At 72.1% G+C, this 55,482-nt stretch carries 57 protein-coding genes and 1 pseudogene (2 of these 58 cut by a window edge); 26 read left to right on the forward strand and 32 right to left on the reverse strand.

What is annotated here, in order from left to right; all coding sequences use genetic code 11:
* The 4 genes and pseudogenes from ABT078_RS06910 to ABT078_RS06925 all read left to right on the forward strand — a co-directional run.
* Positions 1-526, forward strand: partial view of a PadR family transcriptional regulator gene (locus ABT078_RS06910; RefSeq protein ID WP_351224622.1) — the 3' portion only. The gene continues 5 nt to the left of window position 1, outside the view; only the last 526 of its 531 coding nucleotides appear in the window; the start codon falls outside the window, past its left edge; its stop codon occupies positions 524-526.
* A 146-nt stretch (positions 527-672) separates the two neighbouring features.
* Positions 673-837 (forward strand): annotated as a pseudogene (locus ABT078_RS06915) (transcriptional regulator); the annotation flags it as partial.
* Between the two features lie 15 nt (positions 838-852).
* Positions 853-2,304, forward strand: coding sequence for an FAD-dependent oxidoreductase (locus tag ABT078_RS06920; RefSeq protein ID WP_351225056.1), 1,452 nt, complete (start codon positions 853-855; stop codon positions 2,302-2,304).
* 147 nt (positions 2,305-2,451) lie between these two features.
* Positions 2,452-2,838 carry a VOC family protein gene (locus ABT078_RS06925; RefSeq protein ID WP_351224624.1) on the forward strand — a complete coding sequence of 129 codons (387 nt, stop codon included), beginning with the start codon at positions 2,452-2,454 and terminating at the stop codon, positions 2,836-2,838.
* A gap of 229 nt (positions 2,839-3,067) precedes the next feature.
* Here the strand turns inward: ABT078_RS06925 and ABT078_RS06930 are convergent, their stop codons facing one another.
* The 3 genes from ABT078_RS06930 to ABT078_RS06940 form a co-directional block, all read right to left on the reverse strand.
* A complete protein-coding gene (locus ABT078_RS06930) occupies positions 3,068-4,276 on the reverse strand; it encodes a threonine synthase (protein WP_351224626.1) in 1,209 nt (402 codons plus the stop codon).
* A 39-nt stretch (positions 4,277-4,315) separates the two neighbouring features.
* Positions 4,316-5,212 (reverse strand): substrate-binding domain-containing protein, encoded by an 897-nt coding sequence (locus ABT078_RS06935; RefSeq protein ID WP_351224628.1) that lies wholly within the window; start codon positions 5,210-5,212, stop codon positions 4,316-4,318.
* 96 nt (positions 5,213-5,308) lie between these two features.
* The gene (locus ABT078_RS06940) at positions 5,309-6,724 is read right to left on the reverse strand and encodes an NADP-dependent succinic semialdehyde dehydrogenase (RefSeq protein ID WP_351224630.1); all 1,416 of its coding nucleotides are present in this window, start codon (positions 6,722-6,724) and stop codon (positions 5,309-5,311) included.
* Positions 6,725-6,985: 261 nt separating this feature from the next.
* Between ABT078_RS06940 and ABT078_RS06945 the strand changes: the two genes are divergently transcribed.
* The 8 genes from ABT078_RS06945 (at position 6,986) to ABT078_RS06980 (ending at position 11,973) form a co-directional block, all read left to right on the forward strand.
* Entirely contained in the window at positions 6,986-7,741 is a 756-nt protein-coding gene (locus ABT078_RS06945; RefSeq protein WP_351224632.1) for a LolA-like protein, read from the forward strand.
* A gap of 69 nt (positions 7,742-7,810) precedes the next feature.
* A complete protein-coding gene (locus ABT078_RS06950) occupies positions 7,811-8,296 on the forward strand; it encodes an NUDIX hydrolase (RefSeq protein ID WP_351224634.1) in 486 nt (161 codons plus the stop codon).
* 33 nt (positions 8,297-8,329) lie between these two features.
* The gene (locus ABT078_RS06955) at positions 8,330-9,013 is read left to right on the forward strand and encodes a glycoside hydrolase family 75 protein (protein ID WP_351224636.1); all 684 of its coding nucleotides are present in this window, start codon (positions 8,330-8,332) and stop codon (positions 9,011-9,013) included.
* A 60-nt stretch (positions 9,014-9,073) separates the two neighbouring features.
* Positions 9,074-9,442, forward strand: coding sequence for a VOC family protein (locus ABT078_RS06960; protein WP_351224638.1), 369 nt, complete (start codon positions 9,074-9,076; stop codon positions 9,440-9,442).
* A gap of 14 nt (positions 9,443-9,456) precedes the next feature.
* Complete coding sequence (locus tag ABT078_RS06965; protein WP_351224640.1) at positions 9,457-10,503, forward strand: PHP domain-containing protein; 1,047 nt, start codon at positions 9,457-9,459, stop codon at positions 10,501-10,503.
* A 111-nt stretch (positions 10,504-10,614) separates the two neighbouring features.
* Positions 10,615-11,004: a hypothetical protein gene (locus ABT078_RS06970; protein ID WP_351224642.1), complete on the forward strand. Its 390-nt coding sequence runs from the start codon at positions 10,615-10,617 to the stop codon at positions 11,002-11,004.
* A gap of 94 nt (positions 11,005-11,098) precedes the next feature.
* Entirely contained in the window at positions 11,099-11,449 is a 351-nt protein-coding gene (locus ABT078_RS06975) for an ArsR/SmtB family transcription factor (protein ID WP_351224644.1), read from the forward strand.
* Positions 11,446-11,973: an SRPBCC family protein gene (locus ABT078_RS06980; protein WP_351224646.1), complete on the forward strand. Its 528-nt coding sequence runs from the start codon at positions 11,446-11,448 to the stop codon at positions 11,971-11,973. The genes ABT078_RS06975 and ABT078_RS06980 overlap by 4 nt, the downstream gene beginning before the upstream one ends.
* 276 nt (positions 11,974-12,249) lie before the next feature.
* On the opposite strand, the gene ABT078_RS06985 is transcribed toward ABT078_RS06980, so the two are convergent.
* From ABT078_RS06985 to ABT078_RS07005, 5 genes are all read right to left on the reverse strand, one after another.
* A complete protein-coding gene (locus tag ABT078_RS06985) occupies positions 12,250-12,696 on the reverse strand; it encodes an SRPBCC family protein (RefSeq protein ID WP_351224648.1) in 447 nt (148 codons plus the stop codon).
* Positions 12,697-12,818: 122 nt separating this feature from the next.
* Positions 12,819-14,057, reverse strand: coding sequence for a cytochrome P450 family protein (locus ABT078_RS06990; RefSeq protein ID WP_351224649.1), 1,239 nt, complete (start codon positions 14,055-14,057; stop codon positions 12,819-12,821).
* Positions 14,058-14,102: 45 nt separating this feature from the next.
* On the reverse strand, positions 14,103-16,094 hold the full coding sequence (locus ABT078_RS06995) for a GTP-binding protein (protein WP_351224651.1): 1,992 nt from the start codon (positions 16,092-16,094) through the stop codon (positions 14,103-14,105).
* A 232-nt stretch (positions 16,095-16,326) separates the two neighbouring features.
* Positions 16,327-17,199: a class II fructose-bisphosphate aldolase gene (locus ABT078_RS07000; protein ID WP_351224653.1), complete on the reverse strand. Its 873-nt coding sequence runs from the start codon at positions 17,197-17,199 to the stop codon at positions 16,327-16,329.
* 3 nt (positions 17,200-17,202) lie between these two features.
* Complete coding sequence (locus tag ABT078_RS07005; RefSeq protein ID WP_351224655.1) at positions 17,203-18,087, reverse strand: SIS domain-containing protein; 885 nt, start codon at positions 18,085-18,087, stop codon at positions 17,203-17,205.
* A gap of 146 nt (positions 18,088-18,233) precedes the next feature.
* On the opposite strand from ABT078_RS07005, the gene ABT078_RS07010 reads away from it, so the two are divergent.
* Together ABT078_RS07010 and ABT078_RS07015 are read left to right on the forward strand one after the other, a co-directional pair.
* A complete protein-coding gene (locus ABT078_RS07010) occupies positions 18,234-19,013 on the forward strand; it encodes a DeoR/GlpR family DNA-binding transcription regulator (protein ID WP_351224657.1) in 780 nt (259 codons plus the stop codon).
* Between the two features lie 89 nt (positions 19,014-19,102).
* A complete protein-coding gene (locus ABT078_RS07015) occupies positions 19,103-19,465 on the forward strand; it encodes a DUF952 domain-containing protein (protein WP_351224659.1) in 363 nt (120 codons plus the stop codon).
* Positions 19,466-19,539: 74 nt separating this feature from the next.
* Here the strand turns inward: ABT078_RS07015 and ABT078_RS07020 are convergent, their stop codons facing one another.
* Both ABT078_RS07020 and ABT078_RS07025 read right to left on the reverse strand, forming a co-directional pair.
* On the reverse strand, positions 19,540-20,535 hold the full coding sequence (locus ABT078_RS07020; protein WP_351224661.1) for an MASE1 domain-containing protein: 996 nt from the start codon (positions 20,533-20,535) through the stop codon (positions 19,540-19,542).
* 52 nt (positions 20,536-20,587) lie between these two features.
* Positions 20,588-21,430, reverse strand: a complete 843-nt coding sequence (locus ABT078_RS07025) for a PP2C family protein-serine/threonine phosphatase (protein WP_351224663.1) — start codon at positions 21,428-21,430, stop codon at positions 20,588-20,590.
* Between the two features lie 153 nt (positions 21,431-21,583).
* On the opposite strand from ABT078_RS07025, the gene ABT078_RS07030 reads away from it, so the two are divergent.
* Positions 21,584-22,492 (forward strand): NAD(P)-dependent oxidoreductase, encoded by a 909-nt coding sequence (locus tag ABT078_RS07030; protein WP_351224665.1) that lies wholly within the window; start codon positions 21,584-21,586, stop codon positions 22,490-22,492.
* Between the two features lie 38 nt (positions 22,493-22,530).
* Here the strand turns inward: ABT078_RS07030 and ABT078_RS07035 are convergent, their stop codons facing one another.
* A complete protein-coding gene (locus ABT078_RS07035; protein ID WP_351224667.1) occupies positions 22,531-23,409 on the reverse strand; it encodes a YhjD/YihY/BrkB family envelope integrity protein in 879 nt (292 codons plus the stop codon).
* Positions 23,410-23,582: 173 nt separating this feature from the next.
* Here ABT078_RS07035 and ABT078_RS07040 point away from each other — a divergent pair, with 173 nt between their 5' ends.
* The gene (locus ABT078_RS07040) at positions 23,583-26,381 is read left to right on the forward strand and encodes a SpoIIE family protein phosphatase (RefSeq protein ID WP_351224669.1); all 2,799 of its coding nucleotides are present in this window, start codon (positions 23,583-23,585) and stop codon (positions 26,379-26,381) included.
* 29 nt (positions 26,382-26,410) lie between these two features.
* Here the strand turns inward: ABT078_RS07040 and ABT078_RS07045 are convergent, their stop codons facing one another.
* Positions 26,411-26,662 carry a DUF6296 family protein gene (locus ABT078_RS07045; protein ID WP_351224671.1) on the reverse strand — a complete coding sequence of 84 codons (252 nt, stop codon included), beginning with the start codon at positions 26,660-26,662 and terminating at the stop codon, positions 26,411-26,413.
* Between the two features lie 117 nt (positions 26,663-26,779).
* Here ABT078_RS07045 and ABT078_RS07050 point away from each other — a divergent pair, with 117 nt between their 5' ends.
* Positions 26,780-27,382, forward strand: a complete 603-nt coding sequence (locus ABT078_RS07050) for a hypothetical protein (protein WP_351224673.1) — start codon at positions 26,780-26,782, stop codon at positions 27,380-27,382.
* A 10-nt stretch (positions 27,383-27,392) separates the two neighbouring features.
* On the opposite strand, the gene hypE is transcribed toward ABT078_RS07050, so the two are convergent.
* The 16 genes from hypE to ABT078_RS07125 all read right to left on the reverse strand — a co-directional run bounded on the left by hypE (position 27,393) and on the right by ABT078_RS07125 (position 42,808).
* Positions 27,393-28,451, reverse strand: coding sequence for a hydrogenase expression/formation protein HypE (gene hypE / locus ABT078_RS07055; RefSeq protein ID WP_351225058.1), 1,059 nt, complete (start codon positions 28,449-28,451; stop codon positions 27,393-27,395).
* A gap of 34 nt (positions 28,452-28,485) precedes the next feature.
* Positions 28,486-29,610 carry a hydrogenase formation protein HypD gene (gene hypD / locus ABT078_RS07060; RefSeq protein ID WP_351224675.1) on the reverse strand — a complete coding sequence of 375 codons (1,125 nt, stop codon included), beginning with the start codon at positions 29,608-29,610 and terminating at the stop codon, positions 28,486-28,488.
* A complete protein-coding gene (locus ABT078_RS07065; RefSeq protein ID WP_351224677.1) occupies positions 29,607-29,927 on the reverse strand; it encodes a HypC/HybG/HupF family hydrogenase formation chaperone in 321 nt (106 codons plus the stop codon). Before ABT078_RS07065 ends, hypD begins: the two co-directional genes overlap by 4 nt.
* A 36-nt stretch (positions 29,928-29,963) precedes the next feature.
* Positions 29,964-32,405: a carbamoyltransferase HypF gene (hypF, locus tag ABT078_RS07070; RefSeq protein WP_351224679.1), complete on the reverse strand. Its 2,442-nt coding sequence runs from the start codon at positions 32,403-32,405 to the stop codon at positions 29,964-29,966.
* Positions 32,402-33,097 (reverse strand): hydrogenase nickel incorporation protein HypB, encoded by a 696-nt coding sequence (gene hypB, locus ABT078_RS07075; protein WP_351224681.1) that lies wholly within the window; start codon positions 33,095-33,097, stop codon positions 32,402-32,404. Before hypB ends, hypF begins: the two co-directional genes overlap by 4 nt.
* A 3-nt stretch (positions 33,098-33,100) precedes the next feature.
* Entirely contained in the window at positions 33,101-33,505 is a 405-nt protein-coding gene (locus tag ABT078_RS07080; protein WP_351224683.1) for a hydrogenase maturation nickel metallochaperone HypA/HybF, read from the reverse strand.
* Positions 33,506-33,659: 154 nt separating this feature from the next.
* Positions 33,660-33,764, reverse strand: a complete 105-nt coding sequence (locus ABT078_RS42610) for a DUF6893 family small protein (RefSeq protein WP_502981170.1) — start codon at positions 33,762-33,764, stop codon at positions 33,660-33,662.
* Complete coding sequence (locus tag ABT078_RS07085; protein WP_351224685.1) at positions 33,761-34,294, reverse strand: hydrogenase maturation protease; 534 nt, start codon at positions 34,292-34,294, stop codon at positions 33,761-33,763. The genes ABT078_RS42610 and ABT078_RS07085 overlap by 4 nt, the downstream gene beginning before the upstream one ends.
* The gene (locus ABT078_RS07090; RefSeq protein ID WP_351224687.1) at positions 34,291-35,706 is read right to left on the reverse strand and encodes a hypothetical protein; all 1,416 of its coding nucleotides are present in this window, start codon (positions 35,704-35,706) and stop codon (positions 34,291-34,293) included. The genes ABT078_RS07085 and ABT078_RS07090 overlap by 4 nt, the downstream gene beginning before the upstream one ends.
* The gene (locus ABT078_RS07095) at positions 35,703-36,344 is read right to left on the reverse strand and encodes a DUF6084 family protein (protein WP_351224689.1); all 642 of its coding nucleotides are present in this window, start codon (positions 36,342-36,344) and stop codon (positions 35,703-35,705) included. Before ABT078_RS07095 ends, ABT078_RS07090 begins: the two co-directional genes overlap by 4 nt.
* Entirely contained in the window at positions 36,341-36,994 is a 654-nt protein-coding gene (locus ABT078_RS07100) for a DUF5947 family protein (RefSeq protein WP_351224691.1), read from the reverse strand. Before ABT078_RS07100 ends, ABT078_RS07095 begins: the two co-directional genes overlap by 4 nt.
* The gene (locus ABT078_RS07105; RefSeq protein WP_351224693.1) at positions 36,991-37,569 is read right to left on the reverse strand and encodes a NifU-related iron-sulfur-binding protein; all 579 of its coding nucleotides are present in this window, start codon (positions 37,567-37,569) and stop codon (positions 36,991-36,993) included. Before ABT078_RS07105 ends, ABT078_RS07100 begins: the two co-directional genes overlap by 4 nt.
* Entirely contained in the window at positions 37,566-39,344 is a 1,779-nt protein-coding gene (locus ABT078_RS07110; protein ID WP_351224695.1) for a nickel-dependent hydrogenase large subunit, read from the reverse strand. Before ABT078_RS07110 ends, ABT078_RS07105 begins: the two co-directional genes overlap by 4 nt.
* Before the next feature lie 66 nt (positions 39,345-39,410).
* Positions 39,411-40,499 (reverse strand): NADH-quinone oxidoreductase subunit B family protein, encoded by a 1,089-nt coding sequence (locus ABT078_RS07115; protein ID WP_351224697.1) that lies wholly within the window; start codon positions 40,497-40,499, stop codon positions 39,411-39,413.
* Between the two features lie 58 nt (positions 40,500-40,557).
* Complete coding sequence (locus ABT078_RS07120; RefSeq protein WP_351225060.1) at positions 40,558-42,273, reverse strand: enoyl-CoA hydratase-related protein; 1,716 nt, start codon at positions 42,271-42,273, stop codon at positions 40,558-40,560.
* A 244-nt stretch (positions 42,274-42,517) separates the two neighbouring features.
* Positions 42,518-42,808: a hypothetical protein gene (locus tag ABT078_RS07125; protein WP_351224699.1), complete on the reverse strand. Its 291-nt coding sequence runs from the start codon at positions 42,806-42,808 to the stop codon at positions 42,518-42,520.
* 199 nt (positions 42,809-43,007) lie between these two features.
* On the opposite strand from ABT078_RS07125, the gene ABT078_RS07130 reads away from it, so the two are divergent.
* From ABT078_RS07130 to ABT078_RS07140, 3 genes are all read left to right on the forward strand, one after another.
* On the forward strand, positions 43,008-44,636 hold the full coding sequence (locus ABT078_RS07130; protein ID WP_351225062.1) for a serine/threonine-protein kinase: 1,629 nt from the start codon (positions 43,008-43,010) through the stop codon (positions 44,634-44,636).
* Positions 44,633-45,379: a hypothetical protein gene (locus tag ABT078_RS07135; RefSeq protein ID WP_351224701.1), complete on the forward strand. Its 747-nt coding sequence runs from the start codon at positions 44,633-44,635 to the stop codon at positions 45,377-45,379. Before ABT078_RS07130 ends, ABT078_RS07135 begins: the two co-directional genes overlap by 4 nt.
* 304 nt (positions 45,380-45,683) lie before the next feature.
* On the forward strand, positions 45,684-46,103 hold the full coding sequence (locus tag ABT078_RS07140; protein WP_351224703.1) for a TOBE domain-containing protein: 420 nt from the start codon (positions 45,684-45,686) through the stop codon (positions 46,101-46,103).
* A 107-nt stretch (positions 46,104-46,210) separates the two neighbouring features.
* Here ABT078_RS07140 and ABT078_RS07145 read toward each other — a convergent pair whose 3' ends face one another.
* The 3 genes from ABT078_RS07145 to ABT078_RS07155 form a co-directional block, all read right to left on the reverse strand.
* Positions 46,211-46,594 (reverse strand): TOBE domain-containing protein, encoded by a 384-nt coding sequence (locus ABT078_RS07145; RefSeq protein WP_351224705.1) that lies wholly within the window; start codon positions 46,592-46,594, stop codon positions 46,211-46,213.
* Between the two features lie 24 nt (positions 46,595-46,618).
* Positions 46,619-47,416 (reverse strand): LysR family transcriptional regulator, encoded by a 798-nt coding sequence (locus tag ABT078_RS07150; protein WP_351225064.1) that lies wholly within the window; start codon positions 47,414-47,416, stop codon positions 46,619-46,621.
* 403 nt (positions 47,417-47,819) lie between these two features.
* Positions 47,820-48,980, reverse strand: coding sequence for an RNA-guided endonuclease InsQ/TnpB family protein (locus ABT078_RS07155; RefSeq protein ID WP_351224707.1), 1,161 nt, complete (start codon positions 48,978-48,980; stop codon positions 47,820-47,822).
* Between the two features lie 143 nt (positions 48,981-49,123).
* Between ABT078_RS07155 and ABT078_RS07160 the strand changes: the two genes are divergently transcribed.
* Genes ABT078_RS07160 through ABT078_RS07175 form a run of 4 tightly spaced genes read left to right on the forward strand, consistent with a single transcriptional unit; the run spans position 49,124 to position 52,295 of the window.
* Positions 49,124-49,396, forward strand: coding sequence for a cupin domain-containing protein (locus ABT078_RS07160; RefSeq protein ID WP_351224709.1), 273 nt, complete (start codon positions 49,124-49,126; stop codon positions 49,394-49,396).
* Positions 49,396-50,619, forward strand: a complete 1,224-nt coding sequence (locus ABT078_RS07165) for a four-carbon acid sugar kinase family protein (protein WP_351224711.1) — start codon at positions 49,396-49,398, stop codon at positions 50,617-50,619. Before ABT078_RS07160 ends, ABT078_RS07165 begins: the two co-directional genes overlap by 1 nt.
* Positions 50,604-51,587 carry a 4-hydroxythreonine-4-phosphate dehydrogenase PdxA gene (gene pdxA, locus ABT078_RS07170; RefSeq protein ID WP_351224713.1) on the forward strand — a complete coding sequence of 328 codons (984 nt, stop codon included), beginning with the start codon at positions 50,604-50,606 and terminating at the stop codon, positions 51,585-51,587. Before ABT078_RS07165 ends, pdxA begins: the two co-directional genes overlap by 16 nt.
* 15 nt (positions 51,588-51,602) lie before the next feature.
* Positions 51,603-52,295: a hypothetical protein gene (locus tag ABT078_RS07175; protein ID WP_351224715.1), complete on the forward strand. Its 693-nt coding sequence runs from the start codon at positions 51,603-51,605 to the stop codon at positions 52,293-52,295.
* Here the strand turns inward: ABT078_RS07175 and ABT078_RS07180 are convergent.
* The gene (locus ABT078_RS07180; RefSeq protein ID WP_351224717.1) at positions 52,271-52,717 is read right to left on the reverse strand and encodes a cupin domain-containing protein; all 447 of its coding nucleotides are present in this window, start codon (positions 52,715-52,717) and stop codon (positions 52,271-52,273) included. The genes ABT078_RS07175 and ABT078_RS07180 overlap by 25 nt on opposite strands.
* 137 nt (positions 52,718-52,854) lie before the next feature.
* On the opposite strand from ABT078_RS07180, the gene ABT078_RS07185 reads away from it, so the two are divergent.
* Both ABT078_RS07185 and ABT078_RS07190 read left to right on the forward strand, forming a co-directional pair.
* Positions 52,855-54,129 carry a Tm-1-like ATP-binding domain-containing protein gene (locus ABT078_RS07185; RefSeq protein WP_351224719.1) on the forward strand — a complete coding sequence of 425 codons (1,275 nt, stop codon included), beginning with the start codon at positions 52,855-52,857 and terminating at the stop codon, positions 54,127-54,129.
* Positions 54,130-55,194: 1,065 nt separating this feature from the next.
* Positions 55,195-55,482 carry the 5' end (the start) of a SpoIIE family protein phosphatase gene (locus tag ABT078_RS07190; RefSeq protein WP_351224721.1) on the forward strand. 2,454 nt of this gene lie beyond the right edge of the window, so 288 of the gene's 2,742 nt are visible here — the first part of the coding sequence; it begins with the start codon at positions 55,195-55,197; its stop codon lies beyond the right edge, outside the window.

Below are 55,482 nucleotides of genomic sequence, written 5' to 3' on the forward strand. Positions count from 1 at the left end.
ACTCCCGCACGCCATCCTCACCGCCCTGCTGGAAAAGCCGTCGTCGGGACTGGAGCTGACCCGTCGCTTCGACCGGTCCATCGGATACTTCTGGTCGGCCACGCACCAGCAGATCTACCGGGAGCTGGGGAAGCTGGAGGAGGCGGGGCACATCCGCGCCCTGCCCGCCGCGCAGCCCACGCGCGGACAGAAGAAGGAGTACGAGGTCCTGCCCGCGGGCCGCGCGGAGCTCACCGCGTGGGTGGGCAGGACCGAGGATCCCAAACCGATCCGGGACGCGCTGCTGCTGCGGATGCGGGCGGCGGCCGTGGTCGGGACGGAGGGCCTGGAGGCCGAGCTGCGACGTCATCTCTCCCTGCACGAGCGCCAGTTGACCGAGTACCTCGACATCGAGAAGCGCCACTTCCCGCCGGAGCGGGACTCGGTCGAGGACCGGCTGCGGCATGTCGTGCTGCGGGGCGGGATCGATCTCGAGCGGTTCTGGATCGAATGGCTGACGCAGGCGCTGCGGGAACTGGGGGGTTGACGGGGCCCGCCCGGTAGCGCCGGGTGGGCCCGGACGTCCGTCCGGAAACGCCGGACCGGCTTCTGGCCGACCCCACACCGCCCGGCCGGCAGGAGCGTCCGTCCTCGGACGCCGGACGGTCTCAGAAGGAGCCCCGCCACCCGCCCGTCACCGGCACGCGCCAGGGGCGCCGGATCGAGTACAGGTTCCACGACAAGCACGTCGCCCAACTCCTGGACGAGGCCGTCCACCACATCGAGCACCTACGGCTCGGCGCCCGTGATCTGCCGGTGCGGGCCGGAGATACTGGTCGGCCTGGATCGACTCGCTGACCACGAGGGGCGGACATCGTGAACCACGCACAAGGGACGGGTAGTTGGCAGCACAGCGGAGCCTCCGGGCGCCACGCCGTCGTCATCGGGGGAAGCCTCGCGGGACTGCTCGCGGCCCATGTTCTCGCCGGACACGCCGACAAGGTGACGATCGTCGAGCGCGACCGCTTCCCCAAGGACCCACAGCCGCGCCCCGGCGTGCCGCAGGGCCGCCACGCCCATGTGCTGCTGGAGGGGGGCCAGCTGGCCCTGGACTCCCTGCTGCCGGGATTCATGGCCGAGCTGAGGGCCGCGGGGGCGCCCCGGGTGGGGATGCCGTCGGACATGGTGCAGTGGCAACTGGGCCGCTGGTTTCGCCGCACGGACCCGACGACGTACCTCTACACCGGCTCCCGGGCCCAGATCGAGCATCTGGTGCGGCAGCGGGTGCTGGCCAACCCCGCCGTCACGACCGTCACGTCGACGGAGGCCGTCGGACTGACCGGTGACGCCTCACGCGTTCGGGGAGTGCTGCTGCGCGAGCGGGGTGAGGCTGCGAGGACGGCCCAGGGGCAACCTCGCACCCTGGAAGCCGACATGGTCGTGGACGCGTCCGGCCGCGGCTCGCGCGCCGGCCAGTGGCTGAGCGCGATCGGCGCCGAGGCCCCGGAGGAGGAGACCATCGACACCGGTCTCGCCTACGCCTCGCGCATCTACCGCGACAAGGGTGAGCAGCTCGGCACCCATGCGCTCGCCTACTACGTCATCCCGAACCCCTCGCAGGTGTACGGCGGCGGAGTGATCCCCCTGGAGGACGGCACCCATCTCGTGGTCCTGTCAGGGGTGCGTGGTCTGGAACCGCCCACGGACGAGGAGGGGTTCATCGCCTTCGCGGCCCGGCTGCCGCATCCCTTCATCCATGACTGGCTGCTCCAGGCGGAACCGTTGACACCGCTCTTCGGCTATCGGTCGGCCACGAACCTCCGCCGCCGGTACGACCGTCCGGGCCGCCGTCCCGCGGGCTTCCTCGCGATCGGCGACGCGCTGTGCACGTTCAACCCGGTCTACGGGCAGGGCATGGCCGTCGCCGCGATGAGCGCCGTCGCATTGCGCGACGCGCTGGCCGACCCACGCCGTACACCCACGACACGCCGGGTCCAGCAGGCACTCTTCGATGCGTCGCGCCAGGCGTGGGACATCTCGTCGGGCGCGGACAGGAAGATGCCGGGGGCCGTCGGGAACGCATTCGCCAGCGGCACCCTGGACCGGCCGGTCGGCTGGTATCTGCGCCGCGTCCAGGAGCGCTACCCCACCGACCCCGTCGTGGGCGCCGCCTTCCGCTCCGTACTGACCCTGGCCTCACCGCTCACCTCGCTGTTCGCTCCGGAGGTGGTGCGGGCCGTGCTCCTCCGTCCTGCCGCGCAGGCACCCGTCGAGCCCCCGATGACACGCGAGCCGACGAGCGGGCCGACGCCGCGCGAGGGCTGACAGCACGGGCGCGGTCACGGCCGCGGTCGCGGTGGCGGTCGCGGTCGCGGTCGCGGTCGCACGGATTGTCGAAGCCCCGGTGACACGGCCCTGACCCTGGGCAGCCCCAAGGGCGAGTACACGCCGGCGGCTGCCTAGGATCTACCCGTGATCGCTGACCTGCAGTGCGTGGTGCTGGACTGTGCCGAGCCCAGGGAACTCCGCGGGTTCTACCACCAGTTGCTCGGCGGGACCGTCGATCGGCAGGACCGCCGGTGGGCGCTCGGCGACGACTGGGCCACGCTGCACACGCCGACCGGACTGGTGATCGCTTTCCAACGGGCAGCGGACTACCGGCCGCCACGGTGGCGGGACCCCGCCAGACCCCAGCAGTTCCACCTGGACTTCGGCGTGTCGGACCTGGATCGGGCCCAGGAGCAAGTCCTGGCCCAGGGTGCGACGGTTCTGGACCGCGGACCCGACGGGCGGGGCTGGCGCGTCTTTGCCGACCCGGCCGGGCATCCGTTCTGCCTGGTCCGTCACGCGTCGCAGTGACCGGCAGCCTCGGACCGACCTCGCAGCCTGGCTGTTCCACCGGCACCGTCGGCCGACTGCCACCCCCGCACATCCGGACGAGAGCACGGACGGGGCCCGAAGGGGAGTGCGTGGACGGCCTGCGGGTGGTCCGCCACCGACCGCACCGGTTGTCGCTCCTCGCAGCCAACGGCTCAGCTCGAGCACCGGCACTCGTCGTCGGTGGGAGCCCCTGCTGAGCGGGACCAGGTCAGGTGGCCGAGCGCAGCATGCCCGCGATCTGCTTCCAGTCCGGGTCCATGGGCGCGTGGTCTCGCGCCCCCGTGGCGATGTCCTTGAAACCGCTGGACGTCGCGACGCACACCACCGGGCCCTCGACGGGCTCCCGCAGGGCGCGGAGGGCCGCGAGTCCCGCCGCGGCGGACAGCTCCACCCACAGTCCCTGAGCGGCGAGTTCGGCACGGGCCTCGCTCATCCGGGCGTCGGTGACCGTCAGGGCGGCGCCGCCGCTCTCGCGGACGGCGACGACTCCGCGGTAGCCGCCCGTCTCGCAGTCGATGGCGTACGCGTCCGTCGGGCCGACGGGGACCCGGGTGGCGGGCAGGCCGCTGCGGAGCGCCGCGGCGAGCGCTCCGGCGGCCGCGGGCTCGCAGCTGTAGAGGCGCGGCGTGCGCTCAGCGAGGCCCAGCAGGGTCAGCTCGTGGAAGCCCTTCCAGACGCCGAAGAGGAGCTCGCCGTAGCCGGTGGGCACGAACACCGCGCCGGGGACCGCGCCCAGCTCGACGAAGATCTCGTAAGCGATCGTCTTGTAGCCCTCCGGCCCGAACGGGTGGCCTGTGTGGCCGGTTTCGGTGAGGTTGCTCACGGGCTGGTAACCGAACTCGTCGATGATCCGGCGCATCAGCGGTCGTACGGTGTCGACGGGAACGGTGAGCACGGTCGCCCCGTACGCCCGCACGAAGGACGCGACGGCCGGCGGCACGTACGGGGACGTGAACACGACGCACGGCAGCCCGGCGCGGGCCGCGTACGCGGCCGCTGCCGCGCCGTGGTTGCCGGACGACGAGGCCACGATGCCCCGGGCGCCGGAGAAGACCGCGGCGCTGACGGCGACGCGGTTCAGGCGGTCCTTGTGGCTCCATGTCGGGTTGCGGGACTCGTCCTTGACGAGGACACCGTCGGACAGTGTCACGAGCGGGGTGTGGCCCTCGCCGAGGCCGGGTGCGACGAGCGGCGGAAGCAGCGGGGCCCAGCGTTCGAGGCCGTGCGCGGCAGGGCGGCGGAAGAGATCGGCCGGGGTGCTGTCGTAGGCGTAGTCGATGTCCAGCGGGTAGGCGGTGTCGCCGGTGGACGTGCGCGGGCACCCGCTGGTCAGCGGCGGCCGCAGCGGATGGCGTACCCGGGGGTCGTACAGGGACCGCTGGGCCGTGGCGAGCGAGGGTGCCGACTGCTGCTCCATGGGACGCGATCATGTCAGACGGGCCCGTCCGGTACGGGCTCAGGGACGCGCGTCGCGTGCCGCCTCGACCGCGTCCGCGACCTGGTCGTAGAACCGGACGTGCGCGCCCGCGCTGCACGGGGCCTCCGGGTTCCACGGCACGATGCGGGCCCCGGAGGCGGCGGACCGCCAGGCCGCTTCGGTGCGCAGGGATGCGAGCGGATAGGCGTTGGCTCGCACGTCCACGAGGAGGACCTGGGGGCCGAGTGCGGCGACGCCGGACCAGTCGGCCGTGCACCAGTTGGTGCTCGGACCGCCCTGCGGGTCGACCAGATCGAGGCCGAAGCCGGCGAGTTCCCGCAGGTCCGGCCAGGAGTAGGGCTTCGCGAGATACGCGCTGTCCGCGGATGAGGGCGACAGCGCGAGCAGCACAGGACGCGCATCGGGAGCCCCGGCCGCCGCCAGGTCGCGCAGCCGGGCCTCCGCCCGGGCGAGGGGGCCGGCCATGGCGAGCTCCCCGTCGGCCCCCAGCGCGTGGGCGAGTTCGGCGAAGCGGGCGCGGACCGAGGCGAGCGAGCGGCCCTGTCCCACGTCGAGTACGACCAGGGGCACGCGCTCCTCGAGGTGCTTGGCCGCGTCGGGGTCGAGCCCGTAGACCTGCGCCCCGCCGTAGCTGACGGCGACGACGAGATCGGCGTCGGCGCCGAGCAGCGCATCGGCGTCGAGCGCGGTGCCGGAGCCGAGGTACGCGATGTCGTCGAGCGGAAGTCCTCCCGCCTTCACCGGGTCGGGTCCGTCACCGTCGTGGTTCGACCCGAACAGTCCGGCGGGCAGTACGCCGTGGTCCCAGAGGCTCGCTCCCGCCTGTATGTACGCGACGGCTCTGCGCGGCCACCGGGGCGCCGTCGCCAGGTGGCCGCGGTCGTCGAGAAACTGCCAGTCCGTCTGCCGCTCCATGATCCGTGTGCTCCTGCCCCTCGCCCACTGGTGGATGCGAGGGGTTTCCTGCCCAAGGATCGGAAGTCTCGAACGGCGGACCTGCCGCTCCCGGGGTCAGCCGGCCCGGGCGGGCTCTGGTGCCGTGCCCCGCCAGACCGTCGTGGTGTTGCAGAACTCCTTGATGCCGTGGCCGGACAGCTCGCGGCCGTACCCGGAGCGCTTCACGCCGCCGAACGGCATGGCGGGATGCGACGCCGTCATCCCGTTGACGAACACGCCGCCCGCCTCCAGATCCCGTACGAATCGGCCCACTTCGCTCTCGTCGCGCGTCCAGACGTTCGAACTCAGCCCGAAGGGTGAGTCGTTGGCGACCTGTACCGCCTCGTCCAGGTCTCCGACCCGGTACACGGTGGCCACGGGACCGAAGGTCTCCTCCTGGTGGATCCGCATCTCGGGGGTGATCCCGGTGAGGACGGTCGGGAGGTAGAACCAGCCGCGCGGCTGCTCCCCCGGCCGGCCGGCGCCGCACAGCGCGTGCGCGCCGAGGCGCAGTGCGTCGTCGACGAGCTCTTCGATGTCGGTACGGCCCTGCTCGCTGGCGAGGGGGCCCACGTCGGTGGACTCCTCGAGGGGGTCCCCCACCGTGAGCCCCTCCATACGTGCGGTGAACCGCTCGACGAACGTGTCGTACACGTCCTCGTGGACGATGAAGCGCTTGGCCGCGATGCAGGACTGGCCGTTGTTCTGGACGCGCGCGGTGACCGCGGTCCTGGCGGCCTTGTCGACGTCGGCGGACGGCATCACCACGTACGGATCGCTGCCGCCGAGCTCCAGGACGGTCTTCTTCACCTCGTCGCCGGCGACCGATGCGACCGACCGACCGGCGGACTCGCTGCCGGTGAGCGTGGCGGCGGCGACCCGCGGGTCGCGCAGGACGCCCTCGACCGCAGCGGAGCCGATCAGCAGAGTCTGGAAGCAGCCTTCGGGGAAGCCGGCCCGGTGGAAGAGATCGCCCAGGTAGAGGGCGGTCTGCGGGACGTTGGACGCGTGTTTGAGCAGTCCGGTGTTGCCCGCCATGAGCGCGGGGGCGGCGAAGCGCACGACCTGCCAGAGGGGGAAGTTCCACGGCATCACGGCCAGGACGACGCCGAGCGGCCGGTAGTGGACGTGGGCGACGGCGGCGCCCGAGTCCTTCACGTCGGCCTCCGCGACGGGCTCGTCGGCGAGGAGTTCCTCGGCGTGGTCGGCGTACCAGCGCATGGCCTTGACGCACTTGGCCGCCTCGGCCCGCGCGGCCGTGATCGGTTTCCCCATCTCGGTGGTCATGGTCCGCGCAATGTCCTCCTGGTCCTTCTCCAGGAGCCCTGCGGCCTTCTTGAGCAGCAGCGCACGCTCGCCGAATCCGGTGGTGCGGTACTGCAGAAACGCCTCGTGGGCGGCGGCCAGGCGGCTCTCGATCGCCTCGGGCCCGAGTGCTTCGAAGGTCTTGAGCGTCTCGCCGGTCGCGGGATTCACCGTGGCGATGGGCATGGCTGTGTCCTCCTTGGACTCGCACCTACGACCCTGCCGCGCCCAGGGCTGTGGCGCAACGCGGCTGCGGCGGCCGCGGTGGTTCCCGTCGAAGCCCAGCGGGATTCCGCCGAAGGCGCGCACCCCGGACATCGGTGGCCGGGGCGCGGGCCGGGTGAGGACGGACGGGTGCGACGGCGGCAGCGTCCCCCGGATGGGCGCGGCGCAGCCCGCCGACGTACGCTCGTCAGGTACGGATCACACGCCAGGGAGGCGAGCGGCGTGACCGGACATCGTCCCACCGCACGGACGCCCGTACAGGCGCTCGTGGCGGTCATGGTCGCGGTGGCACTCGCGGGTACCGCACCGGCCCACGCGGAGGACGACATCGAATCCCTCAGCGCCCAGCAGATCTCCGACCGGGCGAAAGAGGCCATGCTGAGCGCCACGTCGGTGCACATCAGCACGGAGGGCGATCTGCGCCCCGCGGGCTCCACCAGCGAACTCGATCTCACGATGGACCGCGACGGGAACTGCGCGGGCACGGTCAGCACCGGCGCCAAGGGCTCCGTCGAGATCATCAAGCGCGGCGACACCGTGTGGATGAAGCCGGACGAGCTCTTCTGGAAGAGTCAGGTGCCCGGGGCCGGTGAGCAGGCCGCGGAGCTCTTCAAGGACCGCTACCTGCGCGGAAGCACGAAGGACAGCATGCTCAAGAGCATGGCCGACGTGTGCGACCTCGACCGTCTGCTGAACTCGATCGCCGACTCCCCCGACATGAAGGTCCCACTTACCAAGGGCGGGACCACGAAGATCGACGGCGTCGACGTCATCACGGTCACCGGGAAGCGGGAGGGGAGGACGACGACGATGTACGTCGCCACCGAGGGCGAGCCCTATCCGGTGCGGCTGGAGACGACAGCGGGATCGGCGAAGGCGAGCATCACCCTTTCCGCGTACGACGAGCCGGTTCCCTCCGCCACTCCCCCGGCGGACAAGTCCGTGGACATTTCCCGGGTGTCCGAGCAGGAGAACTGAGCCGCTCCCGCCGATCGGAGCGCTCGGCAGCGATGGCGGCGGCGGAAGGCCGGCAGCAGACTCGACGGCATGTCGGGCAAGCAGAGCGCTGGTCTTCTCCTCTTCCGGGTCGAAGGTCCTGACGTCGAGGTGCTGATCGGGCACATGGGCGGTCCTTTCTGGGCGGCCCGCGACGCCGGCGCGTGGTCGATCCCCAAAGGGGAGTACGGCCCCGACGAGGGGCCGGAGGCCGCCGCGCTCCGCGAGTTCGAGGAGGAGCTCGGACTGCCCGTGCCCGACGGGGACCGTGTGGCGCTCGGCGAGAGCCGCCAGCCCGGCGGCAAGGTCGTCACCGTCTGGGCGGTCGAGGGCGACCTCGACCCCGACCGGGTGGTTCCCGGCACTTTCACCATGGAATGGCCGCCGCGGTCCGGCGTGCTGAGCGAGTTCCCCGAGGTCGACCGGGTCGGCTGGTTCTCCCTGGAGCGTGCGGCCGAGCTGCTCGTCCCGGGACAGCGGATCTTTCTGGACCGCCTCGGTCATCACATACGCGACCACATACGCGACGGCCGCTGAGAGCGGCCGCGCCCGAAGCGAAGGACATACCCCGTGCCCCATCGTTCCAAGGCGGTCGCCGCCACCTGTGCGGCGCTGCTCGCCGCCACCGTTCTCCCCGCTTCCGCCTCCGCCTCCACCCGTGCGTACTACGAGGGTTCGGTGAGCGCGGCAGAGCTACTGGCCCAGGTCGGCGACTGTGACCGAATATCTGACGGCCGGTACCGAATAGACGCGGACGAGCCCGCCGATGTCCCGGTGTGCGGCACGAGCGATGCCGTGTTCTGGAAGGCGGACATGGACATCGACTGCGACGGATGGCCCACGGAGGAGTGCAACAGCGACACGGACCCCTACTTCCAGGACGCGACGGCGGTCCTGGACTCCGAGGGTGATCCGCTCAGCTCCGAGTTCATCCCGTTCATCGTGGTCCCGACACCCAGCTCGCGCTGGGACTACCGCGACTCCGGCATACGCGCCGGCAGCGTCGCGGCCGTCATCTACCGCGGCAGAGTGGTGTACGCGGTTGTCGGGGACGTCGGACCGAGCAAGATCATCGGCGAGGCCTCGTGGGCCACGGCCGACGCGCTGGGCATCGATCCCGATCCGCAGACCGGCGGCGTCAATTCCGGTGTCACGTACATCGTGTTCCGCGACTCGCAGGTCTCACCGGTCGAGTCCCACAGTGCCGCGGTCGCCCTGGGCAACCGGCTGGCGCGCGATTTCGTCGGTCGCTGATGACCGGCCCCCGGAGGACCATGGGAGCACGGTGCCGCAGGGACGACGGAGGGACGGACCGTGCTGGGTGACAACAGGGAATTCAGCGGCTTCTCGGTCGACGGCCTCGAGAAGGCGAAGCAGTTCTACGGCGGCACACTCGGTCTGCGCGTCTCCGAGGACAACGGACTGCTGACGCTGCACCTCGCCGGGGACACGAACGTGCCGGTGTACCCGAAGGACGGTCACACGCCCGCGGCGTTCACCCTTCTCGACTTCCCGGTGGACGACATCGACCGGGTCGTCGGCGAACTCGTCGCGCGCGGTGTGACATTCGAGCGCTACGAGGGCTTCGAGCAGGACGAGAAGGGCATCCATCGCGGCCGGGGCCCGGAGATCGCCTGGTTCAAGGACCCGGCGGGCAACGTCCTGTCGGTGCTCGGGACGTAGCAGACCGAACCGCCATGGACCCTGTGGAGGCACTGGACCGGATCGCGTTCCTGCTGGAGCGCTCCGGGGCTCCGACCTATCGGGTACGGGCCTTCCGTACGGCGTCGGCGGCCGTCACGGCACTGGGCGAGGACGCGGTGCGGGAGCGTGCCACGGCCGGATCGCTGGAGGCGGTGCGAGGGCTCGGACCGAAGACCGCGCAGGTGGTGCGGGAGGCTCTGGCCGGTGAGGTGCCTGCGTATCTGCGGCGGCTGGAGGAGGAGCCGGGCGCGGAGCCCGTCCACGGCGATGCCGGGACGCGGCTCCGCGCCGCGCTGCGCGGCGACTGCCATCTGCACTCGGACTGGTCGGACGGGGGCAGTCCGATCGAGGCGATGGGCCGGACCGCGGCGGCGCTCGGCCACGAGTGGGCCGTGCTCACCGACCACTCACCGCGGTTGAAGGTCGCGCGCGGGCTGACGGCGGACCGGCTGCGGGAGCAACTGGACGTCGTGGCGGAACTGAACCGCACCTGGGCGCCGTTCCGGTTGCTGACCGGGATCGAGTGCGACATCCTGCCCGACGGCTCGCTCGACCAGGAGCCGGAACTCCTGGACCGGCTGGATGTGGTGGTGGCATCCGCGCACTCCAAACTCCGCATGGCGGCACGGCCGATGACGCGGCGCATGATCACCGCGGTCGTGAATCCGCTGGTGGACGTGCTGGGGCACTGCACCGGGCGGCTGCTGACGGGACGTGACGGCGGACAGGGCCGGCCGGAGTCGGAGTTCGACGCCGAGGAGGTCTTCGCCGCGTGTGCGGAGCACGGGACGGCGGTGGAGATCAACAGCCGTCCGGAGCGGCTGGATCCGCCGCGGCAGCTGCTGCGGCGGGCGGTCGACGCGGGGACGCTCTTCGCGATCGACACGGACGCCCATGCTCCGGGTCAGCTGGACTGGCAGATCAACGGCTGCGCACGGGCGGAGGAGTGCGGGGTGCCCGAGGCGCGCGTGATCAGCACATGGTCCGCGGAGGAGCTGCTGCGGTGGACGCGCACCCGCGAGGTGCCGGCGCAGCGCTGAGCAGCCGTCCCGGGCCGCCGCCACCCGGACGAGGCTCTGCTCGTGCTGTGCGGCGCGCGAGGTGGGACCTTGGAGAGTGAGGCCCCAGGGCATGAGAGGACAGGGATCAGCGTGACCGCGACGGACAAGCACGGCGAGGAAGTATCGGTGCAGCTCAGCGGCGCACCGGAGGACGCGGACGCCGTCTTCGGCGCGCTGCTCACGGCGTACCCCTGCGATCGGGACGCCGAGGAGCACCCGCACCGGCAGGGCCGGGGCGACCACCCCACGATCTGGATGGCCACCTATGACGTGTCGCCCGCCGACACGGCAGGACCGATGGCCCCCACGGCGCTCGGCGAGCCCGTGGCGGCTGAGCTGTCCGGCTCGTATCCGGCGGTGGACCGGCTGGCCAAGGCGCTCACCTCGGGCTTCGCGGTCGAGGTGGAGCACGAGGTTTCGGGCGACGGCGAGAAGCAGCTGCGACTGCGTCTCGATTCGCCTGCCGCCAAGGGCGCCTGACCTGGGCGCTCGCCCGCCGTGAGGAGGAGACGGCGGGCGAGCGCCCCCCCTACATGCCTTGACAGACATATAACCAGTGGCGCATATTCGAGCCATGACAGACGCCATCTGGGCGGCCCTGGTGGATCCCCACCGGCGGGCCGTACTCGATCTGCTGCGCGACCGCGACCGGGCGGTCGGCGAGCTGGTCGAGGTGCTCGGGCAGTCCCAGCCCAATGTGTCGAAACATCTGAAGGTGCTGCGGGAGGCCGGGCTCGTCCGGGTGACCAAGCAGGCGCAGCAGCGCATCTACGCGATCGAGCCCGGCCCGATCGCGGAGCTGGACGCGTGGCTCGCGCCGTACCGGCGTCTGTGGAACGAACGACTCGACGCACTCGACCGCTACCTCGACGAGGTCGGTCAGGTCGACGGCGGCGGCGGCGAACGCACAGAGGAGCCATCATGAACCGCGGGACCTTCATCACCTTCGACGGCCGTCCGGCCGTCCAGTTCCAGCGCTCGTACGCGCACCCCGTCGAGCGGGTCTGGGGCGCTGTCTCCGAGCCGGAGGGCCTCGCCCACTGGTTCCCGTCGACGGTGCGGCTGGAGCCGCATGCCGGAGGGAAGATCGAGTTCTCCGACGATCCCCACATGTACGCGACGACGGGGACCGTGCTCGTCTTCGAGCCGCCGCACCGGCTCGCCTTCACCTGGGAGGGCGACGAGATCCACCTGGAGGTGGCGCCGGAGGGCGACTCGGGGTGCCGGCTGACGCTGACCAACGTCCTGGGCGCCGAGAACACCGCGGCCCGCAACGCCGCGGGCTGGAGCGTCTGCCTCGGCGAGCTCGACAAGCACCTCGCAGGGACCGGGGCCGGCGGCCCCCACAGCGAGTCGGCCGAGCCGTGGCAGCCCTACTACGACGCCTACGTCGCGGCGGGCATGCCGTCGGGGGCCGAGATCCCGGGCGCGCCGCAGCAGGACGCGTGAGGGGGCTCAGCTCAGCCGCGTGGGGGTGACACGACATCCCCGGACCGCCGCTGCCGCCGTGGCGCCGAACGCGTGTCCGCTTCCCCCGCGCCCGCCCGGGCGCGGGGGAAGCGGACACGGAGGCAGAGCCCTCGATTCGGGAGGGCCGCCGCGACCCAGCCCCGGTCCCGCTCCCCTGCTCCGCAGACGAGCAACTTCTTGCGCGCCAGGCCGACGACGATGACGATGCCGAACTCGATCCAGCCGTCGACCAGGCTGCCCTGGGCCGGGGCCGCGTCAGGATGCCTCGACGGCCGCCTTGATGCGGTGCGCGAAGGCGTCCGCGTCCTTGCGCGCGGCGCTCAGGGCCAACCCGACGAGCAGCTTGCCCAGGCCGTGGCCCTCCAGGGTGTTGAACACTCTCAGCCTGGTCCGGTCGGCGTCGACGGCCTCCAGGTCGTAACCACCCTCGGGAGCGGTCACGAGGTTCTTCGAGATCTCGGTCCAGCGGATCCTGCGCGGCGACTCGAAGGCACTGATCCGGAACTCCCGGTCCGTCGTCATCCCGGCGTCCTTGACCTTGCTGCGGTAGACGGTCCCGACGGCCGTCGGGCCGTCCGTCGTCTTCGTCATCTTCTGCACCCTCGGGCTGAACTTCGGATCGTTCTCGCCGTCGGCGAGGAAGGCGAAGACTTCCTCGACAGAGCGGTTGATCACGACGGTCGCCTCGAACTGTCCAGCCATCGTCTCTCCTTGCTGATCGGCGCCGGTGCCCCGGCATCCCCTCAGGGTCGCAGACCCCGGGCCGCGGCGCCCGGGCGAGCCGGCGCCGGCCATCGGCGTACCGGGACCGGGTCATGGCCGGCTCACGGGCGTGGCCGCACCGGCAGCTTCTCCACGCTGTTGCCCACGAAGCTGGCGTGACGCGGCAGTTCCGCCTCCGGAACGGCCAGGTCCAGCTCGGGGAAACGGGTGAACAGCCGCTCCAGGGCGATGGTCGCCTCCATCCGGGCCAGCGGGGCGCCCAGGCAGTAGTGCGGGCCGTGGCCGAGCGAGAGGTGGCGGGACGCGGTGCCGCGGGTGAGGTCGAAGCGGTCCGCGTCCGGGCCGTGCGCGGCCTTGTCGCGCCCGGCGGCCGAGTATCCGGCGAGCACCGGTGTGCCCCGGGGAAGGACGGTTCCGTGGAGGGTGAGGTCCTTCGTCGGATAGCGGAACGGGAAGTAGCTCACCGGGCTGTCCCAGCGCAGGGTCTCCTCGACCACGTCCGCCCAGCTCGCCTTCCCGTCCTGCACGAGGGCGAGCTGTTCGCGGTGGGCGCACAGCGCGCGCACGGCGTTGGTGATCAGGTTCAGGGTGGTCTCGTGCCCGGCGATGATCACCAGCAGCAGGGTGCCGAGCAGCTCGTGGCGGCTGAGCCGGTCGCCGTCCTCCTCGCGCGCCGCGATCAGTGCGCTGGTGAGGTCGTCACCCGGATCGGCGGCGCGGGCGGCGGCGACCGCGGAGAGCACCTCGACGAGCTCCTTGTTGGCCGCCATCGCCTCCTCGGGTCCGATGTCGGTGGCGACGACCCTGTGCGACAGCCGGTGCAGCCGGTCCGCGTACTCGGTGTCCACGCCGAGCAGCCCGCAGATCACGCCCATCGGCAGCGGCATGGCGAAGTGGCGCCGCAGATCCGCGGTTCCGCCGGACCCGGCCGCGGCCGCTTCCAGGCCGTCGAGCAGTTCGGCGGTCACCGTCTCGACGCGCGGTCGCAGCTCGTCGACCCGGCGCGCGGTGAACGCCTTGCTCACCAGCGCCCGCAACCGCCGGTGGTCGGCGCCGTCGGCCGTCGTCATGCCCTGCACGGTCGCGAAGGTCATCAGGGGCCAGCCGTCGGGAATGTGCCCCTCGCGCAGGGCGGTGAAGTGCTCGGCGCCCTTGGCGACGTCCGGATGGGCGAGGAACTCCCTTAGCGCGTCGTGTCCGAGCACGGCAATGCCCGCCACCTCGCCGGGGAGTACGACCGGGGTCACGGCTCCCCGCGCGAGCAGCCGTGCGTTGTCCGCGTGCGGGCAGCCTCCGGCGGGGTCCATCCGGTGCGGCGTGGTGGGTGAGGTCTTCGACATCGGTCTCCTGTCTCGGCGGAACGGGACTGCGGACGACGCGTGCTGTCACACCCGCCGTACGACATGCAGCAGGTACTCCTTGCGGTCCAGCGGATTGTGGTCCGTGCGCGGCCTGGCCGGAAGAGCGCCGCTGACCGGTGCGTACCGCTCGAAGGCGCACTCCAGTACGGCCTCACCGCGGGTCAGACCCGGCAGCCGCTGTTCGAGGCCGTGCACCCGGCCCGCCGGAACCTCTCCCTCCAGCACGTACGTCGCTCCGCGGAGCGCCGTGTCCTGCGGAACGGCACGGTCTCGCGCCAGTGCGGAGAGGACCGGACCGAGCGTGTCCGGGGGGACTTCGAGCCGGAAGCGGTGCAGTGGCTCGTGCACGCAGGTGCCGGCCTCGAGCAGCGCGCTCATCAGGACCAGCGGGGTGAGACCGCGGAAGTCGCCGGCAGTGCTGGACATGCTCTTGTCGAAGACGGCATGTGCGTGACTCTGGCGCGCGTAGTAGCCCGAGTGCGTCATGGTGACCGTGCAGTCGGGAACCTGCCATCCGTAGACACCCTGCTGCAGGGTCTCCCTGACCGATTCCTCCACCGCTTTGATGAAGGAGTACGGCATCGACCCGAGCTCGACCTCCAGCCGGAATTCCACACCGGCGCCGACCTTCGCGGGCTCGACCCGCAGTCCGACCGTGGCGAGGAAGGGGTTGTCCGGCTTCTGTTCCTTGAGCTCGACGGCCGCACCGACACCGACCGGCCGCTCGACACAGACGGTCGTCGTCTCACGGAAGGTGACGTCGACACCGAAGTCGTTGGCGAGCGTCGCCTGGATGACTTCCTTCTGCACCTCGCCGTAGAGCGAGACGGACACTTCCCGCCGGATGTCGTCCTGCCGCAGATCGATCAGCGGATCCTGCTCGGCGAGTTGGGTGAGCGCGGTGTGCAACGCGCCTTTGTCGCAGGGGCGGCAGGGCACGACCACCGTCTCCAGCGTCGGCGGCGCGAAATGACGCCGGTCCGCGTCCGAGGCGCGGGGCACGCCGACGGGGTCGCCGACTCGAATGCCGCCGAGCCCCCACAGCTTGCCGATCCGCCCCGCCGTCACCGCCTCGCGCCGGTCGGCCGAGCCGCGGTCGAAGACGCTGATCGCGGTGACCTTGCCCTCGTCGCCGACGCGCAGCGGCAGCCGGTCCCGGGTGCGTACCGTGCCCGAGAACATCCGCACGTACGCGATCTTCTCCCCCGCCGGACCCCGCTCGACCTTGAAGACCGTGCCGGACACGGGACCCTGCGCATCGCCCTCGGCCGCCGGCAGCAGTTCCCTGATGCCTGCGATCAGCGCATCCACGCCCGCGCCCGTCATGGCCGAACCGAAGAACACCGGGTGCACCAGGGCCTGCCGGGTCTGCGCCGCGAGCTCGTCGCGGAGCCTGCGGTACGAGACGGCCGACTCGTCCCGCACGTACGCGGCGAGGAACGCGTCGTCGTGGTCGGCCAGCACATCGGCGAGCCGGGCCGTGAACGCGCTGTCGGCGCCGGTGTACGGCGTGAACCGGGCGTCGGCGGAGCCGAGTCCGCCGGCCGCTCCCATCGCGACGATCGCCGGGTCCAGTCCCGTGGACATGGTCCGCAGCACGTCCACGTACTGCGCCCCACCGCGATCGATCTTGTTCACGAACACGAGCGTCGGAATGCCGAGGCGCCGCAGCGTCCGCATCAGCACGCGCGTCTGTGCCTGCACGCCCTCCACGGCCGACACGACCAGCACGGCGCCGTCGAGCACACTGAGCACCCGCTCCACCTCGGCGATGAAGTCGGGGTGTCCAGGGGTGTCGATGAGATTGACCGTCATGTCGTCGATGGCGAAGGAGACGACGGCGGACTTGATCGTGATGCCGCGCTGCCGCTCCAGCTCCAGTGAATCGGTCTGGGTACTACCGTCGTCGACGCTGCCGATCTCGTCGATGACACCGGCGGCGTGCAGCAGCCGCTCGGTCAGGCTCGTCTTACCGGCGTCGACATGCGCCAGAATTCCCAGGTTCAGTGTGCGCACTGTGTGTCATGTCCTTCGAATCGGCGGAAATTCCCTTCGTGTTGGACATGAACGCAGTGCGCATTACCCGCTCCTTGGTCTGTTGCCGGGTCCCGGCTGGTGTCGGCAGTGCAGCAGACGCCCCGCGGGACGGGCAACCGAATTTCCGCCGGCGGTCACCCGGTCGGCGGTCACCGGATTCACCGGGCCCGAGTCCTCCCGTCACCGGAGCCACCGGGCCCGGAGGCCTCCGTCACGGGGCGACCGGCTCCCCCGCTCCGCGCAGCACCCCGATCAGCTCGGTCACCGTCTCGGCCATCGCCCGCCTGCCGACGGACAGGTACTTCCGGGAGTCCACGGCGTCGGGTTGGGCCGCCAGATACTCGCGGATGGCCGCCGTCATCGCGATGTTCAGCGCGGTCCCGATGTTGACCTTCGCTATTCCGCCGGACACGGCGGCCGACAGCTCCCCGTCCGGGACGCCCGAGGAGCCGTGCAGCACCAGCGGCACGCCGAGCGCCCCGTCGAGCCGGCCCAGCAACTCGTGGTCGAGGGAGGCCGTGCGGGAGGTCATCGCATGGGAGCTGCCGATCGCGACGGCCAGTGCGTCCACGCCGGACGCCTCGACGAAGGCCCGCGCCTCGTCCGGGTCGGTACGGGCCCCCGGCGCGTGGGCGTCCAGGGGCGCCGCACCGTTCTTGCCGCCGACCTCGCCCAGCTCGGCCTCGACCCAGAGGCCGTTGGTGTGCGCCCATTCGGCCGCGGCGCGGGTCGCCGCGAGGTTCTCCTCGTACGGCAGGTGCGACGCGTCGTACATCACCGAGCTGAACCCGGCGTCGGCGGCCTGGCGCAGCAGGTTCCCGCTCTTGACGTGGTCGAGGTGGAGCGCGACGGGTACGGCGGCCTCGCGGGCCGCCTCGACCGCGGCCCTGGCGAGCGGGCGGAGGCGTCCGTAGCGGTACTTCACCGCATTCTCGCTGATCTGCAGGATGACCGGGGAGGCCGCGGACTCCGCCCCCGCGACGACCGCCTCGGCGTGCTCGAGCGTGATGATGTTGAACGCGGCCACCGCGCGGCGCTCCGCGGCGGCCTCGGCAACCAGCGTTCCGGTTTCGGCCAGCGGCATCGGTCAGGCCCCGGCGAGGATGACGGAGCGGGTGAGGTGGCGCGGGCGGTCCGGGTCGAGGCCGCGTGCCTCGGCGACCGCGACGGCGAGGCGCTGGGCCCGTACGAGCTCGGCCAGCGGGTCGAGGCCGCCCGCCACCCACATCCCGCCGGTGCCGTGCACCTCGTCGGCCAGCCCCGACGGCGCGTCACCGATCATCCACGTCGCCGTGCCGCGGGTGGTGACGCTGATCGGACCGTGCCGGTACTCCATCGCCGGGTACGCCTCGGCCCAGGACGCCGACGCCTCCCGCACCTTGAGCGCCGCCTCGCTGGCGAGGCCGACGGTCCAGCCGCGGCCGAGGAAGGTGAACTGCTTGCAACCGGTGAGCCAGTCGGGCAGGGGCTCGGCGAGCGCGTCCCTGGCGTCGTCCACGGCGGCGTCGGTGTGCAGTCCGGCGTGCGCGCGCAGCAGCGTGAGGACCGACGTGGCGAACCGCGTCTGGACCACGGACTTCTCGTCGGCGAAGTCGAGGACGACGACGTCGTCGGCGGCGGACGTCACAGGCGTCGCCGGGTCGGCGGTGAGGGCGGTGGTGCGGGTCCTTCCACGCAGCCGGCCGAGGAGTTCGAGCACCTCGGTGGTGGTGCCGGAGCGGGTCAGGGCGACCACCCGGTCGTAGTGGCGGCCCTCGGGGAACTCGGAGGCCGCGAAGGCGTCCGACTCGCCCCGGCCCGCACCCTCGCGCAGCGCGGCCGCCGCCTGGCTCATGAACAGCGAGGTCCCGCAGCCGACGAACGCCACCCGTTCGCCCGCCGCCGGGAGCATCCCCGCCCGGCTCGCCGCCAGTTCCGCGGCCCGCTCCCAGCACTCCGGCTGGCTCGCCAGCTCCTCCGCCACATGACTCATACCCTGCTCCACCTTTCGAGTGCGACGCCCCGCGACACTGCGTGCGTATTTCTGCAATTTAGCTCGAGATTTCAATCAGCTTCAAGCATTCGAGCAGAGTGACGTGCGCTAAGGTCACGTCGAGCATTCGAGGAACGGAGCTGTGGATGTCCCGCGACGCCCGCTGGAAAACACTGCTGGAGCTACTGGTCGAGCAGGGGCGGCTGGACGTCGAGGAGGCCGCGGCCGCGCTGGACGTCTCGGCCGCGACGATCCGGCGCGACTTCGACCAGCTCGCCGAGCAGCAGATGCTCGTACGCACCCGCGGGGGCGCGGTCGTCCACGGGGTCTCGTACGAACTCCCCCTGCGTTACAAGACGTCCCGGCGCGCGGCGGAGAAGCAGCGCATCAGCGCGGCGGTCGCCGGGCTCATCTCCCCCGGCGAAGCGGTCGGCTTCACGGGCGGCACGACGACCACGGAGGTCGCCAGGGCGCTGGCCGCGCGACCCGACCTGGCCACGGGCTCGCCCGCACTCACGATCGTCACCAACGCCCTCAACATCGCCAACGAGCTGGCGATCCGGCCGCAGTTCAAGATTGTCGTGACGGGCGGGGTGGCGCGCCCGCAGTCGTACGAGCTCATCGGCCCGCTCGCCGACGGAGTGCTCAGCCAGATCACCATGGATGTCGCCGTACTGGGCGTGGACGCCTTCGACGTGGTCCACGGTGCGGCGGCGCACGACGAGGACGAGGCCGCGATCAACCGGCTGCTCTGCGAGCGCGCCCAGCGGGTCGTGGTCGCCGCCGACTCGACGAAGCTAGCGGCCCGTGCCTTCGCCCGTATCTGCGGCACCGACCAGGTGGACACACTGGTGACCGACGCGGCCGTCTCCGACGAGACGGTCGCGCGCTTCGAGGAGGCAGGCGTGGCCGTGGTCCGGGCCTGACGAGCGCACGACGGGACCCGACGGCCGGCCCGCCCCGGGCCGGGGGCTCCCGCGGGCCGCGCCGGTCCGATGCGGGCTATAACTGAACGGTGATCATCCATGTGGCCCCGCTCGACGACTGGCTCGCCATCCCCGAACGGCCGTACGCACCGAAGTCCTTCGTCGCCGAGGGGTTCGTCCACTGCTCCCCCGACGAGCCGACGACGCTCGCCGTCGTCAGCGCATACCACCGCGAAACCCCCGGCCCGCTGATGGCCCTGCTCATCGACGAGACCAAACTCCGCTGTCCCGTCCGCCTGGAGCCGGCCGGCTCCGCCCCACCGCCGGGCGTCGCCCCGGGCACGCTCTTCCCGCACGTGTACGGGCCGATCGACCGGGAAGCGGTGGAAGGGCTGCTGGAGATCCAGCGGGACGAGGAAGGGCGCGGGGTGGGCTTCGCACCCTGGGCCTGACGAGCGCGAGGCGACGGGGCGCGCGACGGGCGGGCAGGACCGGAGCGGGACCGCGGTCACGCCGGTGCGGGGGCTCAGCGGCGGGAGTCGTCCGGCGGCCGTCTGCGGGCCGCCGTGCCCGGCGAGAGCCGGTCGACCACCTCGGCCAGCTCGGCACAGGCCAGCTCGATCTTGCGGCGGACGGTGTACTGCTCGGTCACGATCGCCGACAGCAGCAGCCCGGTCAGGGCCGCGGACGCGTTGAGCGCCTGGAGAGTTCCCATGACCTCGAGGAGGCTGTGCCCGGCGAAGGGCCCCGCCCGGTCCGTCGCCGCCGAGATGGCCAGCACGGACACGACCAGGACGCACGGGGCGGCGCCGGGGAGCTGGAAGCGCAGCGCCGACCAGATCAGCAGCGGGAAGACGAGGAAGAGCACGGCGAGGGAGCTCGTGGTGGTCACGAACGTGACGGCGGCGACGCTGAGCAGGAGGAGCACGGCCTCCGCGCAGCGCGCGGGACGGAGGTCCAAGGGCCACCGCACCTTCCGGGCCACCAGCAGCAGCGGCGCGACCACGAGGACGCCCATGGCGTCGCCCGCCCACCACGCCGACCAGATCGGCCAGAAGCTGCCCGGTGCGAGCATGCCCGCGACCACCAGCGCGCCGGTCCCGATGGTCGCACTGATCAGCATCCCGGCGAAGGCGCCCAGGAACACGAGCGACAGCCCGTCCCTGAGTCGGTCGAGTTCCTCGCGGAAGCCCGCCCTGCGCAGCATCAGGTAGGCACAGACCGGGGCGAGGCAGTTCCCGGCGAGGACGCCGATGGCGAAGGATCTGAAGGGGCCGAGAGCCAGGATGAGGAGGAAGGTGCCGAGGGCGATCCCCGGCCAGATCCGCAGCCCGAACCAGATCAGGGCGGCCAGGGCGATACCCGTGGGCGGCCAGAGCGGAGTGACCACAGCACCCTCGACGACCACCTGCAGCGTCAGCCCCAGGCGCCCCGCCACGTAGTAGGCGGCAGCGACGGAGAGCATGAGCAGGACGACTGCCCCGGTGTGCCGGAGTTCCCTGGTGCGGACCACACCTGCCATCACACAACGTCCCCCGCAGGGCCGCCTGCCGAGACACTCTCCAGGCGTGACGTCAGCCGACGACGTCGGGTGGGGAGGCGTCGTGGCACAGGACGAGGACGGCGGCGTCGTCCGTGTGGTCGGTGAACTCGGCCGCCGTCATCACCGCGGCGGCAAGTTCGTCGGCGCCGGCCCCGGCGCCCGTCCCGGCACCGACCAGGCCGGTCACCCGCTCGAGGCCCGTGTCGATCGGGACGGTCGGGCCTTCGATCACCCCGTCCGTGAGGAGGACGAACGCCCCCGCCTGCGTCAGCCTGCGTCTGGTCACCGGGTAGCCCTCGCCCGGCTGGATGCCCAGCGGCAGCCCTCCGTCGTCCTGAGCGGCGCCGCAGCAGCCGTCGGCCGTGGCCCAGACGGCGGGGACATGTCCGGCCCGGGCACTCTCGAGGACCCAGGTCGCCGGATCGAAACGGACAAAGGTGCAGGTCGCGAAGAGTTCGCGGGCCACGGAGACCAGCAGGTCATTGGCCCGGCTCAGCACTTCGCCGGGTTCGGTCGCGGCCGTGGCGACCGCGCGCAGCCCGATACGGATCTGCCCCATGAAGGCGGCCGCCTCGACGTCGTGACCCTGGACGTCCCCTATGGAGAACCCGAGCGAGCCGTCGGGCATGACGAAGCCGTCGAACCAGTCGCCGCCGATGTCGAGTCCGTCGCGCGCGGGCGTGTACCGCGCCGCTGTCCGCAGGCCCGGCAGCGACGGCAGGGCCGCGGGGAGCATGTCCCGCTGCAGCGCCTCGGCCAGATCCACACGGGCCCTCTGCAGCTCCGCGCTCTCCCGCGCCTGTGCGGTGAGACGCCCGAGCGTTATCAGGAGGTCGTCTGCGCTCGCCGACCTCGGTGGACGACGCCGCGTCATTGACCGCTCCGATGTACATCCGTTTCGCGCCGGCCGGAACCGACGTTCATCATACTTCCGGGTCCTGGAGGCCGCTTGCCGAGGCGGCGCACGGCGCTCGCCTACGATCTCCCCACCAGCCGCGGGCAACAACACAGCCGGGAGGCAGCTCACGTGACCACGCCCAGGACCCACAGCGCGGAGGCCCGTCCCACGGTGGCGGTGCTCGGTACGGGAATCATGGGGGCGGGGATGGCCCGGAGCCTGCTCCGCGCCGGACTGCCCGTCAGGGCCTGGAACCGTACGGGCGCGAAGGCGGAGGCCCTGGTGGCCGACGGCGCCTACTGTGCGGACTCGCCGGCCGACGCGGTCACCGGCGCGGACGTGGTGGTGACCGTGCTGAACGACGGGCCGCGCGTGCTGGGCGCTATGCGGGAGGCGGCCGCCGGTCTCGCCCCCGGCACGGTGTGGGCCCAGACCGCCACGGTCGGCGAGACCGCCACGGCGGAACTGGCCGCATTCGCGCGGGAACACGCCCTCACCTTCGTCGACTCACCGGTCCTCGGATCCCGGCAGCCCGCCGAATCGGGCGAACTTCTCGTCCTGGCCGCGGGGCCGCCGAAGGCCCGTGCCGTCCTCGCCCCCGTCTTCGACGCGATCGGCCGCCGCACGACCTGGGTGGGCGAGGACGCCGGCACGGCGGCGGCGAGCCGCCTCAAGCTGGTCCTCAACAACTGGGTCACCGCGCTCACGCACGCCACAGCCGAGACCCTCGCGCTGGCCCGGGGCCTCGGCGTCGATCCCCAGGCCTTCCTCGACTCCGTATCCGGCGGCGCCCTGGACAACGGCTATCTCCGCGCCAAGGCAGCGGTGATCCTCAGCGGTGACTACACCCCCTCCTTCACCGTCACCAACGCCCTCAAGGACACGCGGCTCATCACCGAAGCCGCCGAACGCTCCGGCGTCCGCATGGACGTCGCCCGGGCCGGCCTCGCCCGCTTCGAACGCGCCGAACGCACCGGTCACGGCGACGACGACATGGCCGCCACCTACCTGGCCTCCTTCGACGGCCCGGACGCCTGAGCGGGCCCGTGCCGGAGCGTTCGGCCAACTGGCCCCCTTCACCCACCCGGTGACCGCATGTGCCCTTCCTCGGTGAGCCTGCGCCGAACACGGTCCTCGTGGAAGAGCCGCCCCACCAGTGCGCTGCCGTAGACGACGAAGCCCACACCGACCAGCCAGGACTGCAGGACCAGCACGGTCCCGAAGTGACCGTACGTCACCGCGTTCGCCGCGATGAGCGGCGAGAAGACGAACTGCGAGAAGATCCGCAGCCCGAGCAGCCCCAGCGCGGTCGTCACGGCACCGGGCGCCAGGGCCCGCCAGCGGATGCGGCCGCACAGCAGGAGCCATTGCGACCACCAGAAGAAGAGGAAGGTCCCGAACAGGTCCGCACTGGCGACGAGCGTCGTCGTCAGGGCGGACGCGTTCGCCGGGGCCGGTGTGGCGACGAACACCAGCAGTGCGGCGATGAGCACGCCCAGCCAGACGACGTGCCGCCACATGGTGTGCCAACGCGCCGTCGGCAGGGCCCACGCCCGCTCGTACCCGGTCTGCACGGCGGAGCCGAAGGTCACCCCGAACGCAGCCAGCGCGGCGAGACCGAGCGCGGTGGTGCGCTGCAGGGCCTGCCCCGGCTTGCCGAACAGCTGCTCGACCTGCTCCTGCGACACCTGCGACACGCCGAGGCCCTGCACCAGCCACTTGGCGAACCCCTGGCCGCTCGCCAGGTCGGCCGCCGCGACGACGACCAACAGCGGCACGAGGGTGAGGAAGCTGAGCGCCGCGAAACCCATGGCGCGGTGCATCAGCTCCATCTCGCGCCCCCGGCTCCACGCGAGGCCGACCACGGACGTCAGCATCCACCGGTGGAGCCGCGGGAACCAGCGGCCGTGGTGCGCCGCGGGGTCGTCGCCCGGCGCACCGAATCTGAAGGGCATGTGCGCTCGCCTACCCGCCCGGGTGCCATGACCCCTCCCGCACGCCGCCGAACGGGTGTCTCCGGCCCGGGTGGTCCTGCGGGAAAGCGGGGAGATGACGGCCGCCGGCTCCTCGTCGCACCGTCCGCGTCGTGCAGTCGCCCCTGAGGGCGGCCCAGTGTTAGAACTGGGACATGATCGGACGTTCCCGCCGGTCCCGGCTGACGGCGGTCAGGCCGCTCAGCCGCCGGGGGTCACGCGATCAGCGCGAACGCCCGGCGGACCGACAGCGACGTCCCCATTCACGACGTCCGCATCCACTCGGCGTACAGAGCCTCGCCACCCAGGTCTTCCTCCTCCAGGCGATCGTGGTGATCCTCGTCGTGATCGCCGCGTCGGTCGCCCTGGTCCTGCAGGCGCGCAACGACAGCCTGGACGACGCGGAGAACCGCTCGCTCGCCGCCGCCGAGACCTTCGCGCACGCACCCGGTACGGCGCCGGCGCTCAAGTCCCCGAACCCGAGCGCGATCCTGCAGCCCGCCGCCGACGAGGCCCAGCGCGGAGCGGGCGTCGACTTCATCTCCGTACTGAGCCTCGACGGGGTCCGCTACACGGACCCCGAGGCGCCGCTGGTCGGCGAGCGCGTGGAGGGGGACATCTCACGGGCCGTCGCGGGCGAGGCGTTCACGGAAACCTTCGAGGGTGCGCCGCGCGAGGCGGTCCGGGCCGTGGTTCCGGTCACCGATGCCGACAGACGGGTCGTCGGCCTGGTCACCGCGGGGATGCAGGTCGCGAGCATCGGCGAACTCCTCGACTGGCAGATGCCGGTCATGCTGGCGTCCGTGGCCGGTGCCCTGGCGCTCGCCACCGGGGGTGCGGCTCTCGTCAGCCGACGGCTGCGGCGGCAGACGCACGGCCTCGGCCCTGCGGAGATGACCCGGATGTACGAGCACCACGACGCGGTGCTGCACGCCGTGCGCGAGGGTGTGCTGATCGTCGGCGGCGACGGTCGGCTGGTGCTGGCCAACGACGAGGCGCGACGGCTCCTGGATCTGCCGCCCGACGCGGAGCGGAAGCCCGTGTCCGAGATGAACCTCGGCGCGGGCATGACCCAGTTGCTGGTGTCCGGCGAGGAGGTCTCCGACCAGGTGTTCCTCTCCGGCGACCGGCTGCTCGCCGTCAACACGCGGCCCACCGCCCCGTACGGAGGCGTCCCCGGCGTGGTCGCGAGCCTTCGCGACACCACCGAACTGCGTGCGCTGTCCGGCCGGGCGGAGATCGCCCGGGAACGTCTGACCCTGCTGTACGAGGCGGGGATGCGGATCGGCACCACACTGAACGTACAGCGGACGGCCGAGGAGCTCGCCGAGGTGGCCGTCCCCCGGTTCGCCGAGTTCACCACCGTGGAACTGCTCGATCATGTGCTGCGCGGTGAGGAGCCGAACAGCGCGGCCACCGAGATGCGCCGAACGGCGCTGCACGGCATCCGTGACGATCCGCCGCTCCAGCCGGTCGGGGACGTGATCCGGTTCGTCATCCCCGCCACCCCGATGGCCACGGCCATGAACAGCGGCCGGGCCGTGCTCGCGCGGGACCTCACCACGCTCCAGGGCTGGCGGAGCCAGGACCAGGAGGGAGCACACCAGGCGCTGGAGTACGGGATCCGCTCGCTGATCACCGTGCCGCTGCAGGCCCGCGGCGTGGTCCTCGGCATGGCCAACTTCTGGCGGACCGAGGTCCAGCCCCGCTTCGACGAGGACGACGCGTCGTTCGCGGAGGAGCTGGCGGCGCGGGCGGCGGTGGCGATCGACAACGCCCGCCGGTTCACCCGGGAGCACGCGATGGCCGTGACCCTGCAGCGCAGTCTGCTCCCCCGTGATCTGCCGCAGCAGGACGCGCTGGAGGTGGCCTGGCGCTACCTTCCCGCGCAGGCCGGTGTGGGGGGCGACTGGTTCGACGTCATTCCCCTGCCCGGGTTCCGGGTGGCCCTGGTGGTGGGCGACGTGGTCGGGCACGGCATGTACGCCGCCGCGACGATGGGGCGGCTGCGTACCGCCGTGCTCAACTTCTCGTCCCTCGACCTGCCTCCGGCCGATCTCCTGGCGCACCTCGACGACCTCGTGATCCGTATCGACGCCGACCAGACGGCCGAGGACCACGAACGCGCGCCGGTGACCGGCGCCACGTGTCTGTACGCCGTGTACGACTCGGTCAGCGGGCGCTGCACGCTCGCGCACGCCGGGCACCCTCCGCCGGCACTGGTGGATCCGGTCAGCGGGGTGACGTACCCCGAGATGCCGGTGTCGCCGCCGCTCGGCATCGGAGGGCATCCCTTCGAGGAGATCGAGGTCGATCTCGCGGAGGGCAGCCGGCTCGTCCTGTTCACGGACGGGCTGATCGAGGACCGCCGCCGTGACATCGACGAGGGGTTCGAGCGGCTGCGGGCAGCGATCGCCCCGCCCGGTCTCACTCCGGAGGAGACCTGCCTGGCGGTGACGAACGCGATGCCGCCGAGCCAGTCGAGCGACGACATCGCGCTGCTCGTCGCCCGCACGCGGCTGCTCCCGGCGGAGAACGTCGCCGTGTGGGACGTGCCGTTCGATGTCGCGGAGGTCTCCCGGGTGCGCGCCGAGGCCACCCGGAGGCTCGTGGACTGGGGGCTGGAGGAGTCGTCGTTCGTCACCGAGCTCGTGCTGAGCGAGCTGCTGACGAACGCGCTGCGCTACGGCACCGAGCCCGTGCGGGCCCGGCTGCTGAACGGCCGCACGCTCGTCTGCGAGGTGTCCGACGGCAGCAGCACGTCGCCGCATCTGCGCCGGGCAGCGACCACCGACGAGGGCGGGCGGGGACTGTTCCTGGTGGCGCAGTTCTCGCAGCGCTGGGGAACCCGGTACGTGACCGGAGGCAAGGTCATCTGGGCCGAGCTGGCGCCTGAGGGCGAGCTGGCCGAGGAGTCGGCGATGATGATGTTCGACGACGAACTGGCCTGGTGACGCCCGGACGGCTCAGGCGCCCGACCGGCTCAGGCGACCGGCCGGGCCTCGACCCCCGTCCGGGGCTGCTGGTGGCCGCCGCTGGCGATCATCCGCACTTCGCCGCGGTCGCTGATCTCCGCCTGCACGATGCCCGTGTCGTCGGCGTAGACCGGATGGCCGCCGGGACCCTTGCGATCGGTGCGATGCACCACGACGGCATCCTCGCCCTCGCCCTTCGCGGTCGGCTCGCCGTGCGAGAAGACCAGCTCGTACTCCTCGCCGGTGTCGTCCCGGTTCATAACGCCCTCCTCTGGCGTGCAGGCGTAAAGCCGTGCACCGTGTCCCGATATAGACCCGAATGACCATTATCAGGGAGTTCACTCGGAACGCGAGCGCCGTGTGATCAACGGACGACCGTGAGCGATCGTTCCAGGACCTGCGCCACGGTGGACAACCCCGGATGCCTGGCCCCGCTGCGGCACCGCAAAGCCCCCGACCGGCCCACCACGCCCGGCTGGAAATGGGCCCTGTGCCGCTCGTGCGGCTGGCAGGGCAACCGCGACCAGGGCGCGTGGAAACGCATCGCCGCACGCGGCCTCACCCACCAGACCAAGACCGTCGCAGACCACGCCACCGCCACGATGGCCATCCGCTCGGTGGTCGAGAAACTCGAGGCCACAGCCGTGGTCACCGCGGCCACCGAGACCAGCCGGGACCGGTCCAAGACCGGACCCACCCGGCCGCGATCCACACGCTCCGCGCCCGGGCGACGCAGGGCACCCTCCCCGGCACGGCTCCAGGGCGGTGCCGGCCAGCGTCCGGAGGGACACGCACCAACGGGCCGGACCCGACTGCCCCGCGCAGCCCACCGGCACCAGAGCGTGACGACGATCAGCACACCCACCACCAGCCGACACCGGCCACGCGGAGCAGCACTGGGCACGGGATTGCACCTCCACGCCCACGCCACCCCTCCACGGTGGGCACAACCCACGCCTTGCATGGGATCGCTCAACTGATCAGAGACGCTCAGCAGATGCGGGGCAGTTGTTCCCCCAGCGGCATGTCGACGACGCGCGTGCCGCCGAGTCCGGTGCGCGCGACCACCATGCCGGGATGATCGGCGACCGTCTCTCCGATCACCGTCGCGTCCCTGCCGAGCGGGTGTGCGCGCATGGCCGCCAGGACCGCGTCGGCGTGCTCGCGGGCGACGAACGCGACGAGCTTGCCCTCGTTCGCGACGTACATCGGGTCCAGGCCCAGGACTGCGCAGGCGTTGGCCACGGCCGATGGGACCGGGACCGCGCGCTCCTGGACGACGACGCCCGTGCCGGATGCCGCGGCGAGCTCGTTGAGGGCAGCGGCGAGCCCGCCGCGCGTCGGGTCGCGCAGCACATGGAGCGGACACCCGCCCGCGCGCGCCCCTCCGACCGCGAGCATCGCCTCGACCAGGCCGCAGAGCGCGGCACAGTCGCTCTCGATCTCCACGCCGAACTCCAGGCCCTCACGCACGCTCAGGATCGCCACGCCGTGGACGCCGATCGGGCCGCTCACGATGACGACGTCACCGGGGACGACGCGCTGAGGGCGCAGATCGACGCCCTTCGGGATGAGGCCGATGCCGGAGGTGTTGATGAAGATGCCGTCGCCGTGGCCCGCCTCCACGACCTTCGTGTCGCCGGTCGCGACCTCCACTCCTGCGGTGCGGGCGGCGGCTCCGAGGGCTTCGGCCACGCGACCGACGACCGCGAGCTCGACCCCCTCCTCGAGGATGAAGCCGCAGGACAGGTACGCGGGCCGGGCTCCGCTCATGGCGAGGTCGTTGACGGTGCCGTTGACCGCGAGGTCGCCGATGCTGCCGCCGGGGAAGAAGAGCGGCCGCACGACGAACGAGTCGGTGGAGAACGCGAGGCGCACACCGCCGAGTTCGAGTGCCGCGCAGTCGCCGAGACCGGCCAGCACAGGGCCGCCGAAGGCGGGCGCGAAGACCTCCTCGACCAGTTCGGCGGACATGGCGCCGCCCCCGCCGTGGCCCATCACCACACGCGGCTGGTCCCGCAGCGGGGCGGGACAGGTCCACGCCAGCATGTCCGGCGCAGGCGTGGTCGCGGACTGGGTCGTCTCAGACAACGGGGCTTTCCTCCCGGGCGGCGGCGGCCAGGTCGAGCCGCCGGTAGAGGTAGTAGGCGGCGCAGGCGCCCTCGCTGGAGACCATGGTGGCGCCGAGCGGGGTGCGCGGGGTGCAGGTGGTGCCGAAGACCTCGCACTCGTGGGGCTTCAGCAGTCCTTGCAGGACTTCGCCGCTGCGGCACTCGGCCGGTTCTCGGGTGTCGATGCCGGTCACCGAGAAGCGGTGCTCGGCGTCGTAGTCCCGGTAGCGGGGGGAAAGCCGCCAGCCGCTGTCGGGGATCACCCCGATGCCGCGCCAGGCGCGGTCGGTGACTTCGAAGACGTCGTCCAGCATGGCTTGTGCGGCGAGGTTCCCCTCGGGTGTGACGGCTCGCGGGTAGGCGTTCTCCACGGTGTGCTCGCCGCTTTCGAGCTGCCGGACCGTACGGCGCACGCCTTCCAGGATGTCCAGTGGTTCGAATCCGGTCACCACGATGGGAACGCGGTACTTCTCGGCGAGCTGCGGGTACTCGCCGACGCCCATCACACTGCACACGTGCCCGGCGGCGAGGAAGGCCTGGACGCGGCAGCTCGGCGACTGCATGATCGCCTCGATCGCCGGGGGGACCCGCACATGGGAGACCAGCAGGCTGAAGTTGGGGATGCCCAGCCTTCGGGCCTGATGGACCGTCATGGCGTTGGGCGGCGCGGTGGTCTCGAAGCCGATGCCGAAGAACACGACCTCGCGGTCGGGGTTCTGCTGCGCGATGCCGAGGGCGTCGAGCGGTGAGTAGACCACCCGTACGTCACCGCCCTCGCTGCGCACCTGGAACAGGTCGCGGCCGGTCCCCGGCACGCGGAGCATGTCGCCGAAGGAGCAGAAGATCACGTCGGGCCGCGAGGCGATCTCCAGGGCCTTGTCGATGACCTCCAGCGGGGTCACGCACACCGGACAGCCGGGACCGTGGATCAACTCGATCCCGTCCGGGAGGAGCTGGTCGATACCGTGCCGGATGATGGTGTGCGTCTGGCCTCCGCAGACCTCCATCAGCGCCCAGGGCCGGGTGACGGTGGCGCGGATCTCGTCGAGCAGCCGCCGGGCCAGCTCCGGGTCCTGGAACTCGTCGATGTACTTCATCGCCCTGCCTCCCCGGTGACGCTGCCGGCGGCGGGTGGCTGCGGTCCGTCCGCTTCGGCGACCGGCTCCCACGGATCACCGAACTCCTCCTGGAGCATGCCGAGGCTCTCGAACAGCTCCAACGTCTGGCGGGCCGACTCCTCGTCGAGCCGCTGCAGGGCGAACCCCACGTGGACGATGGCGTATTCACCGACCTGGAGGTCGGGCAGATACTCCAGGCACACCTCCTTGACCACTCCGCCGAAGTCGACGGTGGCCATACGAGTGCCGTCCCGGTCCTCGATGGCCAGCACCTTGCCGGGTACCGCCAAGCACATGTGCGTCTCCTCGCTGTCGCGCCGCTGCGCGCTCCGTCATCCGGCGGGCTCGGCCGCCGTACGGGCGGCCACGACGAGCTGGCCGAGAGCCAGCCCTCCGTCGTTCGGGGGGATCCGGTGGTGGCGCAGGACGGTGAAGCCGTCCTCCCGCAGTCCTCGTGCGCAGGCCGAGGAGAGCAGCGCGTTGGCGAACACTCCCCCGGTCAGTGCCACGGTGTCGAGGCCGTGCTGCTCGCGTGCCGTGCCGCAGACGGTACGGACGAGCCGGGCGACCGCCCCGTGGAAGCGCGCCGCGACAAGGGCGGCCGGAGTGCCGGTGCGTACGTCGCCGACGACCGCGGCCAGCACGGGCGCCGGGTCGGCGGCCAGCGCGGCGCGGCCGTCCTGACCGGGCGCGCGCAGCGCGAACGCGTAACGGCGGTCGTCGTCGGCGGCGTTGCTCACCGCCGCGGCTTCGAGTTCGACGGCCGCCTGCGCCTCGTATCCGGCGCGGTGGCAGACGCCCGCGAGGGAGGAGACGGCGTCGAAGAGCCGGCCCATGCTGGAGGTGGGTACGCAGTTGAGGTTCCGCTCCAGCTGCCGTTCCAGCAGAGCGAGTTCCCCGGGCATGCAGGCGTCGACGCAGGGCAGGCCGGCGGTCCGGTCGAGGCCCGCCGCCCGCAGATGCGCGATGGCCATGCGGTACGGCCGCTCCACGGCCGCGTCGCCGCCGGGGAGCGGTACGTACGCGAGGTGGGCGTAGCGGGCGAAGCCGTCGTAGTCGGCCAGCAGGAACTCCCCGCCCCACACGGCTCCGTCCTCCCCGTATCCCGTGCCGTCGAAAGCGACGCCGATCACGGGCCGGCTGCCGTCGAGGCCGTGCTCGGCCATGGTGGACGCGACATGCGCGTGATGGTGCTGGACCTCGACGAGCGGCCGTTCTCCGGCGTGGCGCCGGGCCCACGTGCCCGAGCGGTATCCGGGGTGCCGGTCGGCCGCGAGGAGCCCGGGCCGTACGCCCGTGATCGCCTCCAGCTGCTCCTCGGCCTCCTCGAAGGCGTGCTGCGTGGCAAGGTCGTCCATGTCCCCGACGTGTGCGGACAGCCAGGCCTTGCGGCCGGTGCCGAGGCAGAAGGCGTTCTTCAGATCGCCGCCGACGGCGAGGGCGGGCGCCACGGACACGGGCAGCGGGACCGGCAGCGGGGCGTAGCCGCGAGAACGGCGCAACGTCAGCGCCTCCCCGTCGCACACACGCACCACCGAGTCGTCGCACGGCACATGGATCGGCCGGTCGTGCAGCAGCCACGCGTCGGCGAGGTGGCCGAGCCGGTCCAGCGCCTCGGTGTCGCCGGTGACGATGGGCTCGCCCGAGAGGTTGCCGCTCGTCATGACGAGAAGTCGGGGCGCGGGCGCCTCGTCGCCGTCGAGTCCGAGCAGCAGATGGTGCAGCGGGGTGTAGGGGAGCATGACGCCGAGGTCGGGGCTGCCGGGGGCGACCGCGTCCGCGATCCGGGGGGCGCCCGACGCCGGAGCGGATGCGCTGCGGCGACGCATCAGGACGATGGGCCGGGCGCTGCCGGTGAGCAGCTCGCGCTCCTCGGCACCGACATGGACGAGGTGCCGGACAGCGGCGATGTCCCTGGCCATCAGGGCGAACGGCTTGTGACCGCGGGCCTTGCGGCGGCGCAGCAGCGCGACCGCCCCGGAGTTGGTCGCGTCGCAGGCGAGGTGGTATCCGCCGAGCCCCTTGACCGCGAGGATCGCGCCACCTGCCAGGAGTGCCCGGGCCTCGGCGACCAGGTCCGCCGCACCCTGCGGGCCGCCGAGGCTCCGGTCGTTCGGATCGGGCGCGAGGACGTGCCGGGGCCGCAGCCCCGGGGCGGCCGGCGCGATGATCAGCCGCAGCCGGGGCCCGCAGGAGGGGCAGGCGACCGGCTGCGCGTGGAAGCGGCGGTCGGCCGGATCGGCGTACTCCCGGGCGCAGTCGGGGCACATCGGGAAGTCGGCCATCGTGGTGTGGTCACGGTCGTAGGGCAGCCCCGTGACGATGGTGAAGCGCGGCCCGCAGTGGGTGCAGGTGATGAAGGGATGCCGGTGGCGCCGGTCTGCCGGGTCGGCGAGCTCGGCCAGACAGTCGGCGCAGGTGGCGGTGTCCGGGGAGACGAGTGTGCGGACGGGTCCTTCGGTGACGGAGGGAATGATGACGAAACCTCTGCCGCCGGTCGCGGGGACCTCCTCGTCGTGGACCGACTCCACCATCGCCAGGGGCGGGGCGTCCCTGCCGATGCGTGTGCAGAACCGCGCCACGGCCAGCGGCCCGCCTTCGACCTCGGCGACGACCCCGTCCCCGGTGTTGGTCACATGCCCCGTCAGCTCCAGTCCGGTGGCGAGGGAGTACACGAAGGGCCGGAAGCCGACGCCCTGCACCACGCCCCGCACGGTGACCCGGCGGCGCCGAACGGAGGTTGCCACCGCAGGCCCGGGCCGCGGGGAGGTCACGGGCGGGCCTGCGCCATGACCGGCGCGTGGACCGGGGTGCCGTCGGCCGCCGCGAGTGCGCGGTCGAGCAGGGCGCCGGCCCCCTGCCCCGCGCGTGCGGACGTGAGGATCACGTCCACACCCGGATTGACCTGCTGGACATGGGTGCGGAATGCCGCCTCGTCGAATCCGACGGCATCGGCGATGTCGGTCTTGGTGACGACCACCAGGTGCGCGAGGCCGAAGGCCGTCGGGTACTTCAGCGGCTTGTCCTCGCCCTCGGTCACCGAGGCGAGAACCACGCGAAGCGACTCACCGAGGTCGTACGAGGCCGGGCAGACGAGGTTGCCCACGTTCTCCACGAACAGCAGCCGTGTGTCCTCGGGCAGCCAGCCGTCCAGATGCCCGGCCAGCATTCCGGCCTCCAGATGGCACAGCCCGTCGGTGAGCACCTGCTTGACCGGGACGCCGGAGCGGGCCAGGCGCTCGGCGTCGTTCTCGGTCGCGAGATCGGCCGTCAGCGCGGCGACCCGCACACCCCGTTCCCTTGCCAGCAGCAGCTCCGCCTCGAGCAGCGCGGTCTTGCCGCTGCCGGGGCTGGACAGGAGGTTGACCACGATGGTTCCACGGGCGGCCAGTTCAGCGCGCAGGGTGTGCGCTGCGGCGTCGTTCTTGGCGAGCACCGCCTGCTGCAGATCCACGACACGGCACATGGGTCAGCTCTCCTCGGAGATCGGTTCGCGATGGGGGCGGACGGATGCGTGCGCCGGGTCGTCGTCCCACTCCACGGCGGCGATCCGCAGTTCACGGCCCGAGACCAGCTCGGCGGTCGCCGTGCCGCACGCGGGGCAGCACAGCTGCGGCGGCATCCCGACCGCCCAGACGTCCGCGCACGGCTCGCAGCGGGCCCGGCCGAGGACCGGCTCCGCGATCAGTTCCGCGCCTTCCAGCACGGTGCCGGCGCAGGCGAGTTCGAAGCAGAACGTGAGGGCGTCCGGGACCACTCCAGCCAGTTCACCGACCTGGAGCCGTACGGCCTTGACCGCGGCGGTGCCGCCCGAGCGGCGCGCCGCCTCCTCGACCTGGTCGACGACGGCCAGCGCGATGGACATCTCGTGCATCGGTCTCCGTCCTGCGCGGCGGGCGGGCCCCCGGGGCCATTACAGGGCGGGGCCACGGGGCTGGTGCACCGGCACGCCGACACCACACGGTTGCGTACGCCATTCGGTGCAGCGCCCGGCCGGGGCGTACGCACCCGCGGCTCCTGGCGCCTCGTCACATCGCTCGGATGCGCAGATAGCGTCTGATGTCGGGCAGGAAGTGGACGAGAGCGGCGAGCACGGTGGCGGCGGCAGCGCCGCCGATGATGTTCTTCTTCATGGTGTTCTCCTCGTGAGGGTGTTCGTCGGGGCCTCGTGCCGCACCAGATCCATGACCATCCGCACGGCCTCGGGCACGGCGGCGGCCACCTGCGGGCTGAGTCCGATGCCTTCGTCGAGACAGCCGGGTTCGCAGCCGACGACGAACGTCTGCCGCGGCGGCGTGGCGCCCGTGCCCGCGCACAGGGTGTCCAGCAGGGCCAGGACGGCGTCGGGGGACATCCGGTGGCCGTCGAGAGGCACGCTCGCCGGGGCGTCGGTGGCGGGGGTCCCCGGCTCGATCAGATACAGCGTTCCGGGCTCGCCGCCGCGGGCGACGGCATCGACCAGGACGAGCGTGTCGTATCCGTCGAGCAGCTGATAGGCGAGGTGGACGCCCCGGATGCCGATGTCCACCACGTCTACGTCGTCCGGCAGTTGTTGTTCCGTCAGTCTGCGTGCGGTCTCGACGCCGAAGCCGTCGTCGCCGAGGAAGATGTTGCCGACGCCGGCGACGAGCGTCCGGTCGGTGTCCGCCGCGCCGCCGTTCACGCGTCCTCCAGGGGTTCGACCTCGTCGGGCTGGAAGTAGAGGAAGCGGCCCTGTTCGCGGCGGATGTCGGCACCTGGGTCGCCCTCGACGGTCACCGCGATGTGCACTCCCCCGTCCACGTCGTGCAGGACGGCCTCGACGTGTGCGCTGCGGCCGTGCAGGAAGAGGTCCTGGGCGTCGCTGTGGCGCAGGCCGGGCCGCAGCAGGACGCGGCTGCCCGCGCCGACCTGCCGGCCGTCGACCAGCACGCGATCGCGTGCCGGATCGACGCTCGCGTCGCTGCCCGGGTCCCACCAGGGCGTGTCCGGCCGGAGGACGTCCGCACCGGGTTCGGCGGCGGCGGGCTGCCCGGGTCCTGCGGTGACCTCCCTCATGCTGCGCACCGCGCCGTGCAGACGCTCCAGGACCTCGGGCGGCATCGAGTCGGCGAGGTCGATCACGGCCGCCGCGCGGGCGTCCGTGCCCCGCGCCTCGCGCTTCTCCTCGTCGGTGAGGGCCGCAGTGCGCAGCGCGAGGATCTCGTCGATCTCGGTGGCGTCGTAGAGGACCCCGGGGCTCTCCGGCGCGATGGCCGGATGGTCCTCGAGGATGATGGGGGACGACAGCACGAGGTCGGCCTCGCCGGTCTTGCCCGCGAGCACCGGCCAGGTGTGGAGATTCCGGCAGGACGCGACGGCGCCCTTGGCCCACTCGGGCGGGTCGGTCATCGAGAGGAACGCCCCGGCGTCCAGGCACAGCAGCAGATGGCTGGCGACGAGCGAGTGGGGCAGGGCCGCATCGCGGTCCCCGCCCGGCTCCGGCATCCAGGTGCTGGTGTTCTCCAGGACGGCGGTCAGTCTCATCGTCCGGTACGGTCCGTCGAGTTCGGCGGCACGGAGCCGCACGGCACCGCTGATCTCCTCGCGCCGGCGCACGAGCCGCCCCACGGTCCGCCCGGCCGTGTCCAGGACGGGTTCGGTCTCCTCGCGCGCGGGCCGCGTGAAGGGGACGGTTGTTCCCTCCCCCGTCAACTCGGCCACGGGTACGGCAAGTTCGACGCGCTCTTCCACGCCCTCGTCCCAGGGAACCACGACGCGGTCGTCGAGGTGGAGTTCGCGCACGGTCTCGTAGCGGCCGTCCGCGCCGGCCTGCTGGACGATGCGTCGGCGGGTGTGCAGGAAGCGCACCTCGACGGCGAGGGCCGCGCCCGGTCTCGGCTCCATCAGGCATTCGGTGTGCTGGAATTCGTGCTCCTCGCAGGACGCGCTCCAGGCGGGCGGTACGAGCACACCGAACTGCCAGCGCAGCCGGTTCTTCGCCGCCGACGCCCGGTACGGGTACAGCACATAGCCCTCGAAGAGGACGGCGTCGGCGACGTGCCGGGCGGTGGCGAGCCGGGCTTCCGTCGCCGGGCGGAACGTGGCGTCGGTCATGGCGCCGTCCTCTCGCCCGCCGCGTCCAGGAGGGCCTCGACCGTCGCCTGCCAGGACGGCAGCGCCCGCCGCGACCGGTAGGCGAGCAGGGCGTCCAGGGTGTCGCCGGGCAGCCGGACCCAGCCGCAGCCGGGGAAGTGCTGATCGACCATCTCCTGCCAGACCTTCACCGGCATCGGGCAGACGGCCTCCCGGTCCCACGGCACCGGTTCGACGTGGAATCCGCCGGCGCCGGTGAAGGCGGTGCCGGAGAAGAGCATGAGCAGCGGCACGTCGCCCTCGGACAGCGCGTGGAAGTAGCGGGTGGCGGCGACGTCCATGTCGTACGTGCAGGGCACGACGAGGTCCGCCTCGGTCTCTCCGGTGAAGCCGGGAACCATGAGGGAGACCTGGGCGAACTGCACGGGGTGGAGGGTGCCGCCCCAGCGTGAGCGGTCACCGAAGAGGTCGGTGAGCCCGTCGGCCTCCGCGGGCGCGTAGCCGCGCCGGGCCGGTTCGATGCGCACCTGGCAGCGCAGCGCGAGGGCGTGGACCCGGGTCTCCTTCGATGCGGTGATCCGCAGCCGGAAGACGAGGGTGGGACCTGCGGCGTACGGGTCCGCGCGCACGCCGGTGCAGCTGAAGGTGAAATCGGTCATGACCGGCTCCCCTCCGGCTCGCGGGCCTGCTGTCGCACGTGGGCGAAGAAGGCGTCGAGTGCGGCGCGGGCCTCCGCTCCCCCGTCGAAGCCCTGCCAGTGCAGCCGCATCCGGCCGACGAGTTCGTAGCAGATGTCGACCGGCACGAGGTAGCACTGGATGCGTCCGCCGGTGCGGCGCAGCAGCAGGGCTTCGACGTCGGGCTCGAGCAGGGCGGCGAGCCGGGTGCCCGCGAGGACGGTCTGCCAGGACGACGGGTCCAGTTCGCTCTCGGTCGCGCCGGCCGGGCTCGGGTAGAGCGCGACCAGCCGGTCGAGTGCGGCGTTGCGGAAGAAGAAGGCGACGCCGACAGGGATGCCCAGGAGTTCCCAGGCGTTGTCGTCGATCCGGTGGCCGGGGTCGGCGAGGTAGCGGCCGGGGACCGCCCGGAAGCGGCCGTGCGAGGCGCCCGGGCGGTCCATCAGGTGGGCACAGGGGCCGCAGGCGCAGGCCAGTGCCCGTTTCTCGGTGTCCACGAGGTGCCGGTGACGGTCGTCCGGGAGGGCGACCCCGCACAGTTCGCACCGCTCCTCGCGGGGCGGCCTGGGCCCGGTGAAGCGGCGCAGGCCCCGGGGGCCGGGAGCATCCGGCCCGGTGCGGATCGCGCTCACCGGGCCGTGACCGAGGTGCGGCCGGCGGAGGCCTCGGCGGGCGCGGCTCGGGGCGGGCCCGAGCCGATCTGGAGGAGGGCCGGCTCGCGCGGGACGGCGGCCGTGTCCAGCTCCACAGCGGTCACTTCGGGTGCGAAGCGGGACAGGGCCTCGGCGGCAGCCTGCCTCGCGACCTCCTGGGTGCTGGGGCAGCCGCAGCCGGACGCGCCCGTGACCCGCAGTCTCAGCACGCCGGTCGCCTCGTCGAACCCGGCCGACTCGACGGAGTGCTGGACCTTGCCCAGGGCCCGCGCGATCCGGGTGGGGACGTCCTCGGGGTGCAGGTCGTGCAGGACCAGCAGGCTCGCGACGAGTTCGTCGCCGAGGAGCCCGGCGAGCGGGTCGCCGCCGGGTCGCGCGGCAGCGGGGCGGCCGAGCACTTCGAGGGTTCTGGCCAGCCCGGCGCCGTAGAAGTCCATCAGGACCCGCACCAGTTCCTCGGCGGCCGCGCAGGCCTGCCCGTCGCCGTCGGCGGCGAGCCGGTCGAGGATCTCCTCCACGCGGCGGCCCGCCTGCTCCGCGGTCACCGCGCTCATCCGGCGAGGCCGCTCAGTCCGGTGGGCACGTGCATCGACTTCACCGTTCTGCCGTCGCCCACGTACATGTGGACGCCGCAGGGCAGACAGGGGTCGAAGCTGCGGACGGTACGCATGATGTCGATGCCCTTGAAGTTCTCCGGCGGGTTCTCCTCGAAGATCGGCGTGTTCTGCACGGCGTCCTCGTACGGGCCGGGGGTGCCGTAGGAGTCCCGGGTGCTCGCGTTCCACGGCGTCGGCGGATAGGGGTGGTAGTTGGCGATCTTGCCGTCCCTGATGACCATGTGGTGGGAGAGGACGCCGCGTACGGCCTCGGTGAAGCCGACGCCGATGGACTCGTCCGGCACGTCGAACTTCTCCCAGGTCTGGGTGCGTCCGGCACGCACCTCGTCGAGGCCCTTCTCGGCGCAGTGCAGGGCGACGGCCGCGGCGTAGGCCTGGAAGTAGGTGCGGGCGCGGTTGCGCTCCAGCGCGTTGCTCCACTGCGGGATCTTCCACTCGAAGGTGGTCTCCGGCTTGGTCAGCGTGCGCGGCAGGTTGATGACCACGCTGTGCCCGGTCGCTTTGACATAGCCGATGTCGACGAGCCCCGACAGCGCGGTGGACCACAGCCGGGCGATGGGTCCGCCGCCGGTGTCCAGCGCCAGGTGCTCCTTCCCGTCGAACCAGCGCGGGGACATCACCCAGCTGTACTTGTCGGCGAAGTCCCGCTTCTGCGGGGCGGGGATGGTGTGCTGGTTCCAGGGGTGGCGGGGGTCGACGGGGTTGCCGAGCGGGTCGTGCGTGACGAACTGCTCCTGGCCCTCCCAGTCCTCGTAGTACGAGCTGCCGAGCAGGATGCGGATACCGAGGTTGATCTTGGTGAGGTCGTTGGTGACGAGCTTGCCGTCGACGACGATGCCGGGGGTGACGAACATGCGCCGGCCCCAGTCGCTCATGTTGGCGTAGGTGAAGTCGCAGTACTCGGGGTCGTTGAGCGCTCCCCAGCAGCCGAGCATCACACGCCGGCGGCCGACCTCCTCATAGCCCGGCAGGGCCTCGTAGAAGAAGTCGAACAGGTCGTCGTGCAGCGGCACGACGCGCTTCATGAACTCCACGTAGCGCATGAGGCGGGTCATGTAGTCCGTGAACAGTTGGACGGACGCGACCGTGCCCACGCCGCCCGGGTAGAGCGTGGAGGGGTGCACATGGCGGCCCTCCATCAGGCAGAACATCTCCCGCGTGTAGCGGCTCACCTGGAGGGCCTCGCGGTAGAACTCGCCTTCGAGCGGGTTGAGGGAGCGCATGATGTCGGCGATCGTGCGGTAGCCGTGCTCGGCGGCGTGGGGCGCCTCGGTGCGCTGCGCCTGCTCCCAGACGCCCGGGTTGGTCTCGCGGACCATCTTCTCGCAGTAGTCGACCCCGACCAGGTTCTCCTGGAAGATGTTGTGGTCGAACATGTACTCGGCGGACTCGCCGAGGTTGATGATCCATTCGCCGAGGTGCGGCGGCTTCACGCCGTACGCCATGTTCTGCGTGTAGACCGAACAGGTGGCGTGGTTGTCGCCGCAGATGCCGCAGATGCGGCTCGTGATGAAGTGTGCGTCGCGCGGGTCCTTGCCCCGCATGAAGACGCTGTAGCCGCGGAAGACCGATGAGGTGCTGTAGCACTCCGCGACCCGCTTCTGCTTGAAGTCGATCTTCGTGTGGATGCCGAGACTGCCCACGATCCGGGTGATCGGATCCCAGGACATCTCCACCAGGCCGTCGCCGGTCGTTTTCGCCTGTGTCGCCATTGTGAGTGTGGTGCCCTTCTTCACGTCTTCAAGCAGGAGGAGGTGGGTCGATGTCCTGAGGGTGGGTCACCACGGGGGCCGGTAGCCGGTGGTGATCTTCTCGCCCGTGTGCCGCCACTTGGGCTCCTTGTCCACCGTCTTGGCGGTGATCGAGCGGAGTCTGCGGATGAAGGCCCCGTACGCTCCGCTGCCCGTGACGGACAGCCGGGCGCCGGGCGGTTCGTCCATGAACGGCATGAACTTGTCGGGGAAGCCGGGCATGGTGCAGGCGATGCAGATGCCGCCCACGTTCGGGCAGCCGCCGATGCCGTTCATCCATCCGCGCTTGGGCACGTTGCACTTGACGACGGGGCCCCAGCAGCCGATCTTGACCAGGCACTTGGGCGAGTCGTACGTCTCGGCGAACTGGCCCTGCTCGTAGTAGCCGGCCCGGTCGCAGCCCTCGTGCACGGTCGCGCCGAACAGCCAGGTCGGGCGGAGCTTGTCGTCCAGCGGGATCATCGGCGCGGACCCCGCGGCCTGGTAGAGCAGGTAGGTCAGGGTCTCCGCGAAGTTGTCGGGCTGGATCGGGCAGCCGGGGACGCACACGATGGGGATTCCGGCCTTCGACGTCCAGTCCCAGCCCAGATAGTCGGGCACGCCCATGGCACCGGTCGGGTTGCCCTGCATCGCATGGATGCCGCCGTACGTGGCGCAGGTGCCGATCGCGACGACGGCCAGGGCCTTGGGCGCCAGCCGGTCGATCCACTCACTGGTCGTGACGGGTTGTCCGGTCTCCGGATCGTCGCCGAAGCCGCACCAGTAACCCTCCTGCTTGATGGACTCGTTCGGCACCGAGCCCTCGATGACCAGCACGAACGGATCGATCTCGCCGCGCTCCCCCTTGAAGAACCATTCGATGAAGGTGTCGGCGCCGCCGACCGGTCCGCTGTCGAAGTCGATCAGAGGCCAGTGGACCTGGATCTTCGGCAGGCCGGGAAGCGCGCCGAGCGCGATCTCCTCGATGCTGGGCTGCATGGCGGCGGTCAGGGCGACCGAGTCGCCGTCGCAGCTCAGTCCCGCGTTGATCCAGAGGATGTGGATCGGCTTTTCGTCCGTGGCCGCGCCGCCGGACGAGTCCGCGGCGTCGACCGTGGTCGGCGTTGCTGCATCCATGAGGACGCCTCCTGGGGAGGTATGACGACAAAGTCCCGCGTTCGGGACTTCTCTCTTGCTAACAGGCGCCCGGTCCCCCTGCCACCGCGCGCTGCTCCGATGCGGGGCCCTCGGGCGGGGGCTCCTTGCGGACGAACGCGCGGCGGAGCGCGTGGTAAGGCGCGGTGGGGTCGCGGAAAGTGCGCAGCATGCGGGCGAGCTCCTCCTCCCGGTGGCGGGAGAGCGGTTTGACGGCCTCCCGGCGCTCGCTCTCCGCCTTCTTCGCGGCGATGCGGGTCTGCGTCGCGGGAAACGGGGCCAGCCGGGCGGCCAGTGCGCTCACCTCGGCGGTGAACTCCTCCGGTCCGCAGTCGACGACCCGGTCCACCAGACCGGTCCGCAGCGCGGCGGTCGCGGTCATCGGCCGTGCCTCCCGGGTGAGGCGTTCGGCCATCGGCTCACCCACTCGGCGGGGCAGGGTGTACGTCCAGTACTCCGAGCCGTACAGCCCCATGAGCCGGTAGTGCGGATTGAGCACCGCGCCCGCCCGGCACCAGACCTCGTCGGCGGCCAGCGCGAGCATCACCCCGCCTGCCGCGGCATTGCCGCCGACGGCGGCGACCACCAGCCGGTCCGTGGTGGTCAGCACGGCCTCGACCAGGTCGTCCATCGCGTTGATGTTGGCCCAGGACTCGGCCGCCGGGTCGGCGGCCGCCTCGATCACCTTCAGGTGGATGCCGTTGGAGAAGAAGTCCCGCCCGCCGCCCAGCACCAGCACCGAGGTCGGTCGCGAGCAGGCCACCCGGTAGGCGTCGAGCAGCCGCCGGCAGTGCGAGGTGCTCATCGCGCCGCCGGGGAAGGAGAACGTCAGCATCCCGACCTGCCCCTCCTCCCGGTAGCGGATGTCGCTCCAGGTCCGGTGGCGCTCGTCGCGGTGCAGCGGGGCGGGGAGTTCCGGCAGCGGCGGCAGCCGGGCGCCGAGGGCCAGCGTCGCGGGCAGGGCGAACGTGGCGGGGCCCCCGGGCCTGCGGCGGGGGCGCAGCTCGGGGATCCAGACCGCACCGTCCGTCGTCGCCCGGCAGACCGCACCGGCCCGGGTGGCGAGCAGCGCCCCGGGGCGGCCACGCAGCCCGTCCTCCGGGTGGCCGCCGTGGAGGAACCACTCGTCGCCCAGCAGCTCGTCCAGCACACCGGGCTGCGAGTCGGCGGCGCGCAGCGTGCGCAGGACCGTCTGGGTGGAGTCGTCCTCCCAGGAGACGCGCCGGAGCTCCTGGCGGACGTGCGGACGGGTCCTGACGGCCGCCATCGGCAGGCTGCTCTGCGGCTGGGGGGTGTACGTACCGGACGCGAAGCGGTCGACGGCCAGCAGGACCGCGGCCACTGCGGCGTCGGAAACCTCGTTCCGGTACAGGTCGCTCTTGGCGACGGGCGGTAGGGGACAGCTCGCCGTGGCCCACACGTCGCCGGCGTCCATCTCCTCGTCCGCCTGCAGGACGGTGACGCCCCAGCTTCGGGCGCCCTCGTGGATGGCCCAGTCCAGCGACGACGGCCCGCGGTCGCCCACCGGCCCCGGATGGACGATGAGACAGGTGTGTGCGGACCACACGTCACGCGGGATGGCGGCCTTCAGCAGGGGCGCCAGCACCAGGTCCGGCTCGTGCCGGCGGACGGCGTCCCGTACGGATGCTCCGTTCGGGGTCGCTTCCACGGCGACGCTGTGTCCGCGGTCCCGCAGTTCGGCGTGGACTCGCTGCGTGAGGCTGTTGTACGCGCTGGCGACGAGCAGGATGTGCATGGCGGCCTTCCACCGGATCCGGCGGCTCATGGCCGGAGGCTGATCCGGCCGCCTGCGATCGTGGGCCCGTCAGGCCGGGGGCGTGCCGCTGCAGGGCCGGGGTGTCACTCGAAAGCGGGCAGCACAGCCGACCGATCGGCTGCGGGCGACCGGCCGGCGGGGTGCTCGTGCGGAGCCCTCGGCGTGGAGTCCTCGGCCGACCTGTGCGCGGGGACGAGCCGCCCTGCCCGATCTTCCCGGGCCCTCAGAACGCGGCGTACCGCTCCGGCATCGGCAGTTCCACGCCGTCCAGTTCCACCGTGCAGCCGGGCTTGACCCGCACCAGGTGCGGCTGGTGCACCCGAACGAGGAAACTGCGGACGGGTTCGTCCGGCAGCTCGCCGGACAGCACGGTCGTTCCCGTACCGTGCTCACGCCGGTATGCGATCACTTTGCCGTCGACCAGGAGTTCGATACCGCCGTGTCTGCCGGGGCCCACGTTCACCGTGATCGAGTGACTGCCCTGGTCCAGGTGGAAGTGGTGGTTGCGCGACATGGCACACCTCCGCAGTGCCGCCCCCACCTCAGACTAAGTCCGGTCTGAGACACCCGCAGGTGGGGCGGAGGGGACGAGGCGGGCCACGGCAGTCCTCGCGTCGTCACCGGGAACCGGATGTGACGGAAATGTGTCTGTCGTGGGGACAGCACCCGAGGCCCGTACCGACCGGGCGGGCCCGGCCGCCGAGGGGGGCGGAATGAACGCTTGGTCGGTCCCCGGTTACACGGAGACCAGGGAACTCGGTGCGGGCGGCAGCGGCCGCGTCGTCCTCGCCGTCCACGACGCGACAGGCATTCCGGTGGCCGTCAAGTACCTCGGCGAGCGGCTGCGCCGGGACGAGGCCTTCGTACGGGAGTTCAGGTCGGAGGCACGGCTGCTCGGCGGGCTCGACACACCGCATGTGGTGCGGCTGTACGAGTACGTCGAGGCGCCGGAGGGCGCGGCCATCGTCATGGAGCTGGTCGACGGCATCGCCCTGCGCGCCCTGCTGTCGCGGGAGGGGCGCACGGAGCCGGAGCCGGCACTCGTGGTCCTGAAGGGCTCCCTGCTGGGGCTCGCCGCGGCGCACCGGGCCGGTGTGGTGCACCGGGACTACAAGCCGGAGAACGTGCTGGTCGCGGCGGACGGCTCGTCCAAGCTGGCCGACTTCGGTATCGCGGCGCGCCGTGGAACCGAGGTCGGCGTCGCGGGCACGCCCGCGTACATGGCGCCGGAGCAGTGGAGCGGCGCGCCCGCCACGCCTGCGGCCGATGTCTACGCGGCGACGGCGACGTTCTACGAATGCGTCACCGGCCGGAAGCCGTACGCCGGCCAGAACTTCGCCGAGCTGGCGCTGCAGCACACCACCGCTCCCGTGCCGGAGGAGGACGTACCGGAGCCGGTCCGTCCGCTGGTCCGGCGCGGGCTCGCGAAGAGTCCGCAGGAGCGGCCGGCGAACGCCGAGGCGTTCGTGGCGGAACTGGAGGAGCGCGCCAGGGCCGCCTACGGGCCGGACTGGGAGGAGCGCGGGCAGCGCAAACTCGCCGCGCTCGCGGCGCTGTTGCCGCTGCTGTTTCCGTCGGCGAGCGCGCCGCCCGCCACCACGGCGGCGCTCGCCACGACCTCGCTGGGGCCCGGGCGCGGGCACCGGCTGGGTGGTCTGCGGCCCGGCGGGCAGGGGCTGTTCGCCGGGGCGCTCGCGCTGGTGCTGGGTCTGGTGCTGGTCCTGACGGCGCGGGCCGCCGACGAGGGGCCGGGGCGGACGACGGCGCAGGCGGTCGCCACGACCAGCGCCCTGCCGCAGCAGGGCGAACCGGCTTGGGCGCCGTCCTCCGCACCGTCGGAGAGCCCCACGGTGACCGGCTCCCCCACGCCGCCGGAGAGCACGCCGGGGCCGACGCCCACGCCGTCCTCCGCGGTATCCGACGCCCCGTCGGAGCCGCCCGTCACGGAGTCCGTCCCGCCGGTCCCCACGGAGCCTCCCGTCACGTCCGAACCACCGGTCACCTCGAAGCCGCCGACGGTGACCGTCGCCTCCGTCTCCGTCACTTCGCTGCGCCAGACGGGCACGGTGACCGCGAGCGCGACCGTGGAGATCGTGACCGACGGGCCCGGCCCGGTGACCCTCACCCTGAACTGGGCCACCGGCGAGGCGAAGGGCAGCGCAGGCATCCCGGACGGCGCCGGCACCTTCGAGCGCAGCGGCGCCACGCGGTACACGCTCACGGTCGAGCACACGTTCCAGGGCAGCGGCTGCTACTGGAGCCTCCGGGCGGCTACGGCACCGGCCGCGGCGAACGGCGGTTCCGAGCAGCAGATCCTGATCAGGCGGTGCACGATCACATGAGCGACCCGCGGATCCCTGCGGCGTCCGGTCCGGGTCCGGATCCAGGGGCGGAAGCGAGTGCGGCTCCGGCTCCGGCTTCGGCTTCGGCTCCGGCTCCGGCTCCGGCTCCGGCTCCGGCTCCGGGCGACGACTACAGCGCGACCGTACTGGCCAGCCACTGGGTCGAGCGGCCGGCCCCGTCGCGCGAGCACCAGGCGGTCCCCGACCGGGTGGAGGGCGTGGTCCTCCGCTTCGGCCCGGGTGTCACGGCCGCCGCCCGCCCTCGTCACGAGCAGGACAGCACGGCCACCGTCTGGCACGGCACGCTCCCAGACCGGCCTCCTCTGCCTCCCGAGCGTCCCGCCCCGCGGCTCGCGGGCCTGCGCCGCTACACGCTGGCGGCGCTCGTGCTGGTGGCCGTCCTCTGTTTCCTCGCCTGGGAGCGGTACGGGCCGGGCGTAGCCGTACGGCACGTGTCCGTCCGCACCGATCCCTCCGGGCCGGGCTGCGAAGGCACCGCGGACATCACGGCGCTGGTGGACACGGACGGGCGGCCCGGCACCCTGACGTACCGCTGGGTGCGCAGCGACGGCACCACCTCGCAGGAGCTGACCGAACGGCTGGCGCGCGGGCAGCGGCAGGCACATCTGCGACTCCTGTGGACGTTCCACGGCGAGGGCGAGTACGCCGCTCGGGCCGAGCTGCGGATCACCTCGCCCACCCATCACACCGCGGCGGCCGACTTCACGTACTCCTGTCCCTGACGGAGGCTCGCATCCAGCCCCGGCGAGCCGGGTACCGGCCCGTCGCGGGCGGCTCGGCCCTCGGCCCCGCCCCATGGACAGGGTGACGCTGCGGAACACCCGTACCGGCGAGGCTCCGAGGGACGCGGCGACGGTGGCAGCTCCCCGGCCGATCCGCCATCGCAGATGCGAGGTCCTCGGAGGACGCCATGAAGCGGCACGGCGACCGCGCCGCGTATCCGGCCGACTGCGGGGAGTGTGCCTAAGGTGCAGGAGTCACCGCCGGTGCACACCGGCCTTCCGCTCGACGATCAAGGCGCAGCCCATGGCTCTCTCCATCCGCAACCAGCTCCCTGGCACCGTCACCGCGGTCACCACCGGCGAGGCCATGGCGACGGTCAAGGTCCATCTCGCCGGAGGTCATGACATCACCGCGGCCGTCACCGCGGACTCCGTGCGGGAGCTGGGTCTCGAGACAGGCTCCGCGGTCCGCGCCCTGGTCAAGGCGACCGAAGTCGCCCTGGCCACGGGGCCGGTCGAAGGCCTGAGCATCCGCAACCAGATCCCCGGCAAGATCATGGCCATCTCCCACGGCACCGCCATGGCCCGCGTCAGGATGACGGTCGAGGGCGGTGAACTCACGGCCGCGATCACCACGGACGCCGCGGACGACCTCGGACTCTTCGTCGGTTCCTCCGTGGTGGCACTGATCAAGTCCACCGAGATCTCGCTCGCGACGGCCTGACCGTCACGCCCACCCGCCCGGCCCAGGATGGGACGCCGGCGAACGGACGGCCCGCGAATCGGACGGCCCTGGATCGGATGACCGCGGGAGGGGCTTCGGAGCGTGCGTCAGGGCACATCGACGTGCACGTTCGTCGACTTCACCCGGGCCGTGACGGTCACCCCCACCTCGATGCCCAGCTCGTCGACGGACTCCAGCGTCACCAACGACACCAGCCGGTGGGGGCCGGCCTGGATCTCGACCTGCGCGATGACGTCATCGGCGGTCACCACGGTCACGATCCCCGCGAAGGCGTTGCGCACGGAGGTGGAGACCCCGTCCTGGACGGGGTGCGATCCCGCGGCTCGCTCCTTCGCGAACGCGGCCAGGCCCACTCCGTCGATGACCCGGTTGCCGCCCGACCCGTCCCGGTCCATCCGCAGCCGTCCGCCGTCCGCCCAGCGGCGGACGGTCTCCGGACTCACGCCCAGCAGCTGCGCTGCCTGCCCCATGGTGTACGACGGTACGTCCGCACTTCAGATGAGCAGGTGTCCCGCCTGTTCGCCCAGCCGGCGGAGCAGCACTGCCACCCGCTCGTCCTCCGGCGGCAGGATGGTCAGCAGCACGTACGCGCTGCCGTCGGCCTCGAAGCCGAACGGCGCGACGAGCCGGCCGGCCCGGACGTCGTCGTGGACGAGCGCGAGGGGGCCGATGGCGACGCCGAGGCCGCTGGCCGCGGCCTGCAGGCTCAGATAGAAGTGCTCGAAGGTCTGCTCGGTCGCGCCGGCGGGAAGTGCCGTTCCCGCGCAGGCCGCCCAGTCGGACCAGGCCGTCGGCCGGGTGCGGGTGTGCAGCCGCGGCAGGTCCGCGAGGCCGGCGGGCGAGATGAGACCGCGGGCGAGCTCCGGTGAGCACACCGGGCCGATCCGCTCGTCGAACAGGCGGTGTGCCGGCACCCCCTCGGGCAGCTCGAAGTCGTTGCGCCGGATCGCGGCGTCGATCCCCTCACGGTCGAACGGCACGGGGCCGCCGGATGCGACGAGGTGCAGGTCGAGCCCTGGTGCGGCATCGGTGAGCAGCGGAAGCCGCGGGATGAGCCAGCGCATGAGCAGAGTCGGTTCGCAGGACAGCACGAGGGGTCCTGGCGCGACCGCCGCCCGCGTGCGCCGGGTCGCCGAGTTGAGCAGACCGAGGGCGTCGGCGACCTCACGGGCCAGGGTGTGCGCGGCGGGGGTCGGTACGACCGAGCGGTTGCGCCGCTCGAACAGACTCACCCCCAAGGCGTGTTCCAGTTGCTGGATCTGGCGGCTCACGGCGCCGTGCGTCAGATGCAGCTACGCGGCTGCCTTGCTCACGCTCGCGTGCCGGACGGTCGCCTCGAACGCCACCAGGGTCCCCAGCGGCGGCAGATCGCTCCACGTCATGTGTGAGATCTCATCACAGATGGCGTGAGGATTCATCGCTTTACAGCCTGAGCTATGACCAGCAACAGTGGGATCGTCCGGCGGACTCGAGGAAAGGCCCGCGCGATGCAGAAGGTCAGCCTCTCTCACGCATCCGCATCGTTTTCCGACACCTGGAAACCCGAAGGTGGCAGGGGTCGGCCGTGAAACTCGTCAACTTCTCGGCCGTAAAACGACCGAGCGTGTTGGCTCAGTCGTCTACGCCTTGTCGCGCTCCCGACTGCCCCCTACGACAGGGCGGTCACGGGTCGCATCTACCACCGAAAGGCCGTGTTCAGGTCCTTTGTGGTACGGGTCCGTTGACGAGAACCCACGCCGAGCGTGCGCGGTTGCGTACGTTGACCCCGGCGACGTGGTCGGCGGGGCCAGCGAGCCCGCACCGACGACAGCTGAAGGTGTCCCGGGTGGGACGGTTGTGCCTGGCGGTGTGCCCGCATCTGGGGCACATCTGCGAGGTGTAGCGGGGGTCCACCCAGATCACCGGCACTCCGGCCCGCCGGGCCTTGTAGCGGATGTGTTCTTCGAGCTGGTGGAACGGCCAGGAGGAGAGCGCGGCCCGCTGGTCGCGAGAAGGCCGTACCCGGTCACGGATGCCACCCAGTTCTTCGAGGGCGACACCGCGTCCGGTGCGTTGTGCGACGGCCACGATCTCCTTGCTGATCCTGTGATTGACGTGGGTAGCGTGTCGGGCCTCGCGGCGTGCCCGGCGTTTGGCCCGCCGGGTGGCGGACCGGGTCCGCTTCGCCTGCAACTCCGCCCGCTTGCGGGCGTGCCAGCGCCGGTACCGGCCAAGACGACGGCCCTGGTGGTTGGTCCCGTCCGACGTGGTCGCGAGGTTGGCGATGCCCCGGTCCACCCCGATCCAGTCCACCGGGTCGGCATTGAGCGGCGCTTCGGGAATCTCGCAGGTGGCGATCAGGAACCACATGCCGTCCCGGTGCACGAGATCCGACTCGCCCTTGCGGTATTTCTCGAGCATCGCCAGCTGGCCGGGGTGCCCGGTGTACCGGACGTTCCTGATCCGCCCGGCCACCGTCCAGATGCTCACCGTCCGCGCGTCGTGCTGCCAGGACAGGATCCGGTCGTCGTACGGCTGGGCCGCATCAAGCCGGAAGACGACCGGCTTCGACTCCGCACGCCTGCGTCGCCTCGACCCGTTCGGGCCGAGGTTTCCCGCCCTTATGCTGGCGCGCAACGTGGCGTAGGCGTCCACGACCTTCTTCACCACCCGCACGGCCGGCTGGGCAGCCAGCCCGAACTCCGTTTTCAAGCGGGCGTAGACGAGCTTCTGCAGCTCGTTGCGGGTGGTGGTGCCCGTCTCGTATGCCACCACCGATGCGGCATCGGCCGCCCGGTTGCACACGGCCAGGGTCGCCGCCAATGCCGCCGCCACCTCGGGCGACGGCAACAGCTTCACCTGCACCACGACCTTCACCCCTTCAACCTAAGCGCCACCACTGACAACAGCCGAAAGCACAGGTCACGAACAATGCGCAGAGACCTCCGCCGCTTCGCGGCTCCGCTCCAAGGACCCATTCCTCCCCGGCCTGAAGGCCGGGGTATCCAGGGAGAAATCAGGTGAAATTCAGCGGTGAGTTCGTCTGGCACCACCACGAGGAAGAGGACGAGCTCTTCCTCGTGGTGCGCGGAAAGCTGCGGATGCGGCTGCGGGACGGGGACATCGTCCTGAATCCTGGGGAATTCCTCGTCGTCCCGCGCGGTACCGAGCACTGTCCCGTCGCAGAGGAGGACTGCGAGGTCGTGCTCCTGGAGCCCGACACCACGCTCAACACCGGCAACGTACGCAACGCGCGCACGGTCACCGAACTCGACCGCATCGAGCAGGCCTGATGCGGAGCCCAGCACCGACCGCAGATCGGCCACCGCGGCGGATCGCGATTCTCGCCGACGACCTGACGAGTGCCGGCGACGGGGCCGCGCCGTTCCGGGCGGCCGGCTTCCCGGCACGGATCCGGCTCTCCGACGAGGCCGGGAAGCCGGCCGAGGAGCCGGCCGAGGCGACATCCGATGCGACGGCCGCTGCGACAGGGCCCGGAGTGACGGCGGTCGACCTCGACAGCCGGGTGCGACCGGCGGCGCACGCTGCCGAGCGGACCGCCGCCGCGGCGGCCGCGCTGGCCGGTGCGGACGTCCTGCTCAAGACCGTGGACTCGACGCTCCGGGGGCACCTCGCCGCGGAGACCGCCGCCGCCCTGTCGGCGAGCGGTCGTCGTACGGCGGTCATCGCGCCCGCGTTCCCGGCGGAGGAGCGCACGACGGTCGGCGGCGTACAGCTGCTGGCGGGACGTCCGGTGCACGACACCGCGTTCGCACGCGACCCCTTGCATCCGGTGCGCTGCGCCGATCTGACGAAGCTGTTCCCCGGTGCCGTACGGGCCGGCCTCGCCTCGCTTCCCGCAGCGGAGCGGCTCGTGCTGGCCGACGCCGCATCCGACGGGGACCTGGACGCGCTGGTCGCGGCGGTGCCCGATCCGGGGCAGGTGCTGTGGGTCGGTTCGCCAGGTCTCGCCGCGGCGCTGGCCAGGCGTCTGGGACCTGGCCCGGGCGGCCTCCTGCCCGCAGGCGATGCCCCCTCACCCGCGCCGCGCGTCCTGGTCGTTGTCGGCAGCCTCCATCCGGCGGGACGGGAGCAGGCCGCCCGGTTCGCGGCGGTCGGCGGGACCGCTGCCCTCGTACCCGTGACGGACCCCGCGGCCGTCGTCCGCGCCGAGCAGGCACTGGCCGGTCGCGGCAGGGCACTGCTGCAGGGCCCCGAAGTCCGTACGGCGGACTCCGTGCCGGAGGCGCTGGCCCGGGTCGTCGGCCGACTCGCCGCCCGGCAGGCCTTCGACGCGCTCGTCCTCACCGGCGGAGAGACCGCTCGTACGGTCCTGCTCGCGCTCGGAGCCCGGACCGTCGATCTGTCGGGCGAGCCCGAACCCGGCATCGCGCTCGGCCTGCTCGACCGTCCGCGCCGGATCCCCGTGGCCCTCAAGGCGGGCGGTTTCGGCGACCGCGACACCCTCTGCCGTCTCACCGACCTCCTGAGGAGTACGCCGTGCGCCGCCCCATAGCGGTCACCATGGGCGACCCGGCCGGGATCGGTCCGGAGATCGTCCTCCGGCTCGTCGCCGACGTCCGTTGCGACGCCCCCGTCCTCGTCATCGGCGACGAGGGCGTCCTCCGTCGCACGGCTGCCGCGATCGGCCTCGACGTCCCCGTCCGCTCGGTCGCCTCGCCCGACGGCCTGGCGGGGGCCGCCCTCGGTGTCGTGCACGTCCTGTCCGAGACCGCGCTGCCGGACGATCTGCCCCGGGGCCGGGTCGACGGCCGGGCGGGGGCGGCGGCGTACGCGTACGTCGCCAGGGGCACTGCCCTCGCGCTCGACGGCCGGGTCGCCGCGCTGGTCACCGCGCCCCTCAACAAGGAGGCCCTGCGCCTCGCCGGGATCGGGTACCCGGGCCACACGGAGATCCTTGCCGCACTGAGCGGCACCGAGCGGTACGCCATGATGATGGCCACCGACGAGCTGCGGGTCGTGCTCGTCACCATTCACCAGCCGCTGCGCGACGCGATCGACTCGCTCACCGTCGAGGTGGAGCTGGCCACGATCCGGCTCGCCCACGAGGCCCTCCTCGGGGCCGGGTTCGAGGCGCCGCGCGTCGCCGTGGCCGGGCTCAACCCGCACGCCGGGGAGAACGGGCTGCTCGGGCGCGAGGACCTTGACGTCCTCGCCCCCGCAGTGCGGGCCGCGCGCGCCGAGGGGATCGCGGCGAGCGGGCCGTGGCCCGCCGACACGGTCTTCCTGCGGGCGCGGCAGGGCGAGTTCGACGTCGTCGTGGCCCAATACCACGACCAGGGCCTGATCCCGGTCAAGTACCTGGGCCTGGAGAACGGCGTCAACATCACCGTCGGCCTGCCGTTCGTCCGCACCAGCGTGGACCACGGCACCGCCTTCGACATCGCGGGCAAGGGCCTCGCCGATCACACGAGTCTGCTCACGGCGCTGCGTCACGCGCGCACGCTGTCCGGCAGCCGATAGGAAGGGAGGGCCGCGGTGGACTTCATCTTCATGCTCACGCGCGACGACCGGACCGTACGCGACTGTCTGCGGCTCGTCGACGGCTTGGCGGAGCTCCGACTGGCCCACATCGGCTTCAAGGACGTCGGTGTGGACCGGGGAACGCTCGCCGCCCTGCACAGCCGTATCAAGGCCGCGGGCGCGACCAGCAGCCTCGAGGTGGTCAGCACCAGCAGGGAACGGGCCCTGGAATCGGCCCGGATGGCCGTGGACCTGGGCGTCGACCAGCTGATGGGCGGCGTCTGGGTCGAGGAGACACTGGAGCTGCTCAGCGGGACGGGCATCGCCTATCTGCCGTTCCCCGGCGCCCCGTCCGGCCATCCGACCCGGCTCGGCGGCACTTCCGGCGAAGTGGCCGAGCAGTGCAGGCGTTTCGAGGCGGCCGGCTGTGCCGGTGTGGACCTGCTGGCGTACCGTGCCACCGACGCGGATCCGCTGGAGCTGGTCCGCAGTGCCCGCGCGGCGACGACCGGCAGGCTCGTGGTCGCGGGCAGCATCGACAGCCCCGAGCGGATCGCCGCGCTCGAAGCGGCGGGGGTGGACGCGTTCACCGTGGGATCGGCGGCGATGACGGCGTCGTTCGACCCGCGGCTGGGAACGCTCCACGGACAGCTCGCCGCGATCCTGTCCGCGGCGGCGGGAGCTCACTCGGAGCGGACGTCCTCGTAGTCCTGGAAGTCGAAGCCCGGGGCGACGACGCATGTCACCAGCACAGGCTCGTCGCCCGCCGGCTCGGCCGACTGCCAGCACCCACCGGGCACGAGGAACTGCGGCCGCTCGCCCGTCTCCACCGCGCCGCCCAGCACCGCCTCGACGGCGTCCGCCTCACTCGGCTCCGGGCCGTCTCCGCCCAGGCGCAGCCGCAACGGCCCGTCCCCGTGCCACAGCCAGAGCTCGTCCGAGCGCACCCGGTGCCATCGTGATGTCTCTCCGGGGTGCAGCAGGTAGTAGATGCCCGTCGCGAACGGCCGGGCCCCGTCGTATCCGTCGGGGATCGCCTCCGTCCGGGTCCTCCATGTCTCGCGGAACCACCCGCCCTCGATGTGCGGTTGAAGATCCAGGGACTCGACAAGCCCGGAAATGTTCGCCATGGCGCCCATCCTGACGCACCTTCGCCCAGTCCACCGCCCCGGGGCTCCATCGCCCCACCGCCCCCACCGGCCGGGCCGGTGGCGCGAACCGGTCGGCCCCCTTGTCGGTATGTCGAATTCACCGGACAGTACGTGCCATGGCGATCGTTGTGCTGCTGGGAACGCTGGACACCAAGGGTGAGGAGTGCGGCTGGCTGCGGGAACGCCTGCGTCAGCGGGGCGTCGACGTGCTCGTCGTCGACGCCGGCGTGATCGGAGAACCACGGATATCCGCCGATGTGCCTCGCGCCGAGGTCGCCCGGGCGGCGGGCGCCGAGCTGGCGCGGTTGCGGGCCGAGGGCGACCGCGGCGCCGCGGTGACGACGATGGCCCGGGGCGCGGCCGAGACCGTCCTGCGACTGTACGGGGAGGGACGGCTCCACTGCGTGCTGGCCATCGGCGGCAGCGGGGGCACGTCGATCGCGACCCGGGCGATGCGGGCGCTGCCGCTCGGCGTCCCGAAGCTGGTGGTCTCGTCGATGGCCTCGGGCGATGTGTCGCCGTACGTGGGATCCGCCGACATCACGATGATGCACAGCGTCGTCGACATCGCCGGGATCAACAGTGTCTCGGCCCCGATCCTGGCGAACGCCGCCGACGCCGCCGCCGGCATGGCACAGGGCTTCGCGGCGGCCACCCGCACCCGGCGCGCGGCCGTGCCGGGGGCGGACGGCAGGCCCTTGGTCGCGGCGAGCATGGCGGGCGTGACGACACCCGGCGTCGACGCGGCCCGCGAGCGGCTGACCGAACTCGGCTACGAGGTCCTCGTCTTCCACACCAGCGGCGCCGGCGGCCGCATCCTGGAGTCGCTGGCCGGGCAGGGGCTCTTCGCGGGCGTCCTCGACCTGACCCTCAGCGAGCTCGCCGACGACCTCGTGGGCGGGATGCTCTCCGCGGGCCCCGGCCGGCTGACCGCGGCCGGGCGCCACGGCGTCCCCCAGGTGGTGAGCCCCGGCGCCCTCGACATGGTGAAGTTCGGCCCCCTCCACACGCTCCCGGAGCAGCACCGGCGGGAGGACCGCCGTGTGCGGGTGCACAACCCGTCCATCACCGTCATCCGCACGACCGCCGCAGAGTGCACCGAACTCGGCCGGCGGGTGGCCGCGAAGCTCCGCGCCGCCACCGGCCCGGCGGCCGTGTGCATCCCGCTGAGAGGGCTCTCCACGCTGGGTGCCCCGGACGGGCCGTACCACGATCCCGCCGCCGACGAAGCGCTCTTCACCGCGCTGCGGGAGGGGCTGCGGGACAGCGCCGTCGAGGTCCGGGAGGCGGGCACCCACATCAACGACCCCTCGTTCGGCCGCACCGCCGCGGACCTGCTGCACCGCATGATCACCGGTTCGGGCGAGGTGTCGGCGGCGGCGTGCGCGTGAGGCACGTCTGCGGGGCGCGGTTCCGGCCGCCGGGCGCCGTGTCGCGGCCACGGCCGACCCGCGCAGCCGGTTCGCCTCGGACAGCCCCGGCCCGCGTGCCCTGCACGGCCGAAGGGCCCGGGCTGCCACAGCAACGGCGGCGTCCCAGGCCCACGGCCACCCGGGACACACATCGCCGTACCGGCCCCGAGCGCCCGCCCACCTCGGCCGTACACCGTCCCGGCACCGCGCTCGGACCGGTACGAGTGGGCCGGGCCGGGCGGCGGACCCACAGTGCGCCGAGGCGGGCCAGGCAAGGCCTTGGGCGGCACCCTGTACGCCCCGAGCGGTCCGCAGCAGCGTGCAGTGGCGGCCGCGCTCCCGCCGGCCCTGGCCGCCCGGGACGCGGACTCCCGTCCCGGGCGCCCGCCGGTGGCTTCCAGGGGTGCGTTGACGACCTCTCCTACGAAACGTCGGGGCGTCGGGGCGTCGGGCCGGCCGCCCGTGCGTACTGGCGGCGGATTTCTCCCGCCCTCGCCGGAGCGGGGCAGGGCTCTGCCCCGCGCCGGCGAGGCCCTCCGGAGCCCTTCCGGCACTTGAGAACGGGCACACCCCGCCCACTGCGCGGACCAGGGGCTCCGGGGCCCGTCCCCCCGGCGCAGCCGCATGGCGACAGAGCCGGGAAGGGGGGCGAGGTGCGAAAGGGCCTCGTGCAACGGCCCCACCCGCGCCCACGCCCGCGGAGGGCGGCGCAGCTCCGGCCGTCCGGCGACAGCGCGCGGCCGCCGCGGCCCTCGGCTGCTGTCGAAGGCGAGGCGCACGACCCTCAGCAGGTCGCCCCCGCCACCGGATCGACCCCGACAAGATCGCCGCCCCGCTCGGAGCAGTCATCCAGCAGCCCCCGAAAGGCGCGTCGTTCCGTCACGAGCACAGACCGCTGCGTCACGCCATCGGCCCTCAACCAGGCGAGCATGCGCCCTGTGAGCCATCTCACAGGCCCAAGACGCGGGCTCTGCGCCGGGTCGGGCCCAGAGAGCGGCATGCCCGTATAGCCCCATCGGGCACACCGGTGCTAGAAAGAACACCGTGATCAGGCGCTTCGACCGATTCCGGGGCGTATCGGTTCGGCCACTGATCGGCAAGCGCCCCAGGAGCGTCGCCGGGCAGGTCTTTGTCCTCCAGGTGGCGGTCGTGGTCCTGCTTGTGCTCGGGGCGATCCTCGCCCTGGTGCTGCAGACCCGGAGCGACACCGAGCGCGAGGCCCGGAACCGCTCGGTCGCCGTTGCGGAAACGTTTGCGCATGGCCCGGGGCTGCTGGCCACCCTGAAACTGCCGGATCCCTCCCGGGTGCTCCAGCCGATCACCGAGGAGACC

This window comes from Streptomyces sp. NPDC002133 (assembly GCF_040296405.1).
Taxonomy (GTDB): Bacteria; Actinomycetota; Actinomycetes; order Streptomycetales; family Streptomycetaceae; genus Streptomyces.

What these genes read in the sequence shown, in the direction of transcription:
- ABT078_RS07130 (WP_351225062.1), top strand. Translation starts at nt 43,008, where the DNA reads ATGAACGCTTGGTCGGTCCCCGGTTACACGGAGACCAGGGAACTCGGT.
- ABT078_RS07010 (WP_351224657.1), top strand. Translation starts at nt 18,234, where the DNA reads ATGTCCCGCGACGCCCGCTGGAAAACACTGCTGGAGCTACTGGTCGAG.
- ABT078_RS07065 (WP_351224677.1), bottom strand. Translation starts at nt 29,927, where the DNA reads ATGTGCTTGGCGGTACCCGGCAAGGTGCTGGCCATCGAGGACCGGGAC.
- ABT078_RS07110 (WP_351224695.1), bottom strand. Translation starts at nt 39,344, where the DNA reads ATGGCGACACAGGCGAAAACGACCGGCGACGGCCTGGTGGAGATGTCC.
- ABT078_RS07025 (WP_351224663.1), bottom strand. Translation starts at nt 21,430, where the DNA reads ATGACGCGGCGTCGTCCACCGAGGTCGGCGAGCGCAGACGACCTCCTG.
- hypD (WP_351224675.1), bottom strand. Translation starts at nt 29,610, where the DNA reads ATGAAGTACATCGACGAGTTCCAGGACCCGGAGCTGGCCCGGCGGCTG.
- ABT078_RS07145 (WP_351224705.1), bottom strand. Translation starts at nt 46,594, where the DNA reads ATGGGGCAGGCAGCGCAGCTGCTGGGCGTGAGTCCGGAGACCGTCCGC.
- ABT078_RS06990 (WP_351224649.1), bottom strand. Translation starts at nt 14,057, where the DNA reads ATGTCGAAGACCTCACCCACCACGCCGCACCGGATGGACCCCGCCGGA.
- hypE (WP_351225058.1), bottom strand. Translation starts at nt 28,451, where the DNA reads ATGCTGGCGTGGACCTGTCCCGCCCCGCTGCGGGACCAGCCGCGTGTG.
- ABT078_RS07120 (WP_351225060.1), bottom strand. Translation starts at nt 42,273, where the DNA reads ATGCACATCCTGCTCGTCGCCAGCGCGTACAACAGCCTCACGCAGCGA.
- ABT078_RS07125 (WP_351224699.1), bottom strand. Translation starts at nt 42,808, where the DNA reads ATGTCGCGCAACCACCACTTCCACCTGGACCAGGGCAGTCACTCGATC.
- ABT078_RS06965 (WP_351224640.1), top strand. Translation starts at nt 9,457, where the DNA reads ATGGACCCTGTGGAGGCACTGGACCGGATCGCGTTCCTGCTGGAGCGC.
- ABT078_RS06985 (WP_351224648.1), bottom strand. Translation starts at nt 12,696, where the DNA reads ATGGCTGGACAGTTCGAGGCGACCGTCGTGATCAACCGCTCTGTCGAG.
- ABT078_RS07105 (WP_351224693.1), bottom strand. Translation starts at nt 37,569, where the DNA reads ATGAGCGCGGTGACCGCGGAGCAGGCGGGCCGCCGCGTGGAGGAGATC.
- ABT078_RS06950 (WP_351224634.1), top strand. Translation starts at nt 7,811, where the DNA reads ATGTCGGGCAAGCAGAGCGCTGGTCTTCTCCTCTTCCGGGTCGAAGGT.
- ABT078_RS06940 (WP_351224630.1), bottom strand. Translation starts at nt 6,724, where the DNA reads ATGCCCATCGCCACGGTGAATCCCGCGACCGGCGAGACGCTCAAGACC.
- ABT078_RS07135 (WP_351224701.1), top strand. Translation starts at nt 44,633, where the DNA reads ATGAGCGACCCGCGGATCCCTGCGGCGTCCGGTCCGGGTCCGGATCCA.
- hypB (WP_351224681.1), bottom strand. Translation starts at nt 33,097, where the DNA reads ATGTGCCGTGTCGTGGATCTGCAGCAGGCGGTGCTCGCCAAGAACGAC.
- ABT078_RS06930 (WP_351224626.1), bottom strand. Translation starts at nt 4,276, where the DNA reads ATGGAGCAGCAGTCGGCACCCTCGCTCGCCACGGCCCAGCGGTCCCTG.
- ABT078_RS07040 (WP_351224669.1), top strand. Translation starts at nt 23,583, where the DNA reads ATGATCGGACGTTCCCGCCGGTCCCGGCTGACGGCGGTCAGGCCGCTC.
- ABT078_RS06975 (WP_351224644.1), top strand. Translation starts at nt 11,099, where the DNA reads ATGACAGACGCCATCTGGGCGGCCCTGGTGGATCCCCACCGGCGGGCC.
- ABT078_RS07095 (WP_351224689.1), bottom strand. Translation starts at nt 36,344, where the DNA reads ATGACCGATTTCACCTTCAGCTGCACCGGCGTGCGCGCGGACCCGTAC.
- ABT078_RS07115 (WP_351224697.1), bottom strand. Translation starts at nt 40,499, where the DNA reads ATGGATGCAGCAACGCCGACCACGGTCGACGCCGCGGACTCGTCCGGC.
- ABT078_RS42610 (WP_502981170.1), bottom strand. Translation starts at nt 33,764, where the DNA reads ATGAAGAAGAACATCATCGGCGGCGCTGCCGCCGCCACCGTGCTCGCC.
- ABT078_RS07185 (WP_351224719.1), top strand. Translation starts at nt 52,855, where the DNA reads ATGGCGATCGTTGTGCTGCTGGGAACGCTGGACACCAAGGGTGAGGAG.
- ABT078_RS07005 (WP_351224655.1), bottom strand. Translation starts at nt 18,087, where the DNA reads ATGAGTCATGTGGCGGAGGAGCTGGCGAGCCAGCCGGAGTGCTGGGAG.
- ABT078_RS07035 (WP_351224667.1), bottom strand. Translation starts at nt 23,409, where the DNA reads ATGCCCTTCAGATTCGGTGCGCCGGGCGACGACCCCGCGGCGCACCAC.
- ABT078_RS07090 (WP_351224687.1), bottom strand. Translation starts at nt 35,706, where the DNA reads ATGACCGACGCCACGTTCCGCCCGGCGACGGAAGCCCGGCTCGCCACC.
- ABT078_RS07080 (WP_351224683.1), bottom strand. Translation starts at nt 33,505, where the DNA reads ATGCACGAGATGTCCATCGCGCTGGCCGTCGTCGACCAGGTCGAGGAG.
- ABT078_RS07165 (WP_351224711.1), top strand. Translation starts at nt 49,396, where the DNA reads ATGCGGAGCCCAGCACCGACCGCAGATCGGCCACCGCGGCGGATCGCG.
- ABT078_RS06980 (WP_351224646.1), top strand. Translation starts at nt 11,446, where the DNA reads ATGAACCGCGGGACCTTCATCACCTTCGACGGCCGTCCGGCCGTCCAG.
- ABT078_RS07000 (WP_351224653.1), bottom strand. Translation starts at nt 17,199, where the DNA reads ATGCCGCTGGCCGAAACCGGAACGCTGGTTGCCGAGGCCGCCGCGGAG.
- ABT078_RS07045 (WP_351224671.1), bottom strand. Translation starts at nt 26,662, where the DNA reads ATGAACCGGGACGACACCGGCGAGGAGTACGAGCTGGTCTTCTCGCAC.
- ABT078_RS07140 (WP_351224703.1), top strand. Translation starts at nt 45,684, where the DNA reads ATGGCTCTCTCCATCCGCAACCAGCTCCCTGGCACCGTCACCGCGGTC.
- ABT078_RS06935 (WP_351224628.1), bottom strand. Translation starts at nt 5,212, where the DNA reads ATGGAGCGGCAGACGGACTGGCAGTTTCTCGACGACCGCGGCCACCTG.
- ABT078_RS07180 (WP_351224717.1), bottom strand. Translation starts at nt 52,717, where the DNA reads ATGGCGAACATTTCCGGGCTTGTCGAGTCCCTGGATCTTCAACCGCAC.
- ABT078_RS07020 (WP_351224661.1), bottom strand. Translation starts at nt 20,535, where the DNA reads ATGGCAGGTGTGGTCCGCACCAGGGAACTCCGGCACACCGGGGCAGTC.